The following is a 54788-nucleotide window of genomic DNA, read 5'->3' as shown; positions in this document are numbered from 1 at the left end:
CGATCACCGCCGCCTTCGAGGCCGAATAGGCGGAGGCGTTGGGGTTGCCCTCCTTGCCGGCGATCGAGGCGACAAGCACGAGCCGCCCGTAATTGCGCTTGATCATGCCGGGGATCACCGCCTGGCAGCAATGCAGGGTGCCGTCGACATTGAGGCGCATGATCTTGCCCCATTCGTCGAGCGGGTATTCCCAGGTCTTCAGGTTCGGCCCGGCGATGCCGGCGCTGGTGACGAGGATGTCGACGCTGCCATGGCGCTGCTCCAGCTCGGCGGCGGCAGCGTTCACGGCCTTGGCGTCGGTGACGTCGATCGAAAGTCCGCTCGCGGCCGGGCCGATCGCGGCCGCCGCCTCATTGGCGAGCCTGCCGTCGAGGTCCCAGATCGCGACCTTGGCGCCGCTGGCAGCGAGACGCTCGGCGACGGCCCGGCCGATCCCCTGGGCGCCGCCGGTGACGATCGCGACCCTGCCGTTCAAATCGATTTGATTCATTGAAAGACGCCCCTCCCTGAAGCTGGCCGGCGAACTCTAGCTGAAAGCCATCAACCGGAAAGGCGCGATAGCTTCAAGGGAGGGTTGCGTCAGGTTTCCGCTCAGCGGGCGTTCCTGAACGCCCGAGGGCTGAACGCGGTGCGCAGCAAGATGCCGATATCGAGCCAGAACGACCAGTTGTCGATATACCAGTGGTCATAGGCGATACGGCGGGCCATCTTGTCGTCGGTGTCGGTCTCGCCGCGCAGGCCATTGACCTGGGCCCAGCCGGTGATGCCGGGCTTGACGTTGTGGCGCCTGGCATAGAGCGCGATCTTGCGCTGGAACTCGCGGTCATGGGCGAGCGCATGCGGGCGGGGTCCGACCAGCGACATCTGCCCGGCGATGACGTTGAGCAGCTGCGGCAATTCGTCGAGATTATAGCGCCGCAGGAAGCTGCCGATCCTGGTGATGCGCGGATCGTTGCGCGTCGCCTGCTTGACCACCTCGCCATCGTCGGTCGTCGTCATGGTGCGGAACTTGAAGATGCGGAACGGCTCCTGGTTGAAGCCGTAGCGGCGCTGCAGGAACAGCACCGGCCCGTTAGAATCGAGCTTGATCGCGAGGGCGATCAGCAGGAGCACCGGCAGGCTGGCGATGAGGATCGCGCTGGCGGCGACGATGTCGAAGAGACGCTTGAACAGGATCTGGCCGAAGGACAGCGCGGGGCGCGTCAGCCTGAGCGAGGCGAGCGAACCGATCCGCACGATATGAGGGTTGTCGAAGCGGTCCATGATCCGCTCCGGCGTCAGATGGATCGCGACCGGCAGGTTCATGAAGGCGTCGATGCAGGCATCGATCGTCTCCTGGTCAGACCAGGGCAAAGCGATGAAGACGGCATCCGGCTTGAGATCGCGGGCGCGGGCCGAGGCGGTGGCGAGGTCCGCGGCGAGCGCGGCCTGCGGATCATTGATCCGGCGTGGGTCGTTGCTGCGCAGGAAGGCGACGTCGACGATCGAGAAGCCGATGTTCCAGGGCTGGTGGCGGGCGACGAAGGACATCACCTCGCTCTCGCGCCCGATCAGGAAGACCCGCTCGGAGGTGATCCGGCCGGTCTTCGAGGCCATTGAGATCGTCCGCACGATCGCCGAGCGGGCGAGCGCGATCAGCGGGGCGCCGGCGACATAGGTGGCGAGCACGACCGCGCGCGAATACTGGTCGTTGATCTTGACCATGAAGACGATGGCGACGAAGGCGATCATCGTCAGGTTCCAGACCGTGAAGGCCGAGGCGATCTGGCCCTTGGTCGAGAGATAATTCTCCAGCCGATAGCGGCCGCGCATCAGATTGGTAAAGACGAAGATCGCGGCGATCATCGAGGCGAGCTCGACAGTGATCTTGTCATTGCCGAGATGGCGATAGGCGACGAAGTGATAGGCGATCGAGGTGCCGGCGACCACGGTAGCGACGGTCACCGCATCGACCAGTGCGGTGATCAGTCCGATCCAGTGCCGCAGCGCATTGGCGCGCTGGTCGGCTGCCGTAACGACTTCATAGTTCAGGTCGTTGACGCTCATCATACCGCGCTCGCTTCCAAGACCGTCGGGGGCCGGTCACAGGCGGTTCGGATCGGCACAAGGAGATGCGCCGGCGGCCGCCTCGTCGGTCGAGGTGGCAAGGGCGGTGCCGTGATTGCGGACGGATAAATCTCAAGGAAATGCGCTGGAATCGGCATGATCCGGCAAGATCAGGGCCGAGCATGTCCGAGACATGTCCCATTCCGGAACACATCGCGAAACAAGACGCAGACTGCCGCGACCAGGCCAGCTATCGGATCAGGGAAAGGCGATGTTCATCCTATCAGGGGGTTCAGCTTGACCCTCGCGAGAAACCCAACGAAGACGATGATCTACGCCGTCAGCATGGCGATGCGTGCGCCAGCAGCGATCGAGATGAACGTCGTTCTCTTCAAACCCTCGCAGCGACCGGCGGCCCTGGCCGCCCCTCCCGAACCGCCGCGCCGCGACATCGCCGGCGTGCCGGTCGCGGCAGTGACGCGCGACGAGGCGCTCGCGCTGATCGACCATGCTTTCGACGGTGGCGGGCATCTGCATCTGGCCTATTGCAATGCCAACCTGGTCAACATCGCCGCTGGTGATGCCGGCCTGCGCGAGCGCCTCGCCGGGTTCCTGGTCCTGCCGGACGGAATCGGCGTCGACATCGGCTCGCGCCTGCTCTACGGCGCGCCCTTCCCGGCCAATCTCAACGGCACCGACCTCACGCCGGCCATGCTCGCCACCCGCAAGCGGCCGCTGCGCGTGATGCTGCTCGGCGGCCGGCCGGGCGTCGCCGAGCGCGCGGCGGCACGGCTGCGGGCCGACCATCCGCAGCATAGCTTCTCGGTGCTGAGCCACGGCTATTTCGGATCGCACGAGGAGGCGGCCCTGCTCGCCCGGCTTGCGCATGAGCGGCCCGACCTGCTGCTGGTCGCCTTCGGTAATCCGCGGCAGGAGCAGTGGATCGCCGATCATATCGACGCCCGCCATTGCGCGGTCGCGGCCGGCATCGGCGCACTGTTCGATTTCCTCGCCGGCGAGGTGGCGCGGGCGCCGGAAGCCTTCCGTAGCTTGCGTGTCGAATGGGTCTACCGCCTCTGGCTCGAGCCGCGCCGGCTTTGGCGGCGCTATGTCGTCGGCAACCCGGCCTTCCTCATGCGGGTGCTGCGTCAAAAGCTGGCCAGGCAGAGCGCCTGAGGGCGCTTACGGCTTCTTTCTGCCAACGAAGCCGAAGAGCGGGCCGGCGCCGATCATCACCAGGAAGACCCGGATGATGTGATGGGCCGCGACGAAGGCGACCTCGGTGTGCAGCGCCAGCGCAATCAGGCTCATCTCGGCGAGGCCGCCCGGCGAATAGGCCAGGATCAGCGGCACCGGCTTGTAGCTCGAGACATGCGCCACGGCGAAGGCGAAGACCAGCGTCAGCGCCACCAGGATCACGGTCGAGCCGACGGAGATCAGCAGGATGCGCAGGATCGCCTGCGGCGGCGTGCCGACGAAGCGGCAGCCGATGGTGACGCCGAGGATGAGCTGGGCGACGTTGACGATCTCGTAGGGCGGCACGGAATCGCTGAAGCCGACGAGGTGCACGATCGCCGAGACCAGCATCGGCCCGAGCAATTGCTTCGCCGGCATGCGCAGCGCATGGGCGAGCATCACGCCGGCGATCGCGCTGGCGACCAGCCAGAACCAACCCAAGGCCGGCGTCTGGAACATCGACGGGCCCGGATTGCGGTTGACGCCGAGCGAGACGCCTTCGAGCCATTGCACGATGAAGGGCAGCGTCATCACCACCAGCAGGATGCGAGCTGAGTGGATCAGCGCGATGGTGCGGGCATCGCCGCCCTTCTCCTCGCCGGTGATCACCATCTCGACGAGGCCGCCCGGCATCCCTGAAAAGAAGGCGGTGATACGGTCATAGCCGGCGACGCGGCGGAAATAGGTGACGCAGCACAGGCCGCAGGCGACCATGAACAGCACCAGCCCGCCGATCGTCGGCAGCCAGTTCGGCATCTGGGCGATGATCTCCGGTTTGAAGCCGGAGCCGAGCATCACGCCGATTACCGCCGACATGGGCGGGCGAATCACCGGCGGCGCCGCAACGGGGGAGCGGGCGATTGCGGCCACGGTGCAGAACACCATCGAGCCGAGCATCCAGGGCAATGGCAAGCGGTAATAGGCAAAGAGCCAGCCGCCTACGGTGCCGAGCGCGAGGGCGAACAGAAAACGGCGCCAGGGAAAGCGTCGCGGCGACAATTCGCTGATGCCGTCGATCGCATCCCTCAGCAGATCCCGCATTGCCCCGATCACCTCCCCCGGACGCATGCCTATGGCAGAGCCACGGCGCTGCTATACGCCATTCGCATGGCGATGACAGGGCTTTGTCGGCATGCCGCCCTTGCCATCGCGGCAGAGCGCAGAGACGTGGCGGCAACCGTGACGAGCAACCCTGCCATGTCCGTAAGCCGCTGACGAACGGAAGAAAAATCGGCGACAGTCCAATCCTGCAGGATATCTGATAGGCCGTCGGCATCGTCCGCCCGGCTCGGGGCAGCCATGAGCGAAGACCGCCTTTCGGAAGCGACTGGTCGCGGCAGCGAAAGCCTCGGCCTCGCTGAAGCGCTGCCTGCGCCCGCGAACGAAGACGGCAGTCCAGCAGACCCTCTCGAATCGCTCTCCCCGGAGCGACCGCTGCCGCCGGTCCTGTCCGCTCCGTCTCGGGAGGGTTGGCTCACCGCGCGCCGCAATCGCGCGCGCCTGTGGTGGCGCCGCGCGAGCCCGAATCTGCGCGGCACCGTCTACATGATCACGGCGCTGCTGGTTTATGCGGTGATGGTCGGCGCCTTCAAACATCTGGGCAAGGCGATCCCGTTGGTCGAGACGCTGATGATCCGCCAGATCATCATGAGCGCGGTGGTCTGCATAATCGCTGGCCGCAGCCTGCCATTGGCCTTCAAGACCGACCGGCCCGGCCTGCAGATCTTCCGCGGCCTGACCACGCTGGCCTCGATGCTCTGCGGCTTCAGCGCCCTGCTCTACATCCCGCTCGCCCAGGCGACGGCGATCAGCTTCAGCCAAGTGCTGTTCGTCACCGTCGCAGCGGTGCTGATCCTGAAGGAGCGCGTCGATGCGGCGCGCTGGATCGCGACGATCCTCGGCTTCGCCGGCGTGCTGATCATGCTCAACCCCTCGAGCGAGGGCTTGAACGTCTGGGCGCTGATGGCGGTCGGCGGGGCGCTGTTCGGCGCCGGCATCACCGTTAGCGTGCGTATCCTCGGCACCAGCGAGCGCACCGAGACGATCCTGATCTACCAGGGCCTCGTCCTGATGGTCGTGCTCGCCTGGCCGGCCTTTGCCTTCTGGGTCTGGCCTACGCCTGAGCAATGGTTCTGGCTGGTGCTGCTCAGCCTGTTCGGCACGGCCGGGCAATGGCTGATCACCAAGGCTTATCAGGTCGGCGAGGCCGCCGCCCTGGCGCCGCTCGATTTCAGCCGCCTGATCCTTGCGGCCTTCACCGGCTTCGTTTTCTTCTCGGAGGTGCCGACGCTGACGACGCTGGCCGGCGCCGCCATCGTCATCGGCGCGACGCTCTACACCATGCGCCGCAATGCCCGCGGCCACCCCGGCTCCGACCTCTCCTCTCCACCCTGACGACCAACGGACAGACCATGGCGCATCACCAGCTCGACGCTTCGCTCGCCACCTGCCACTGGGGCTATTTCGACGCCAGTCTGAAGCCGGTGCTGGAGATCGAGAGTGGCGACAGCGTCACCATCCGCACCGTCACCGGTGGCGCCACCCATCAGCCCGAGGGCAACGCGACGATCCCGCCGGAGATCCACGAGATCCATGACAAGGCCGAGCGCATGTTGCCCGGCCACATCCTCACTGGCCCGATCGCGGTGAGGGGGGCCAAACCCGGCCAGGTGCTCGAGGTGCAGATCAGGAGCGTCAGCCCGCGCACCGATTACGGCTACACCATGTTCCGCCCGCTCGGCGGCACGCTGCCGGACGAGTTCGACTATCACGCCTTCCGCTACATCCATCTCGACCGCGAGCGGAACATCGCCAAGCTGCCCTGGGGCATGGAATTGCCGCTCGCGCCGTTCTTCGGGGTAATGGGCACGGCGCCGCCGGCGCATTGGGGCCGGGTGACCTCGCTGATCCCGCGCGCCTTCGGCGGCAATCTCGACAACAAGGAACTCGGCGCCGGCGCGACGCTCTATCTGCCGGTCTTCGTCGAGGGCGCGCTGTTCTCCTGCGGCGACGGCCATGGCGCGCAGGGCGACGGCGAGGTCTGCATCACCGCGATCGAGACGGCATTGGAAGGCACGTTCGAGTTCCATCTGCGCGAGGATCTGTCCCATGCGATGCCGCGGGCGGAGACGAAAGGCCACCACATCACAATGGGCATCGATCCCGATCTCGACATCTGCGCGAAAGATGCGCTGCGGGAGATGATCGACCTGATCACCTCGCGGACGAAACTGACGCGCGACGAGGCCTATATGCTCTGCAGCGTAGCCGCCGATCTGCGCGTCACCCAGACCGTCAACGGCTCCAAGGGCATCCATTGCATGCTGCCGAAGAGCCTGGTGGCGTAGTCCTGGTCAGCCGTGATGCCTCAAGGCATCCGCGAGAAGCGGATGCAGCGGGTCGGCGAAGGGATTGGCGACCGTCACGCCGCGATGGACGAACCCGTCCTGCATGTCTTCGGACAGAAGCAGCGCGCAGCCGGCCTCCGCGGCCGTGACGAGGATGAGCGCATCCCAGAATTGTAGGTTATGGGTGGCCGAAAGGGACAGGGCTTCGGTGAAATCCCTCTCGGTCGCCGCCCGCACATGGGCGCTGAGGCGCAGCCATTCGCAGGCACGAGCCGCCTCCCGCCGGTCGATCCGGAACTTGCCGACAATCGCATGGTAGAATTCGCCGATAACTTGCGTGGGAATGACCGACTGCTCCGGCGGCAAAGCGTCGCGGATTGCATTCGCCTTGGCCGCCCGCTCCTCATCGTTGAAGCGGCCCGCATAGATCAGGACATTCGTGTCGAAGGCGACGAGCATCAGTCGTAGAAGTCGTCGCGCGTCAGCTTCGGAAAATTCTGGACCGGCCGGCTGTTCAGCCAGGTCGTCAGCCTGTCGAACGCCTCGCGCCGCCGCGCCTTTTCGGCGTCGGGCTCCTCAACGCGGGTGATCTGCACCTTCGGCTGGCCGCGCGAGGTCACGACGACGCGCTCGCCGCTCTCGGCGAGCTTCATCAGCTTGGAGAATTCGCGATTGGCCTGCGCAGCCGAAACCGTCTTCACCATGACGGCCCCCCGATGTAGTGATGTCACTACATTTATGGATAGCGCGCGGCGGGAATGCAAGCGCGATCGAGCTGAAGGACAGAGCCATGAGCGTCCGCGTCGTCCGTCTCGGCAGTGCGCGCGAAGCCGACGAGGGCACGCGCATCGGTACGGTCCGGCGCGTGCCACGCGGCGTGCCCAAGGAGCGCTATGCCAGCGAGAACTGGTTCGACGTCTGGTTTCCGGTGCTGTCGCCGACGCCCGAATTGATGGCGCAAGCCAAGGCCGCCGAAACGGAGAAGGACTGGGCCGGCTTCACCCGCGCCTTCAAGGCTGAGATGGCCGAGCCGGCGCCGCGCCATGCGCTCGACCTGCTCGCGACCCTCTCGCATGGCAGCGATTTCTCGGTCGGCTGCTATTGCGAGGACGAGGCGCGTTGCCATCGCTCGGTGTTGCGCGTGTTGCTGGCGGACCGCGGCGCCAGCTTCGCCTGATCCTGCGAGAACCGACGCCCTCTCGCCAGCCGGGCGCGGCCATGCTAACCGCTCCGGCATGACCGAGACTGGACAAGCCCGCATCGAAGCCCGCTTTGCCGCCTGTGCCGCCGCTGGCCGTGCCGCGCTGGTGACCTATGTCACCGCCGGCGATCCCGACTTCGACACCGGCAGCGCGATCCTGAACGCCTTGCCGGCGGCCGGGGCCGACATCATCGAGCTCGGCGTGCCCTTCACCGATCCGATGGCGGACGGCGTGCCGGTCCAGCTCGCCGGCCAGCGCGCGCTCAAGGCCGGGCAGACGCTCAAGAAGACGCTCGCGATGGTCGCCGCCTTCCGCAAGGCCGGCCACGACACGCCGATCGTGCTGATGGGCTATTACAACCCGATCTGGGCCTATGGCGTCGCCGCCTTCCTCAAGGACGCCCGCGCCGCCGGGATCGACGGGCTGATCGTCGTCGACCTGCCGCCGGAGGAGGACGAGGAGCTCTGCCTGCCGGCACTGGCCGCGGGCGTCAGCTTCATCCGCCTGGCGACGCCGACCACCGACGACAAGCGCCTGCCGCGCGTGCTGCAGAACACCTCCGGCTTCGTCTATTACGTCTCGATGACCGGCGTGACCGGCGGCGCGATCGCCGATTACGACACGGTCGGCGCGGCGGTCGCCCGGATCAAGCAGCATACGACGCTGCCCGTCGCGGTCGGCTTCGGCGTCAAGACGCCGGAGGATGCGATCGCGATCGCCAAGGGCGCCGACGGCGTCGTCGTCGGCTCGGCCCTGGTCGATCGCGTCCGGCTCTCGCTCGATGGCGAGGGCAAGGCCACGGAAAAGACGGTTTCGGCTGTCACCTCGCTGGTCGCAGAGCTCGCCGCCGGCGTCCACTCGGTCGCAAAAGCTACCGCCTGAGCCGGCTGCGCTAGCGTCATTCAAGGATGATCCGATGAACTGGATTTCCGAAGTCGTCCGTCCGCGCATCAAGACGCTGTTCAAGCGCGAGACCCCGGAGAATCTCTGGATCAAGTGCCCGGATTCCGGGCAGATGGTCTTCCACAAGGATGTCGAGGCCAATGGCTGGGTCATCCCCGGCTCGGACCACCATATGCGCGTCACCGCGCAGGACCGCCTGCGGCTGACCTTCGACGAGGGCAAGTGGATCGACGTCGCCCTGCCGGAGGCGGTGGCCGATCCGCTGAAGTTCCGCGACGAGAAGCGCTACACGGACCGGATCAAGGACGCCCGCACCAAGACCGGAGCAAGCGACGCCTTCAAGGTCGGCTTCGGCCGAGTCCAGGGCCTGCCGATGACGGTCGCGGTGCAGGACTTTCACTTCATGGGCGGCTCGCTCGGCATGGCCGCCGGCGAGGCCTTCATCAAGGCCGCCGAGACGGCGCTGGAGAAGAAGACCCCGCTGGTGGTGTTCGCCTGCGGCGGCGGGATGCGCATGCAAGAGGGTATGCTGTCGCTGATGCAGATGCCGCGCACGACCGTCGCGGTGCGGCGTTTGAAGGCGGCGAAACTGCCGTATCTGGTGGTGCTGACCGATCCGACGACCGGCGGCATCACGGCCTCCTATGCCATGCTGGGTGACGTCCACATCGCCGAACCCGGCGCCCTCATCGGCTTCGCCGGGCCGCGGGTTATCGAGCAGACGATCCGCGAAAAGCTGCCTGATGGCTTCCAGCGCGCCGAGTATCTTAAGGAGCACGGCATGGTCGACATGGTCGTGCATCGTCACCAAATCCCGGCGACTTTGGCACGACTCGGCCGGCTTTTGACCAAGCAGCCGCTCCCGGCTGTCAACGTCCCTGAACCCGAGCCGCAGCCGGCCGCCGCTTGATCGCTTCCACCCCGGCCGGGAGGCCGGTGTCCGCATGAGCACATCCGACCTCCTGCTGGCGCGCTTTCTCGCGCTGCATCCCAAGCTGATCGACCTCTCGCTCGGGCGCATCCTGCGTCTGCTGGAGCGGCTGGGCGACCCGCAGAAGACGCTGCCGCCGGTGATCCATGTCGCCGGCACCAACGGCAAGGGCTCGACCATCGCCTTCATGCGGGCGATCCTCGAAGCGGCCGGCCTTTCGGTCCATGTCTACACCTCGCCGCATCTGGTGCGTTTCCATGAGCGCATCCGGCTCGGCCGGCCGGGCGGCGGGCGCTTCGTCGACGAAGCGCTGCTGGTCGACGCGCTGGAGCGCTGCGAGAAGGCCAATGCCGGCGATCCCATCACCTTCTTCGAGATCACCAACGCTGCCGCCTTCCTGCTCTTCTCCGAGCACAAGGCCGATGTCGTGCTGCTCGAGGTCGGCCTCGGCGGGCGCTTCGATGCGACCAACGTCATCGACCACCCCGCCTGCACGGTGGTGACGCCGGTCTCGCTCGACCATTCCGAATATCTCGGCGACACCGTCACCAAGATCGCCGGCGAGAAGGCCGGCATCTTCAAGCGCGGCGCCCCGGCGGTGATCGCGCCGCAGGAGCCGGAGCCGACCGCCGTGCTGGAAGCTGCAGCCGAGCGGGTCGGCGCCGCGAAGATCCTGGTCGGGATGCAGGACTTCAGCGTCCATGAGAATGGCGGCCGACTGGTCTATGAAGACGCCGACGGCCTGCTCGACTTAGCCCTGCCGCGCCTCGCCGGGCGCCATCAGCACATCAATGCCGGCACCGCGATCGCGGCCCTGCGCGCCGCCGGCTATGGCGGCCTGCCGGCTTCGGCTTTCGAGCGCGGCATGACCGAGGCGGAGTGGCCGGCCCGCCTGCAGAGGCTGGCGCGCGGCAAGCTCGCCGAACTCGCTCCCGCCGGCGCCGAGCTCTGGCTCGACGGCGGCCACAATCCCGATGGCGGCCGCGTGCTCGCCCAGGCGATGGCCGATCTCGAGGAGAAGAATCCCGCCCCGCTGGTGATGATCGCCGGCCTGCTCGCGACCAAGGATGCGCGCGCCACGCTCGGTCATTTCAAGGGACTGGCGCAGGGCCTGTTCGCGGTCTCGATCCAGAACCAGCTCGCGGCGCGCACGGCCGAGGAGGTCGCGACGCTGGCGCGCGAAGCGGGTCTGAAGGCCGAAGTCGCCGGCTCCGTCGAGCAGGCGCTGATGGAGATCGCCCGGCGCGACTGGAAGGGCCCGCCTCGCATCCTGATCTGCGGCTCGCTCTACCTCGCCGGCGAGGTGTTGGCCGCCAACGGCACGCTGCCGGTGTGATCAATCAGGTTTGAGCCAAGGGTTGAGCGTGGGGACGCCGGATCGGACAAAATCGGCGACGTTTCGCGTCACAACCGTCAACGCATGAGCTTGGGCGGTAGCCGCAATCATCGCATCGCGTTCGGGGCGTGGATCGGGGATGTGCAATGCGGCGCAACGGAGAGCAGCCTCCGTATCGAAGGCCAAAATGCGCCCCTCGAACCGCGGCAGGATGCGCTTCCGCAGCCAGTCGCTGAAGAGGCGACCCTGCTGCGGATCGCGACGCTCGACAAGCAGAACTCCCTGCTCGATCTCAAGTACGCTCACAGCGGAGATGTAAAGCAGATCTGCGGGCGTGACCTGCGACCAGGCCCAAACGGTCGGATTCGCTCGGTGAACCTTCCGGATTTCAGATAAAACATTCGTATCAAGGAGATACATTACTCGAAATCGACCAGCTTGAAGCCCATCTTGTCGCCAAGCTTGGGCGGGTCGAAATCAAAATCAGCGCTCTCCGGGTCGCCGATCGCCTCAGCCAAGCTCACCCCCCTGCCGGTGAGCCGGCGGTATTCGGCAACGCTCAGCAGGACGTGTGAGGGCTGGCCCCGATCGGTGATGAAGACCGGGCCCTGTTGGGCCGCCTTCTTGGCGCGGCCAACATCCTGATTGAATTCGCGGCTGGACAAGGTTGTCGGCATCGGCACACTCCCGTCATCCACTGAATGTAGATATGTTGCTACATTACGCAAGAATCACAAGCCACCTGCCAGGAGCGCCATGCCAATCCCCGGACTGACGACGCTCGGCCTGATCCTGCTCTGCGGCGCGCTGGGCGGCTGTGTGACTTCTGGCGGCAGCGATACCGCCGCTGAAGGCATCGACCGCGCCATCGCCGGCGAGCCGACCTTCATGCAGCAGACCTACATGACCATGGACACGCGTTGCCGGCAGGTGAAGCGGCCGACCGCGGTGCTGACCCAGAAGCCGCAGCACGGCAGCGTCCGGATGCTGACGCGCAAGGCCAAGGCGGTCTACGGCCTCGGCCCCTATGAACATTGCGACGGCAAGGTCGGCAATGCGCTCGCCTTCGAATACACCTCGGATCCCGCCTATCGTGGCCGCGACAGCTTCAAGGTGCGGGTGCGCTATTCCGATGGCGAGATCCGCCATGGCCGCTACGAGGTCGAGGTCCGCTAGAGCTGGAGCAGAGCCGTGAACAGAGCTTTCGGCAAGGGCGGTCCGGCGGTCTCGCGGATCGGCCAGGGCACCTGGAACATCGAGCGCGTCCCGCGAAGCGAGGCGATCGCGGCGCTGCGGCGCGGGCTCGATCTCGGCCTCTCCCATATCGACACGGCCGAGATGTATGGCGACGGCCGCGCCGAGGAGATCACCGGCGAAGCGCTCGCCGGCCGGCGCGACGAGGTCTTCCTGGTCTCGAAGGTGCTGCCCCACAACGCCTCGAAGGCCGGCACGCGCAGGACCTGCGAGCAATCATTGCACCGGCTCGGGACCGACCGGCTCGACTGCTACCTGCTCCACTGGCGCGGCTCATATCCCTTGGCGGAGACTTTCGCGGCGTTCGAAGAGCTCAAGGCCGAGGGCAAGATCCTGTCCTGGGGCGTCAGCAATTTCGACGTCGCCGATCTCGACGAGGCACTGCGCGTCGCCGGCCCCGGCCGGATCGCCTGCAACCAGGTGCTCTATCACCTGCGTGAACGGGCGATCGAGCATGCCGTGGTCCCCTGGTGCGAGCGCCACGGCGTCGCGGTCACCGCCTATAGCCCATTCGGTCAGGATGATTTTCCGGCAGAGGGCTCGGCACAGGGCAAGGTCTTGGCCGAGATCGCCGCCGCCCATGGAGCGAGCCCGCGCCAGGTCGCGCTCGCCTTCCTGACGCGAAACCCCGCTGTCTTCGCGATCCCGAAGGCCGCGAAAGCAGGCCATGCCGAGGACAATGCCGGCGCACTGAAGCTTGAACTGGGCAATGCGGACATCGCCAAGCTCGACGCGGCCTTCCCGCGCGGTCCGAAACCGCGCGGGCTGCCGATGTTGTAGCTTACATCAGACTTACTTCTCGATCCGCCAGACCGTGCGCAGCGCGGCGCTGACGGTGACCTCGCCCGGCTCGACCTGGATCGGCGCGGCGCCTGCCGCCATGCGATAGGCCCTGACATCGCCCATCGGCCGTGCCGGCGGCTCGGCCTCCGCCTCGACAATCGAGACGAGCTCGCCGACCTTGACGCCGAGGCGTTTGGCATAGATTTCGGCCCGAGCACGCGCCGCTTCCGCCGCCTTGTCGCGGGCCTGGTCCTTGGCCTTGTCCTCGTCGGCGAGGCCGAAGCTGATGCCGGACATGTCATTGGCGCCGGCGGCGACCAGCGCGTCGATCAGCGGGCCGGCCTTGGCGAGATCGCGCACGATCACGGTGATGCCGGTGCGCGCCTCGTAGCCGTCGATCTTCGGCGCGCGCGCCTGCGGCGAGGAGGAGGCGGAGGGTTGCGTCATCCGCGGCGTCAGCGCGATCTGCGAGGTCGAAAGATCGCCCTGGGCCACGCCGGCGGCCTTGACCGCCTCGATCAGCTTGGCCAGCGCCGGGGTGTTCTTCGCCAGCGCTTCCGCCGCGGTCTTGCCCTCGCTGACCACGCCGGCATGGACGGTGGCGAGATCGGGCTTCACCCGGACTTCGCCGGTGGTCTGGATCACGATCCCTTCCGCCGGCGCCAGCGGCCCAGCGGTCTGGGCGTGCACGGGAGCGGAAAACGCCGCAAGCGCGGCGATGAGCAGGGCCTTCTTGGTCTTCGACATGATCGTCCTTCGCTGAGGAATAGTCCGCAGGAGCAAGCACCGCTTCTGCGGCGCGCACCATGCGCAACCTATTGGGGCAGCATCAGGACAACACGCTCACCGCCCCGCCAGAATCTCCGCGACCTGCGGGATATCCTTGTCGCCGCGGCCGGAGAGATTGACGACCATCAGATGGTCCTTCGGCTTCTTCGGGGCGAGCTCGGCAACGCGCGCCAGCGCATGCGCCGATTCCAGCGCCGGGATGATGCCTTCGAGCTTGGAGATCAGCTGGAAGGCTTCGAGCGCCTCCTCGTCCGTCGCCGAGAGATAGGTGGCGCGGCCGATATCGTGCAGCCAGGAATGCTCCGGGCCGATGCCAGGATAATCGAGCCCGGCCGAAATCGAATGGGCGTCGTTGATCTGCCCGTCCTCGTTCATCAGCAGATAGGTGCGGTTGCCGTGCAGCACGCCGGGGCGCCCGCCGGTCAGCGAGGCCGCATGCAGGCCGGACGGGATGCCGTGACCGGCGGCCTCGACGCCGTAGATCTCGACGCTCTTGTCGTCGAGGAAAGGATGGAACAGCCCCATCGCGTTCGAGCCGCCGCCGATGCAGGCGACGAGCGAATCCGGCAGCCGGCCTTCCATCTCCTGCATCTGCTCGCGCGTCTCCTTGCCGATGATCGACTGGAAATCGCGCACCATCGCCGGATAGGGGTGCGGGCCGGCGACCGTGCCGATGCAGTAGAAGGTCGTGCCGACATTGGTCACCCAGTCGCGCAGCGCCTCATTCATCGCGTCCTTCAGCGTCTTGGTGCCGGATTCGACCGGCACGACGGTCGCGCCCAGCATCTGCATGCGGAAGACGTTCGGTGCCTGCCGGGCGACGTCGACCGCGCCCATGTAGACGATGCATTCGAGGCCGTAGCGGGCGCAGAGCGTGGCGGTTGCGACGCCATGCTGGCCGGCGCCGGTCTCGGCGATGATCCTTTTCTTGCCCATGCGGCGGGCGAGCAGGATCTGGCCGAGCACATTGTTCACCTTGTGCGAGCCGGTGTGGTTCAGTTCCTCGCGCTTGAGGTAGACCTTGGCGCCGCCGAAATGCTCGGTCAGACGCTCGGCGAGATAGAGCGGCGAGGGCCGGCCGACATAGTGCTTCAGGCCCGATGTCATCTCGGCGTGATAGGCCGGATCGGCCTTGGCGGCGTTGTAGGCCTGTTCCAGCTCGAGGATCAGCGGCATCAGCGTCTCGGCGACGAAGCGGCCGCCGAACTGGCCGAAGCGGCCGTTCTCGTCCGGGCCGTTCCGGAAGCTGTTGCGTGCGTGCGGCGCGTTCATGCCTGGCCTGCCTTCTTCAACTGTGCCGCCGCCGAACGGGCGGCCCTGACGAATTCCGCGATCTTACCGGCATCCTTGACGCCGGGCGCGCTTTCGACCCCGGAAGAGACGTCGACGCCGTCCGGCCTCGCGATACGGATGGCCTCCGCGACATTCGCCGGATCGAGCCCGCCCGATAGCATGAAGCGGAAAGCCGGGTCGAGGCTGCTCAACAAGCTCCAGTCGAACGGCCTGCCGTGCCCGCCGGGATAGGCTGCGTCCTTGGGCGGCTTGGCGTCGAGCAGGATACGGTCGGCGATGCCGTGATAGAGCGCGACCTGATCGAGATCGGCGGCATTGGCGACACCGAGCGCCTTCATCACCGGCAGGCCGGTCGCGGCCCTGATCGCGGCGACCTGCTCCGGCGTCTCCTTGCCATGCAATTGCATCCAGTCGGGCTGCACGATCCGGGCAAGCTCGGCTGCCTGCTCCGGCGCATAGTCGACGACCAGTGCGACGATCCCGGTCCGGCCGCGCGCTTGCGCAGCCAGTTCTACAGCGCGCTGCGGCGTGACGTAGCGCGGACTCTTCGGATGGAAGTTGAGGCCGATCATACCGGCACCGGCGACGAGGGCCGCTTCCAGCGTCTCCAGAGTCGACAGGCCGCAGATCTTGATCGGGAAGGCGTCGCCATATGTCATGCCGTTCCTGTAGAGCAATGAGCCTTCTACGAAAACTCCCGGTCGTCCGGGACGCCCGGCGGAAGAATCGCGCGCTGTGTCCGAGCCCTTGGCGGATACGCTGCGGCACGGATCCCGGATCTGCGCTTTGCCTTGTCCGGCACATGCGCATGTCTCCATTCTGAGCCATTGGCATGACCAATAACCCTTCCCGCCGCACTTGTGACATGATGCGCAGGAAGAGGCTGACATAGCGGGGCAAAAGCGGGCGGGGCATGGGGCGGCGTTTCTTTGCAGGTCTGGCGGCGCTCCTGCTGATGGCCGGCCTCGTCGCGCTCGCCGTCTACATGTGGACCCAGCCCCGGACGCTGAAGCTTGCGGTCGGCCCGCTCGGCTCGGACGACGCCAGACTCGCCGCAGCCCTCGTCCAGGGGCTGAGCCGCGAGAAAAAGCCGGTGCGCCTGCGGCTCGTCCTGACCGAGGGCTCGGCCGAGAGCGCGAAGCGGATCGATGAGGGCAAGGTCGACCTCGCGATCGTCCGGCCCGACATCGCCCTGCCGGCCAAGGCCGACACGGCGCTGATCACCCGCCGTTCCTTCCCCTTCTTCATCGGCTCCAAGGATCTGGGCACCGACCGCATCTCCGGCCTGCGCGGCAAGCGCATCGGCGTGGTACGCGCGCCATCGGGCAATCTCGACCTGCTGAAGCTCGTGCTGTCGCAATACGACGTTTCGCCGGAGGCCGTGACGATCGTCCCGCTCGGTCCGGAGGATGTCGCAGCGGCGATCACGGATGGTCACATCGACGCGCTCTTTGCCGTCAATGTGCTGAACGCCCGCGTCGTCACCGAGACCAGCACACGCCTGCACCGGGCCTTCGGGGACGAGCCGACCATCATCCCGATTCGTGAAGCCGATGCGCTCGCCGCCAGAAATCGCGCCATCGAGAGCGGCGAGATCGTCCGCGGCGCGCTCGGCGGCGACCCGCCGCTGCCGGCCGAGAACCTGCCGAGCATCTCGATCACCTCACGCCTGATGGCGGCGCAATCGCTCGACGATGCCAGGGTCGGCGAGCTCGTCGGCGCGATCCTGTCCCTGCGCGTCACGCTCGCTACCGATCTGCCGGCGATCCAGGGGCTGGAGACGCCCGAGACCGACAAGGACGCCCCGCTTGCGGTGCATAGCGGCGCCGCGGCCTTCATCGACGGCGAGCAAGAAACCTTCTTCGAGCGCTATGGCGACTGGTTCTATCTCGGCGTGATGGCGCTTTCTCTGCTCGGCTCCGGCGCGGCCGGCCTGCTCGGCTATGACAGCTCGGCACGCCGCAAGCGGGCGATGGCGGACCTCAGCCGTCTCGTCGTCCTGCTCGGCGCGATGCGGACCGCGGCGGACGAGCCGGAGCTTTCGGCGATGGAGCGCGAAGCCGATGCCATCCTCGCGGGCGTGCTGGCGAGTTATGCGCGCGGCGACATCGATTCCGGCGGGATCGGCGCTTATCGCTTCGCCATGGACCAGCTCGGCCGCGCCGCAACCGAACGGCGCATCGCACTGCTGGAAGGCGCGGCCGAGTGATCAGCTTTATTCCCGCCGCAAAGCCGGGCCATCCGTGAGCGCGTTCTTTGTCCCGGTGACCTCCCGAATGGCTACGACCCCCGCAAGCACCGCCCTCATCCTCGGGGCGCTCGTCCTTCTTCCCGTCTCGCCGGCATCGGCCCAGACCGAGCCGGCGCCGCCCTCACAGATCACGGGAGCCTGGCCAGAGGTGAAATGCCAGCGCTGGCGCAGCGCCTATGATGAGGCGCTCAAGCGTTTCGGCCGGAAGGGGCTCGGGCAGGAGTTCATCACCGGCAACGAAGCCTTCATCGCCTCCGGCTGCCAGAGCCGGTCAGATGTCTGCCCGCGCAGCGCCGAGGAGCTCAACTTCGCCAATGTCATGGTGATGGCGGGCATGAATGCCGGGCTCGCCTCGACCTTCATGCCCTATGCCTGCCGGAAATCGTAAGCAGACGACAGATGCTGGCCGCCTGACACTGCGGTGTGTCCGGGCCCGATTCCACTGCGCGGCCTTGATTCGACGGCGATATCTGCTTACCCGCTGCTGCTGGATGAGCGTGGGCGGCACGTCACCGGGCTGCCTGAAGTGGATACTTGCTCGGGCGCAGCGACTGGAATTCGACCGGAGACCGGAATGGCCCGACATCACACCTTTCTCGATCGGCTCCTCGACCTCAAACCGCTGGCCTTCTCGCTCTGTGACGCGACGCTCGGCCGAAGCCGGTTCTCGCGGCTCGCGACCGGATTTTTCCCCGATTTCGAATGGCCGGGCGATGCAAGGGTCATCCACGATCTGCAATGGAAGCATCGGCTCTTCGAGCCGCGCCATGACGAAGCCCGGGCCATCGTGACGCAATTCAACGTCGACGTGCCGAACCCGATGGAGACGGCCGGCGCGCCCGACATGTCGCGCACCATGGTCGCCGAGATCGCCGACGTCGTGATTCCCGGCCACACGCTGACGCCGGCCAGCGCCTCCTCAGGCAAGCAGATCTCACTCGGCCAGCGCGGCAAGGCGCGCTGGGCCTTCGCCTATCCGGCTCCGGTGGCGCTCAAGCGCATCAGGATCAGCGAGCCCTGCCTCGCGATTCCGCCCCTGTGGCACTACACCCATCTCCTCACCGACGTGCTGATGCCGATCTGCGAAGCCGTCCGCGTCGGCGCGATCAACGAGCGCGAGGGCATCGTGATCGTCTCGCGCACGAACCCTCCGATGCTGGACGCCTTCATCGAGGGGATCAGGCTGCTGGGCATCCCCGTCAGGCATCTCAAGCTCGAGCCGACGCAGCATGTGCTGGCAGAGCGCTATCTCTACGCCCGCAGCCACTGCCCCAATATCGAGCGCATCTTCGGCGTGCCGGAGGCGCTGCCGACGGCGCATGCGATCTTCGGCGCCGCCTATCGCGACGTCCCGCCGCCCCCGCCGGCGGCGCGGCTCTATCTGCGCCGGCGCAACCACCGGCTGCGCGCCGTCGCCGGGGAAGAGGAGATGATCGGCCATCTCGAGAAGGCCGGCTTCCGCGTCATGGAGCCGAATTGGGGCAACCATGCCGAGCAGATCGCGGCCTGCGCCGGCGCCGACGTGATCGCGGCGATGCATGGCGCAGCGCTGGCGAACTCCCTATTCTGCAAGCCGGGCGCCACCGTCGTCGAGATCATGGCCGAAAACGCACGCAAGACCACAGTGCTGCACTGGGCCGGCGAGGCCGGCGCAAAGGTCGTCCCGCTCCTCGGCGGGCCGGAAGGCGCCAAGCAGAGCTTCGCGATCGAGCCGCGGCAGATGGCGGATTCGATCATCCGCGTCGCCGACGCCGCGGCCGTGTGACAGGCTGGACGCGCGATGACCTCCCTGCCGAAGCCGATCGAGAGCTGGCGTGGCCGGCGACTGCTCGAACCGGACATGCTGTGCATCGTCGGCTTCCATGCCTTCCTGCTCTCGGCCTATTTCATTCCCAAGAACCTCTCGGCGAAGCTGATGATCGCCTCGCTGGCGCTCATCGTGCTCTCGGACCGCAACCTGCTGCGTGCGCCGCTGCGGCGCCCGCTGGCCTGGGCGCTCGCCAGCATCGGAGGCTTCGCCGCATGGACGGCCGCGAGCCTCGTCGTCAACGGCGTCGCTGCGGGGCCGGCCGCCGAAAGCCTTTCGAGCTTCGTGCTCATCGGTCTGGTGCTGCTGGCAGGCAGGCGACTGATCGCCAGCTGCGACCTCGCCTTCATCTGCCGCAGCCTGCTCGTCGTGGCTTGCGTGAGCGCGACGGCATCGCTCGTCCTGCACACGGCCTCCGGCCTGCCCTGGAGCGAGCGGCTGGTGCCGCTCGGCCGGCCCGGCAACGCCATCCTCGGCGCCGGCGGCCTGTCCATCGCGCTGATCGCGGCAATGACCCTGTGGCGCAGCGGACGCCCCCTCGCCATGCTTGCCCTCGCGGCGGCACCGATCGCGCTAGCGCTCGTGCTGACCCAGAGCCGGGGGCCCCTGATCGCGCTCCTGATCGCGCTCGCGGCGGCGCAGACCCCGCTGCGGAGGCGGCCGGGGAGCCTGTTCGCCACGGCGCTCCTGGCCTGGGTGCTGACCACGAGCCTGATCCTCGTCGAGCCCTATCTGCGGGCGCAGTTCTGCGCCGACGGCCAGAGCTTCTGCCGCCCCTCCGCCCGGCTGGAGATCTGGTCCTGGGCCATCGCCAATCTCGCCGAGCACCCGCTCTTCGGCCTCGGCCCGACATTCCGCTTCGACAGCATCGTGCTGAACCACCCGCATAACAGCTTCCTCGGGATGGCGATGTTCTTCGGCCTGCCGGCGCTCGCGGCCTTCATCGCCCTCACCTATGCATATTGCGTGCGCCTGACGGAGGCGGGCGGCAAGCTCGGCTATTTCTGCTCGGCGGCGCTGGTCTTCAGCTTCGCCTATATGGGCACGGACCTGCCGAACATCTTCGCCTTCGCGAACATGCACTACCTGTTCCTGTGGCTGCCGGTCGCCTTCGGCCTCTCCTTCGAGGCCGAGGCGCCCGCGCCCGCAGCACGCGGCTGAGCAGCCAGGCAGACGGCCGCGCGACCATGTCCGGCGGCCCAAATGAACGCCGCGGTGTCCTCGACCTTCATGCCCTGTGCCTGCCGGGAGTCGTGAGCCGATCCTAGAGCATTTTTCGAGCGAAGCGGACACCGGTTCGCGTGAAGAAAATTCGATAAAACAAGGGCCTAGAGCAATTTCGCGATTCGAAGAATTGCGGAAATGCTCTAGAGCAGGGACATGTGCAGGCCGGTCCCGGCGACGACGCCGTCGGCGACGGCGAGCGCGACGCTGTGCCGGGCCGTCGCAGCATCGCCCGCCGCATAGACTCCGGAAACGCTGGTCTGCTTCATGCCGTCGACGCGCAGCAGCGGGCCGAAGGGTCCGTCGTCGAAGGCGCAGCCAAGCTCCTCCGCCAGCGGACTCGCCGGGCAGATGCCGGCGGCGACGAACAGCGCCTTGACCTGCGCCAGCCGGCCGTCAACGAGGCGCAGGCCCGTCATCGCCGTCCCTTGGCCCTCGGCTGCCACGATCGCGGTGCGCTCGACCGTGACGCCGCGCCGCTCCAGCAAGGCCGTCGCCTCGGCATCGGGCTCGGCCTCGCCATTCAGGAACAGCGTGACCGCTCCCCAATCGGCGACGAGCGCCGCCTTCAGCGCCGAGAAAGAACCGCTCGCCAGCACGCCGAGCTTGCCGCCGCCGAGCTCGTAGCCGTCGCAATAGGGGCAATGCAGCACGCTCTTGCCCCAACGCTCCTTCAGGCCGGGGATCGCGGGCAGCTCGTCGCGCACGCCGGTCGCCAGCAGCAGGCGTTTTGCCTGGTGTTCTTCGCCATTGGCATCGACGACGCTGAATCCATCCTCTTCGGCTCTCGCCTCGGCCGCCCTGGCATCGTGCCAGGCGACAGTCGGATAGGCGAGCAACTGCGCCTTCGCCTCGGCGACGATCGCCGCCGGCTCTCGCCCGTCCTGGCCGAGGAAGCCATGCGAATGGCTGGAGAAGCGGTTGCGCCTTTGGCCTTCGTCGATCACCAGGATGCTGCGGCGCGCCCGCGCCAGCTGCAATCCGGCCGAGAGCCCGGCGAAACTGCCGCCGACGATGATGGCGTCATAGGGCTTTGTCGTGCTTGGCATGGGCCTGTCTCCGATCGTCGAAGCGGCGGCTGAAATCCGCCGCGAGATCGGACAGCCGCACCCGGTCGAAATGTCCCGCGAGCAATGCCTCGGCCTCGGCGAACGCCTCGTCGAGGGCCGCATTCACCGCCTGCTCGACCAGGCATTGCGGGTTCTCGCTGCGATGGCCGAGTGCGATCAGCGCGGGCTCGCCGAGCGCGCGGTGGACGTCGCCGAGCGTGATCGCGTCGAGCGCGCGCGCCAGCGTCCAGCCGCCGCCATGGCCTTTCTCGGAGCGAACCAGCCCGGTTTCCCTGAGGCCCGCCATGGTGCGGCGGATCACGACCGGATTGGTGCCGAGGCAGGCGGCGAGCTCCTCCGAGGTCATCGGCGTGCCGCGATCAGCCATGTGCAGCAGCACGTGCAGGGTGGCTGAGAGGCGGCTGTCCTGTTTCATGTAACTTTTTATGTTACATGACAGAGAGCCTGTCAAGCGCTGCGCGAAGGACGGGCATCGCCCGGTTTCGGTTGCCCAAACGCCATCAAGCGTCTATGTGCAGCGCAACGAATTCCAGATTCACTCAAGGCACAGGCTGAGCCGGCCGGGGTTTCCCTGCCGGCTTCCGGTCATGACACAAGGCCCTTTCCGCATGTCCATGCGCAACATCGCCATCATCGCCCACGTCGACCACGGCAAGACCACGCTGGTCGACAAGCTGCTGCAGCAGTCCGGCGCCTTCCGCGAGAACCAGCGCGTCGCCGAGCGAGTGATGGATTCCAACGACCTCGAAAAGGAGCGCGGCATCACCATCCTGGCCAAGGCGACCTCGGTGGTCTGGAAGGATACGCGCATCAACATCGTCGACACCCCCGGCCACGCAGATTTCGGCGGCGAGGTCGAGCGCATCCTCAACATGGTCGACTCGGCGATCGTGCTGGTCGACGCTGCCGAGGGCCCGATGCCGCAGACCAAGTTCGTGGTCTCCAAGGCGCTCAAGCTCGGCCTTCGCCCGATCGTCGCGATCAACAAGGTCGACAAGCCCGACGCCCGCGTCACCGAGGTGATCAACGAGGTCTTCGACCTCTTCGCCGCGCTCGACGCCACCGATGAGCAGCTCGACTTCCCGATCCTCTACGGTTCGGGCAAGCAGGGCTGGATGGCCCCGTCGCCGGAAGGCCCGCAGGACCAGGGCCTGGCGCCGATGTACGACCTTATTCTGAAGCACGTGCCCGAGCCCAAGGTCGAGGACGGCCCGTTCCGCATGATCGGCACGCTGCTGGAAGCCAACCCCTATCTCGGCCGCATCATCACGGGCCGCGTCACCTCCGGCTCGGCCAAGCCGAACCAGACGATCAAGGTGCTGTCCGGCGACGGCTCCACCGTCGAGACCGGCCGCATCACCAAGATCCTCGCCTTCCGCGGCCTCGAGCGCCAGCCGATCGAGGAAGCGGTCGCCGGTGACATCGTCTCGATCGCGGGCCTGGTGAAGGGCACCGTCGCCGATACCTTTTGCGATCCGTCGGTCGAGACCCCGATCACGGCTCAGCCGATCGACCCGCCGACGGTGTCGATGACCTTCATGGTCAACGATTCCCCGCTCGCCGGCACCGAGGGCGACAAGGTGACCAGCCGCGTCATCCGCGACCGCCTGCTCAAGGAGGCCGAGGGCAATGTCGCCTTGAAGATCGAGGAATCCTCCGACAAGGACTCGTTCGTCGTCGCCGGCCGCGGCGAATTGCAGCTCGCGATCCTGATCGAGACGATGCGCCGCGAGGGCTTCGAGCTCGGTGTCTCGCGTCCGCGGGTCGTCTTCACCCGTGACGAGGCCGGCCAGCTGCTGGAGCCGGTCGAGGAGGTCGTCATCGACGTCGACGAGGAGCATTCCGGCGTCGTCGTGCAGAAGATGTCCGAGCGCAAGGCCGACATGCTGGAGATGCGCCCGTCGGGCGGCAATCGCCTGCGTCTCGTCTTCCACGCCCCGACCCGCGGCCTGATCGGCTATCAGGGCGAGCTGCTGACCGATACGCGCGGCACCGCGATCATGAACCGGCTGTTCCACGCCTATCTGCCCTATAAGGGCGAGATCGCCGGCCGCCGCAACGGCGTGCTGATCGCGATGGAGACCGGCGAGGCCGTGGCCTACGCGCTGTGGAACCTGGAAGATCGCGGACCGATGATGATCGAGCCGGGCTGGAAGGTCTATCAGGGCATGATCGTCGGCGAGCACACCCGCGAGAACGATCTCGAGGTGAACGTGCTCAAGGGCAAGAAGCTCACCAATATCCGCACGACCTCGAAGGACGAGGCGGTCCGCCTGACGCCGCCGATCCGGATGACGCTGGAGCGCTCGCTCGCCTGGATCGACGATGACGAGCTCGTCGAGGTCACGCCGAAGTCGATCCGCCTGCGCAAGGCGATCCTCGACCCGAACGACCGCAAGCGCTCCCAGAAGCAGAAGGCTGAAGTGGCCTGAGATTGGCCGCTGCCGGCACCCCGGTCGAGATCCTGCTGATCACCGGCCCCGCCGGGGTCGGCAAGTCGACCCTGTGCTGGGAAATGGGCGCGATGCTGGCCGAGGCCGGCATCGCCCATGTCGCGATCGAGAGCGACGAGCTCGACCGCGTCTTCCCCAAGCCCGGCGCAGAGGAATTGGCACCGCTTGCGCCCGGCGCCCGCGACGTCAGCCAGCTCAACCTCGCGGCGCTCTGGGGCACCTATCGCGCCCTTGGCCATAGCCGCCTGATCATGTCGGGCGTGATGCTGCATGTCGGTTTCGACAAGCAGTGGATTCTCGCCGCGATCCCGCAAGCCTGCATCACCGTGGTGCGCCTGCGCGCCGGCGAGGAGAGCTTGATTGAACGCCTCGACCGTCGTGAGACGGGAGCCGGCCGCGACGCCCAGATCGAGCGTTCCCTGCGTCAGGCGCGCCGGCTGGCGGGTGAGGCGGCGGGTGATTTCATCGTGGTCGAGACCGACGGTCGCTCCCCCGCTGAGCTGGCCGGCGAAGTGCTCGGCAAGGCGGGCTGGCTCCCGGTTTCCTGACCGGCGCGCTCAGGCCGTTCGATCATCGCGGACCCGCCCTGCAGCGAGCGCCATTGTCTCTCCCTCTCCGCTCTGCTCCCTTGCGCTCCGAATAAAGGGGAAGGATGTCATCATGCAGTTCCGCAATCTCGGCCGCTCCGGCCTGCGCGTTTCGCTCGTCGGCCTCGGCTGCAATAATTTCGGCGGCCGGATCGACCTCGAGGCGGCGCGCAAGGTCGTCGACGCCGCGATCGAGCACGGCATCACCCTGTTCGACACCGCCGACATCTACGGCAATCGCGGCGGCTCGGAGCTGGCGCTCGGCGAACTGCTCGGCGCCCGCCGCAAGGACATCGTCCTCGCAAGCAAGTTCGGCATGAACATGGACGATGCCGGCGTGAAGAAGGGCGGCTCGCGGCGCTACATCATCGAGGCGGTCGAGGCCTCGCTGAAGCGGATGAAGACCGACTGGATCGACCTCTACCAGCTGCACCGGCCCGATCCGCTGACCCCGATCGAGGAGACGCTGCGCGCGCTCGAAGACCTGATCCGCCAGGGCAAGATTCGCTATCTCGGCTGCTCGAACCTGCCGTCCTGGCAGGTCGCCGATGCGCATTGGACGGCCAGGACGCTCGGCATCGAGGGCTTCGCCTCGGCGCAGGACGAGTACAGCCTGCTGGTGCGTGGCGCCGAGAAGGAGCTGATCCCGGCCATCAGCCATTTCGGCATGGGGCTCCTGCCCTATTTCCCGCTCGCCAACGGCCTGCTCACCGGCAAGTACCAGCGCGGCGCCCCGATGCCGGAGGGCGCGCGCATGACCCGCGAGGCCCAGCGCGCCGGCGAAGTGCTGACCGAGGCGAATTGGGAAAGGACCGAGAAGCTCGCCGCCTTCTGCGCGGCGCGCGGCAAGACGCTGCTGGAGCTCGCCTTCTCCTGGCTTGCCGCCCAGCCGGTCGTCTCAAGCGTCATCGCCGGAGCGACGAAGCCGGAACAGGTCGCCGCCAACGTCAAGGCGGCGGACTGGACGCTGACGCCGGAGGAGCTCGCCGAGATCGACGCGATCACGCGCTGAAATCGGCCGCGAGAGCGCCTCAAAGACGCCCAACGGCACAGCGAAAGCATTAACCTTGCCTCCCTGCCCTTGCGACGGGCCGAGGAGTCTGTTGTCAAATCCCTGCGCCTGGGGTTCCCTTGCGCAACCGCAGCGGAGCTCGCTGATTTGGTGATGCATATCGTTCCTCTCCTGGCCTTGGCTTTTTCGCTCTTTGTCTTGCCCGCGATGGCGCAGGACAAGCCGGCGGCCGCGCCACAGCCGGAGCCGATGCGCATCGTGCTGACGCGCAGCGCCGAGCCCTGCGAGCCCGATTGCCGCGAATGGCTCGCCGCCCAGGGCGCCATCACCAAGGACACGCCGGCCGAATTGCGTCGCGCGCTCGCCGAATTGAACGGGCGCAAGCTACCGCTGCTGGTCTATTCGACCGGCGGCACAGTGGAGGCCGCGATCGCCATGGGCGAGCTCGCCCGCAGGAGCGGCCTCGACATCGCCGTCGCCCGCACCGTCTTCAGCCAGCGCGAGCCGGCGCTCGGCACCATCGACGAGCGCAGCCCGCTCTGCGCCTCGGCCTGCACGCTCTTCCTCGCCGGGGGGCAACGCCGGATCATCCCGCCGCAATCGCGCATCGGCGTGCACCAGCAGACCATCGTCGAGACCGAGACGACGACGGTGCGCGACTACAAGATCGTGCGCGGGCGCAAGGAGCTGGTCGACGAGAGAACCGAGACGCGAACGGTCAAGCAGGAGCAGGCGACCGGCGAGATCGACGCCAAGATGCGGCGCTATCTCGATGCCATGGGGCTCGACCGCTCCTTCATCGAGGTGACGGTGTCGACACCAGCCGACACGATGCGCTACCTCAAGCCCGACGAGATGCTGGCGACGACGATCGCGACGGAGATCGGCTCGGCGACGCTCGCCTTCTCGGGGCTGCGGTCCTCCCAGGGGCCGGGGCGGCCGGCGAACCTCAACGCAGCCCCGGTGCTTCCTGCGACGCTGGTCGCGCCGGCGACGCCGATCGGCTCGGTCGAGCTCGGCCCGCATCGCGGCAGCACCTTGCGGCTGGCGCTGTCCGTCGGAGAAGGCCGCTACCAGCAGACCGCGGCGCTGCAGTTCCAGCTCTTTATCGGCCAGGCGCCGCTTCCGACGCGGTTGCGCACCGTCACGATCACTCTGCCCGGAAGCCCGCTGATCGTCGCCTCGAACGAGGACGGCTCCGCGCCGGATGGTCCGATGACCGTCGAGATCCAGCGTGAATTCTTGTGCCGGCTGACGGATCGCAGCTCGATCTTCCTGCGCGTCGACCCACCGGCCGAGGACAGCAGCCCCGCCAGCTGGCAGCGCACCGGGACGGCAGCCGAAGTGCTGCGTCTCCCAGCCCTGCGTGCCGCGCTCTGCCGCTAGCTGCCGTTCAGCGGCCTTGGCGCCCGATTGTGACAGCCGCCGCAAAATTCCATCCGGAACCAATCGCTTCCCGGCAGGCGCAATCGATTACATGCACGTAGCGCGTGCAATCGGCGCTGCCTTCAATGTGAGCTTGACGGGCCGGAGCCGATACGCTCACCTTCCCTCCAATCCGACGCGCCGCACGAAAGTGCGCGGCCGCAGATGAGGGAGAAACGCCGTGTTGAGACGCCATATTCTCGTCGCGGGCCTCGCGCTCGCGGCCTTTGGCAGCGCATTCCCCGCTTTCGCCCAGAGCAAGGGCCCGGTGATCGGGGTCAGCTGGTCGAACTTCCAGGAGGAACGCTGGAAGACCGACGAGGCAGCGATCAAGGCCGCGATCGAGAAGGTTGGCGGCACCTATCTCTCTGCCGATGCGCAATCCTCGCCGGCCAAGCAGCTCACCGATGTCGAGAGCCTGATCGCGCGCGGCGCCAAGGCGATCATCGTGCTGGCTCAGGACGCGCAGGCGATCCGCCCGGCCGTGCAGAAGGCGGTCGACGAGGGTATCGCCATCGTCGGCTATGACCGGCTGATCGAGATCCCGCAGGCCTTCTACCTGACATTCGACAATGTCGAGGTCGGCCGGATGATGGCGCGCGAGATCCAAAAGGCGAAGCCCGAGGGCAACTACGTCTTCATCAAGGGCTCGAGCTCGGACCCGAACGCCAACTTCCTGTTTCAGGGCTCGATCGAGGTGCTGAAACCGGCGATCGACGCCGGCAAGATCAAGAATGTCGGCGAGGCCTATACCGATGGCTGGCTGCCGGCCAACGCCCAGCGCAATATGGAGCAGTTCCTGACGCGCAACGCCAACAAGGTCGATGCCGTGATCGCTGCCAATGACGGCACCGGCGGCGGCGCCATCGCCGCGCTCGCCGCGCAGGGCCTCGCCGGCTCGGTGCCGGTCTCCGGCCAGGACGCCGACCGCGCCGCGCTCAACCGTATCGCCCTCGGCACCCAGACGGTGACGATCTGGAAGGATGCGCGTGAGCTCGGGCGCAATGCCGCCGAGATCGCGATCAAGCTCGCCGGCGGCGCCAAGCTGACCGAGGTCGCAGGCGCCACCGCCTGGGACCAGGGCCCGAGCAAAGCCAAGATGACCGCCCTCTTCCTGAAGCCGGTGCCGGTGACCAAGGACAATCTCGGCGTGGTGATCGAGGCCGGCTGGGCGCCGAAGGCCGCCGTCTGCCAGGGCGTCGCCGCCGGCAAGGTAAAGGCCTGTGACTGAAAGTGTACCAGCACCGGCAACGCCGTCGCAGGATGCGAAGAGCTTCGCCGATCATCTGCGCGCCATCGAGTTCGATGCGCGGATGATCGGCATGATCGCCGCCCTGGCGGCGATCTGGCTCGGCTTCAACTGGCTCTCGGGCGGCGCCTTCCTGACGCCGCGCAATCTCTGGAACCTCTCGGTCCAGACCGCCTCGATCGCGGTGATGGCCTGCGGCATGGTGCTGGTCATCGTCACCCGCAACATCGACCTCTCGGTCGGCTCCATGCTCGGCTTCGTCGGCATGGTCACCGGCCTCGTCCAGGCGCGGCTGCTGCCGGAGCTGCTCGGCTTCGAGCATCCGGCGACCTGGCTGCTCTCGATCCTCGCAGCGATCGCGCTCGGTGGGCTGATCGGGCTGTTCCAGGGCGCGCTGATCGCCTATCTCGCCATCCCCTCCTTCATCGTTACGCTCGGCGGCCTGCTGGTCTGGCGCGGCGCAGCGTGGTGGGTGACGCAAGGCCAGACAATCGCGCCGATGGATTCGCGTTTCCGCCCGCTCGGCGGCGGCATCGAGGGCGCGATCGGCACCACCGCCTCCTGGGCGATCGGCCTCGTCATCTGCGCCCTGATCCTCGCGGGAATCGCCTTCGCGCGACGCCGGCGCAAGCGCTACGGTTTCGCCCTGCGCCCGCTCTGGGCCGAGATCGTGCTCGCCGCGCTCGCCTGCGGCACCGTGCTCGGCGCGGTGATGATCGCCAACGCCTATGCCTTGCCGGCCGGGGTCGCACGCCGCCTGACCGAGGCGAGAGGCGGCACCTGGCCCGAGGGCGGGCTCGTCATCGGCCATGGCCTCGCCGTGCCGGTGCTGCTTGCGCTCGCGGTCGGCGTCGCCATGAGCTTCCTGGCGCGGCGCCTGCGCTTCGGGCGCTATGTCTTCTCGATCGGCGGCAATCCCGAGGCGGCCCAGCTCTCCGGCGTCAATACCCGCAAAGTGCTGATGCTGGTCTACGGGCTGATGGGCATGCTGGTCGGCATCGCCGCCTGCATCTCGACGGCCCGGCTCAATGCCGCGACCAATTCGGCCGGTCAGCTCGACGAGCTCTATGTCATCGCCGCGGCGGTGATCGGCGGCACCTCGCTCGCCGGTGGCGTCGGCACCATCGCCGGCGCGATGCTGGGCGCGCTGGTGATGCAGTCGCTGCAGTCGGGCATGGTGCTGATCGGCGTCGACACGCCCTTGCAGAACATCGTCGTCGGCCTCGTGCTCGTCCTCGCCGTCTGGCTCGACGGGCTCTATCGCAAGCGGCTGGGGTAGCGGGATGAGCGCGGTAAGCTCCCTTGTCATTCCGGGGCGCCGCGCAGCGGTGAACCCGGAACCCACGACCGGGCGAGCGCGATCGACGGGGTCGTATTTGAGAGTTCACCCAGTCGTAGGTTCCGGGCTCTCGCTTCGCGAGCCCCGGAATGACGGGGGAGGAGGCTAGCCATGGACATGACCACGCCCCTCGTCGAGATGCGCGAGATTTCGATCGCCTTCGGCGGCATCAAGGCCGTCGACCGCGCGAGCGTCGATCTCCATGCCGGCGAGGTCGTCGGCCTGCTCGGCCATAACGGCGCCGGCAAGTCGACGCTGATCAAGATCCTGTCGGGGGCCTATCGCGCCGATGCCGGCGAGATCAGGATCGCCGGCGAGCCGGTGTCGATCTCCTCGCCGCGCGACGCCAAGCGCCACGGCATCGAGACGATCTACCAGACGCTGGCACTGGCCGACAATGTCGACGCCGCCGCCAACATCTTCCTCGGCCGCGAGCTTTTGACCAACTGGGGCACGCTCGACGACAGCGCGATGGAAGCCGAGACCCGCCAGGTGATGGGCCGGCTCAACCCGCATTTCCGCCGCTTCAAGGAGCCGGTGAAGGCGCTTTCCGGCGGCCAGCGCCAGTCGGTCGCGATCGCCCGCGCGATCTATTTCAATGCCCGGGTGCTGATCATGGACGAGCCGACGGCGGCGCTCGGCCCGGCCGAGACCAAGCAGGTCGCCGACCTTATCCTGGAGCTGAAGAAGCAGGGCATCGGCATCTTCCTCATCAGCCATGACCTGCACGATGTCTTCGACCTCGCCGACCGCGTCAGCGTGATGAAGAACGGCAAGGTGGTCGGCAGTGCTCATGTCCGCGATGTCACGCAGGACGAGGTGCTGGGTATGATCATCTCCGGCAAATGCCCGCCCGGCGCGGTAGCCGGGCCGGGCGCTCTGCGGAGCTAGCAGCGCTGGCGAACCGACGGGACGCGCCTCAGCGCAAGCCGTCCTCGCCCTTCGCCTCGGCATGGGTGAGCCCGCCGACGCGCGGCAAGGGCCGGCCGCCGCTGGTCAGGGCGACCGCGACGACGATCTCGCCGGCGCGAGGGGCGTCGGGGATGCGGACCTCCATGCCGTCGAAATGGCTGCGGACATAGGCCGCCGCCTTGTGGCCGAGCGGCACGTCGAGGACGACGCCGAGCGAGCCGCGCTTCTTCGAGGACGGGATCAGCGCCGGCGCCTTGCCGAGCAGCTTGCGCAAGGGCGCCCCTAACTTGGGATGCAGAAGCGCGGCGGCGTGCTCCAGCTCGCCATCCTCGCCGACGGCAGCGGCCTTGCCATAGCCTTGGACCGCCTCGCCCGCGATGCCGAGCGCGGCGAGCGCATGGCGTCCGAGCAGGTCGCCGAGCTCCTCGCCGATGTCGATCAGTTCGGAGAGGTCGTCCTGATATTTGCCGGCGAAAGGATTGGCGATCACGGCAACGGCGGCGGCGCGCTTGACCGGCGGCGAGACGAGCCGGCCGAGCTCGCTATGGGTCTCGTCGAGGACGGTGACGATCTTGCGGATGCTGGCTTTCATCTCAGACCGTCCTCGCCCTTGATCTCGCTCGCCTTGAGGCCGCCGACGCGGGCATGGATGCGCGAGCCGGTGGTCATCACCAGCGCGAACAGCAATTCATCGGCCTTGGGAGCGTCGGTGATGCCGATCTCGAAGGCGTCGAAATGGCTGCGGACATAGGAGGCATTGATGTGGGTGACGGGAATGTCGAGGCGCGTGCCGGGGCCGCCGACCTTCTTGGTCGAGGGCACGATCGCCTTGGCATCGCCGAGCAGTTCGCGCATGGCGTAGCCGCCCGGCACATGCCAGAGCGCGCCATGCTCCAGTTCGCCGGCGGCGCCGACGATGGCGCCCTTGCCATAGCCCTGGATCGTCTTGGCATCGCCGCCCATCGCCGCGAGCAGGCGCTGCGCCATGGCGAGGCCGAAGGGCTTCAGATCATCCATGAAGCCCTGGATGTCCTCGACATAGCGGCCGGCATAGGGGTTGGCGATCACCGCCAGCGCCGCGCCGCGCTTCAGCGGCACCGCGGCGGCCGGACCGCCCTCGTGAAAAATCTCCTCGACGATCACAGCGTATTTGCGGACGGCGATCTCAGGCACGGGCCAGTCTCCTCTCAGGCTTTTCTTGAACGATCATAGGCGTGGCGAGCATGCGGCTCACGCCCTGAAGACGCATGGCGGCCGAGACGATCAAGCCTGCCGAACGCAGGCGCTCCCCCTCGGCGAGGCCGGCGGCGAGCGCGGTTTCGATCTCGTCCGTGGCCAGCTGGCCGACGTCACGGGTCACCAGCCGCTCGCCGAGATCGCTGTCGCTCTGGATGGCGTTGGCCGGCAGGCGCTCGATCGCGGGATGGCCGGGCAGGTCGATCGCATTGGCGATCACGGTCGCGGCGGCGTCGGCCATGGCGGCGGTCGGGGCCAGCACCGTCACTGCCTCGGCGATCCCCAGCGAGAAGCTGCGGCCGGGATAGCCTGATGTCGCGACGCCGGCAACGCCGTCCTCAGGCCGAATCGTCGCGGTCGCGAAGAACTCCGGCCGGTCGGGGCGCTTCACCAGGCCGATGCGGAACTGCTCACCGGGAGCGAGATGCAGGGCGATGTCGCCGCCATTGTTGACATAGGCGCGGGTGAGCGGCGCGGCCTGGCAGATCACGCCGAGGATTTCCTGAGCGACCGAGCCGGCAACGGCCGCCATCGGCGTGATGAAGCTCCGCTCAGCGAAGGGGCTGACGGCCGCATGCATGCGCCGCGCGACCGGCCCGAGCGGCAGCGGACTCGTCCGGCTCACGGCCGTGCGCAGCAGCTGCAGCTCGTCACAGAGTTCGGCAAGCAGACCGTCGAAGCGGAGAATCGCCGCCTCGTGCGCGGCCCTAACCGCGGCTTGCTCGCCGACGGCCTCGATGACGAGATCGATCGGGCCCTGCTGCAGCAGCAGGCGCCGGCCATCCGGGAGAGTGCGCGCGGAAGGCTTCTCCCACATCGCCCTAGCCGAGCGAGCGGCGCGGCTGCTCCGGCGCCAGCGGCCAGGGGTTGTCCGGGCGCTGCGGCAGGCGCAGGCGGCTGCCGCCCTTCAGCGAAGCCAGCGGCTGGATCGCGTCCATATGGCCGCCGAGCGCCTCGTAGTCGGTCAGGCTCATGGTGAACTCCAGCGGCGCGACCAAGGCCGGGGTGGGCACATAGCCGAAGGCGTTCTCGGGCAGGCGGGTGACGTCGACCATGAAGGTGATGCCGCCGCCCGGCCAGATATAGACCGGAGCGCCACCGCAAGTGACATAGGTCAGCGCATCCTTGACCGAGCGCGTCAGGCGCACCGGGTTCTCGGTGACGCCGGCGCGCAGCGAGCCGCCGGCGCCGCCGATGAACAGCACGGTGGAGAGCGCCGGTTCGCAATTCTCGGCGATGCGCTCGACCGGCTCGACCAGCGGCTGCGGCATCTGCATCTCGACCGGCACGAGGTTCTCGTCGAGCTCGTAATAGGCGGCGTGCTCGCCGGTGGTCGAGACCATCAAAAGGCGCAGGCCGGGATAGGCGACCTTGGGATCGAACGGCCCGAGAATGGTCAGAGGGTCGCTGATATTGGTGCCGCCCCAGCCGGTGCCGGGCTGCGCCACCTGGAAATAGCGGCCGGGCGTCGAGCGCCGGCCCTTCAGCTTGATGCCGGTGCCGGCCATGCCGAGCAATTTGCCAGCCTGGTGCTCGGAGAGCACGCCGGTGATGTGATCGTCGACGACGACGACCTCGTCGACCTTGCCATGCCATTGCTTAGCGAAGATGCCGATCGTCGCCGAGCCGCAGCCGACGCGCATCCGGCTTTCCTGGATGCCGTTGACGATCGGCGGCTTGCCGGCCTGGACGATCACCGTCTCGCCCTCATCGATGGTCAGCTCGACCGCCTTGCCGTTGCTGAGCTGGAGCAGGGCGTCGCAGGTGACGCGGCCCTCCTTCTTCGAGCCGCCGGTAAGGTGGTGGACGCCGCCGAGCGAGAGCATCTGCGAGCCGTACTCGCCGGTGGTGACGTGGCCGATCGCCTCGCCCTCAACCCGCACCGTCGCCTGCTCCGGCCCGAGGAAGCGGTCGGTGTCGATCTTCACCTTGACGCCGCAATAGCTGAAAATGCCCTCGGTCACGACGGTGACCATGTCGACGCCGTCGACCTCGGAGGAGACGATGAACGGGGCGGGCTTGTAGTCGGGATAGGTAGTGCCGGCGCCGATCGCGGTGATGAAGGTGCCCTGCTGGTGGACGATCTCGCCGTCCCATTCGCGCGATCCGGCGAAGGGAACGACCTCGCCGCCATGCTCCAGCGTGCGCTCGAGCACGATATGCGGCTCCATCCGCACCAGCTCACCGTCGACATTGCCATAACGGTCGCAGGCGCCGACGGCGCCCGGCTTGATGAAGCACATCACCGGGCAGGCATCGCAGCGGATCTTGTCGTCCGCGACCGGGCTCGCTTCGTCCAGCGCCATGCTTGATCCTCCCGCAGAGCGGGCTTTGAGGATTTTGTTTGTGTACAAACGATACTGGCGCGCCTCTTGAGCCAAGTCAAGACAGCGGCCAGGTGCGGGACCGCCCCCACTCTACGCCTGTTCCCAGGGCTGGCCCACAGCTTCGGCCGCGACGGCCGAGCGCGTGCCGATTCGTCGATGAGAGGACAGTGCGCCCACGCAATCTTGCATACAAGATCATTCGAAGCGCTTCTGTGCGGCGCTCCTACCCGGCCGAGGTGACTTCCATATGACGCGTTTGACGGTTGCAAGCACGGCTTCAATGGCGCATTGACAGCCAAATTTTCCCGCTGCTATTGTTTGCATACAAACATGTTTGGAGCGGCATCGCCGCGGGAGAGAGGGCCCTTCCATGTATGACGTCTTCGCCACGGACCGCCTGATCGACCACTGGCTCGTCGAGGATATCGGCGCCTGCGACCTCACCGTCCAGGTGATGATCGAGCCGGGCGAGACCGGCAAGTTCCACATGAACGCCCGCGAGCCGATGATCGTCGCCGGCGTCGAGGTCGCCGCCCGCGTGTTCAAGCGCTACGACCCCGAACTCAAGGTGACCCTGCGCGTCAAGGACGGCGACAAGGTCGAGAAGGGTGCGATCTTGGTCGAGATCGAGGGCTCGGCCCGCAGCGTGCTCACCGCCGAGCGCACCGCGCTCAACATCGCCCAGCGCCTCTCCGGCATCGCCAACGAGACCGCCCGCTACGCCGCCGCCATGGCCGGCAGCAAGGCGCGCCTGATCGACACCCGCAAGACCACACCCGGCCTGCGCATGATGGAGAAGCACGCCGTGACCTGCGGCGGCGGCCTCAACCACCGCCTCGGCCTCGATAACGGCGTGATGATCAAGGACAACCACATCGCCGTCTGCGGCAGCATTACCGCCGCCGTCGAGCGCGCCCGCAAGAAGCTGCCGGTGCTGACCAAGCTCGAGGTCGAATGCGACCGGCTCGAGCAGGTCGAGGAAGCCGCCAAGTGCGGCGCCGACGTGATCATGCTCGACAACATGTCGGTCGCCGACATGACCAAGGCGGTCGCGCTGATCGCCGGCCGCGCCAAGGTCGAGGCCTCGGGCGGTATCAACATCGACACGATCGGACCGATCTCCCGGACAGGCGTCGACTATATCTCGACCAGCAAGATCACCCAGTCGGCGCCGGCGGTGGATATCGGCCTCGACGAAGCCTGAGCAGGGACTGCGGCCAGGGAATGCGGCAAGGCACCTTCTTCCTCGTCGTCGGCCCGAGCGGGGCCGGCAAGGACTCGCTGATCGACGGCGCCCGCGCCCTGTTGGAGCCGACGGGCCGCTATGTCTTCGCGCGGCGCGTCGTCACCCGTCCGGCGGGATCGCCGGGCGAGGACCATGAGGCGGCGACGGACGAGGCCTTCGACGCACGCGAGGCGAAGGGCGACTTCCTGATCACCTGGGGCGCCCATGGCCTGCGCTACGGCCTGCCGGCCGAGTTGAAGCGCCTGGTCGAGGCAGGCCGCAACGTCATCGCCAATGGCTCGCGCGCCACGATCGCGGCGCTCGCCGCTCGCCTGCCGCGCTTCGTCGTGGTCGAGGTCACGGCGCCGCCCGAAGTGCTCGCCGCCCGCATCGCCGGGCGTGGGCGCGAGAGCGGCGAAGCGATCGAGAAGCGCCTGTCGCGCACGGTCGAGCCGCGCCCGGCGGGGATTCGGGCGACAACGATCTGCAACGATCAGAGCGTCGAGATCGGCGTCGAGCGCTTCGTCGCCGCGGTCGAGGCCGCCGCCAATACGATGCGCCTGCGCCGCCTGCCGCTCTTCGCGGGACGGGCGCATTGCGCCTATCTCCCGGCCAGGGGCGAAATCGTCAACGGCTTCGACTATCTCGGGCCGGGAAGGGTCGAGATTTCCGGTGTCGGCGCGAGCATCCGCTCGAACGTACAGGTGGTCGACTCGCCCGCGCTGCTCGCCGGCGACGAGATCGGTCTCTCGGCCGAGGCCTTCGACGAGCTTGGCCTGCCCGAGGGCAGCGAGGTCACGATCCGCCGCACGCCCTCGCCCGAGAGCCGGGCCGCGCTGACCCGCAAGATCCAGGGCGGCGAGCTCACGGAAGAGCAGTACCACACGCTGATCCGCGACATCGTCGAAGCCCGCTATCCCGATGGCGAGGTCGCGGCCTTCCTGGTCGCGGCGACGCAGAAGCTCTCGGATGACGAGGTCGTCGCGCTGGCGCGGGTGCGTACCCGCTTCGCGCAAAAGATCACCTGGCCGGACACAATCGTCGTCGACAAGCACTCGATGGGCGGCATCCCCGGCAGCCGCATCACGCTGATCGTCGTGCCGATCGTCGCCGCGCATGGCGCCTTCCTCATGCCGAAGACCTCGTCGCGTGCCATCACCTCGGCGGCAGGCACGGCCGATGCGATGGAGGCCCTCGCCCGCGTCGAACTGAACCCCGCCGAACTGCGCGCCTGCGTGGAAAAGGCGCGCGGCTCGATCGCCTGGAACGGGCGGCTCAACCATTCCGTCGTCGATGACGTGATGAACGCGATCACCCGGCCACTCGGCATCGATTCCAATCGCTGGTCGGTCGCCTCGATCCTGTCGAAGAAGCTCACGGCGGGTTCGACCCATGTCATCGTCGACCTGCCCTATGGCCCGCGCGCCAAGCTGAAGAGCGAGGCGGAAGCCGCCGAGCTGGCTGATTTGTTCGAGACGGTCGGAGCCAGGCTCGGCCTCGTCGTCAAGGCCTTCCCGACCGATGGCAGCCGCCCGATCGGGCGCGGCATCGGCCCGGCGCTGGAATGCCGCGATGTCGGCTGGGTGCTGGGCAACGATCCGCGGGCGCCGGCCGACCTGGTCGAGAAGGCGCTGTTCTTCGCCAGCCGCATCCTGGCCTGGGACCCGGCGCTCGGCTCGGTCGCGGCCGGGCGAGAGCGGGCGGAAGGATTGCTGCGCTCCGGCGCGGCGCGGGCCGCCTTCGAGCGGATCATCGATGCGCAGGGGCGGCGCGAGCCGCCGGTGGCGCCGGGGTTGCTGGTCCATACGGTCCGCTCGCCGAAGGCTGGGGTCATCACCGAGATCGACGGCTGGGCGGTCGCGGGAATCGCAAGGCGCGCCGGCGCACCCTTCGACAAGGCGGCGGGCATCGACCTGCGTCGCCATGTCGGCGACAGCGTCGCCGTGGGCGATCCGCTCTTCGCCATCCACGCCAGCGCCTCGAGCGATCTCGACGAGGCCAAGGCGATGGCGGAGAGCTGCGACTGCTACGTGATCAGCTAGCGTCTGCGCCTCAGCGCAGCTGCTTCAGCAGCGCGATCAGCGTCGCCCGCTGGTTAGTCGCGAGCGGGGCCAGCGTCACCTTGGTCACCGTCTCCGCCTTGGGCAGCAGCTCGCGGGTGTAGTCGACGCCGGCCGGGCTGAGCTCGACGATGAGCCGGCGGCCATCCTCCGGATCGGGCTTGGTCTGGACCAGCTTGCGCTTGAGCAGGCGATCGACCACGCCCTTGATCGTGGCGGCGTCCATGGCGGTCTGGCGGCCCAGCAGGTTCTGCGAGGAGCCCCCGTCCTGGTAGAGCCGCGCCAGCACCGCCCATTGCGTCGGGGTCAGGTCGCTGCCCATGATCTCGTTGAAGATCGAGACATGGCGCTGCGCCGCCTGGCGCATGATGAAGCCGACCTGCTCGGCGAGATCGTAGTTCTCGTCGGCAAGCTCGGGCGTCTCGGCCGCAGTGCTCGGTCGCGCCATCGCTGGTCCTCGTTCGTATACGAACGATATCCCTAGCGCGATTTCCTGGCGACCGGAACCGGCTGGATCGCCGAGAATCACGCTTCGTCCACGACATCAGCGAAGCAGGTCCTCAGATCGTCGTCCAGCACCCCTCGCGGAAACTGCGGGCGGCGGCCTCGACCGTGCGCTCGATGCGCATGCCGGCTTCGAAATCAAGGAGATGCGCCGGCTCGCCGGCAATCGCGCGGAGCAGCTCGCGACACTCGATGATCTTGAGCTCGTTGAAGCCGAGGCCGTGGCCGGGCGCCGGGATGAATCGGCCATAGGGCTCGTGCGCAGGGGCGGTCAGGATGCGGCGGAAGCCCTGGACGTCGCTGGCGCCCTCGGCGGTGTAGAGCTCGATCTCGTTCATCCGCTCCTGATCATAGGCGATCGTGCCCCTGGCGCCGAAGACCTGCAGCGCGATCCGGCCTTTGCGGCCCCAGGCCGAGCGGTTGAGGGCGACGAGCCCGGAGGCGCCGGACGACAGGCGCAGCAGCAGCGTGGCGATGTCGTGCGTCTCGACCGCGCGGGTGCCACCGGCCGCGAGCGGGCGTTCGGCATAGGGCCTGGCTATATCCGCCATAACGGCTTCGACCTCACCGATCAGCGCCTTGATCAGCGAGAAGGCATGCACGCCGAAATCGTCGAGCGCGCCATGGCCTGAGGCGGCCTCGCTCTTCCAGGAGAACAGCGCGCCGGCATCGGCCATGAAGTCCTCGTCCATCTCGACGCGGACATGGTTGACCGGCCCGATCGTGCCATCGGCGATGAGCCGCTGTGCCAGCCGGATCGCCGGGTTCTGGATGTAGTTGTAGCCGAGCGCAGCGACCGTCCCGGCCACCTTGGCCGCCGCCAGCATCGCTTGCGCATCGCCAAGGCTGGTCGCCATCGGCTTCTCGCACCAGACATGCTTGCCGGCCTTCAGCGCCGCGATCGCCATCTCGGCATGGAAGGCGTTCGGCGTGGTGATCGAGACGACGTCGACATCGGGATGGGCAATGAGCGCCTGCCAGTCGGCGGTCGACTCGGCGAAACCGAATTCGCCGGCCCGTTTTGCCGCCAAAGCTTCATCGACCTCACAGAGCACGGCGAGCTTCGGCCGCGGCACGTCGCCGAATACAGGAGCGACGGCGTTCCAGGCCAGGGCATGGCACTTGCCCATATAGCCGGTGCCGATCAGGCCGACGCCGAGCGCGCGCATGAGCAATCTCCGTAGCGACGAGGAAGGAAGGACCGGATGTTCGCCAGGCGTCAGACCGTGCCGCCGAGCTCCTCGGAGACCGCCTGCAACTCCTTGCCGCCGGCCATCAGGTTCTGCAACTCGTCCATGGCGATCCCGGACTTGGCGTAGGTGCCGAGCGTCTTGCCGCGGTTGAGCACGGTGAAGCGGTCGCCGACGGCATAGGCGTGGCGGACATTATGGGTGATGAAGATCACGCCCAGCCCCTTGGCGCGGACGAGGTTGATGTATTTCAGGACCATCGAGGTCTGGGCGACGCCGAGTGCGGAAGTGGGCTCGTCCAGGATCAGCACCTTGGCGCCGAAATAGACGGCGCGGGCGATGGCGACGCATTGGCGCTCGCCGCCCGAGAGCGTGCCGACCGCCTGGTGCGGGTCGCGGATGTCGATGCCGATCCTGTGCATCTCGTCGCGCGTCACCGCATGGGCGAGGTCGAAATCGATCCATTTCAGCGGGCCGAAGCCGCGAATCGGCTCGCGGCCCATGAAGAAGTTCCGCGTGATCGACATCAGCGGGATCATCGCCAGGTCCTGGTAGACGGTGGCGATGCCGGCATCGAGCGCGTCACGCGGGCTGGAGAAGGCGACCGGCCTGCCCTCGACCAAGAATTCGCCCGAGCTCGGCTTGTGGCAGCCCGAGAGCGTTTTGATCAGCGTCGACTTGCCGGCGCCGTTGTCGCCGAGCAGGCAGAGCACCTCGCCGGCGGAGACCTTGAGCGAGACGCCTGAGAGCGCGATCACCGAGCCGAAATGCTTGACGATGTCGCGGACCTCGATGAGCGGGGCCTGTTCCGGAGCTGCGGTCGTCATCTCAGCGCTCCCCTGTCGCCTTGCGGCGGATGAAATTGTTGAAGAGAACGGCGAGCAGCAGCATGCCGCCGAGGAAAACCTGGAACCAGTCGCTGTCGAAGCTGGTGTAGGTCAGGCCGATCGAGACCATGCCGAAGATGATCGCGCCGAAGAAGGCGCCGATCGCCGAGCCATAGCCGCCGGTGAGGAGGCAGCCGCCGATCACCGCCGCGATGATCGCCTCGAACTCCTTCTGGAAGCCGCGGCGGGCATCGGTCGAGCCGGCGTCGAGCACGGTCAGGATGGCGACGAGGGTGGCGGCGCAGGCGGTCAGCACGAACAGGGTCGTCTTGACCATATTGACCGGCACGCCGGAATTGCGGGCCGCATTGGGGTCGCCGCCGGCGGCGAAGATCCAGTTGCCGAAGCGGGTGCGCAAGAGGACATAGGTCCCGAGCGCAGCGATGGCGAGGAACCAGAGCACCCCGACAGGCACGCCGGTCACGGTCGGCGTGCCGTTCGGGAATTTGGCGATCAGGTTGGCCTGGGCCAGCCAGGCGAACAGCCCCTCCAGCGCCTGGCCGGAGAAGAGCTCGCGCACCACGCCCTGCCCCGCATTCTCGCCGATGCCGCGCAACTGCGTCGAGCCGCCGGTCGCCCATTTCAGCCCGACCAGCGAGAGCCCGCGGAGGATGAAGAGGAAGGCGAGGGTGACGATGAAGGAGGGCAGGCGCGTCCTGATGACGATCTGGCCGTTCACCGCGCCCATCAAGCCGGCGAAGACGAAGGTCGCGACGATCGCCGCCAGCAGCGGCAGGTCGCCGACCACGATCAGCGCACCGAAGACGAGGCCGGAAAAGGCGATCATCGAGCCGATCGAGAGGTCGAACTCGCCGCCGATCATCAGCAGCGCCGCCGCGATGGCGAGGATGCCGAGCTGCGCCGCCGGCGAGAGCACGGTCATCAGGCCGGCGAGGGTGAACATCGCCGGATTGGCGGTGAGCCCGAAGAAGACGGTGACCAGGACGAGTCCGGCGACCGCGCCAAGCTCGGGCCGGCGCATCAGCCGGGCGATCAGCGAGACGCGGCGCAAGCGCTCGTCGCGGGCCTCTGCGACCGGGTCGGTGGGACGGGACGCACCCGCGGCGAGATCGGCGGTCGACGTCGTCATGGCGCGCCTCCTGAGCTTGTGAACGTCCGCAGAGGGGGCGGCGGTGCTGGGCGCACCGCCGCCGATCGCTCAGCGGATGCCCTTGGCCGAGAGGTCGACGACCTGGGCCGCCTTCTCCTTGGTGACGAGGTTCGGGCCGGACGGGACATTGCCGCCGGGCACGAGCCCGTATTCGGCGTTGAGCGCCAGGAAAGCGACCGGCAGATAGCCCTGCAGGAACTGCTGCTGGTCGATGCCGAAGGCCGCTTCGCCCGCGACGATCGCCTTGAGGAAATTGGCAGAGAGATCGAAGGTGGCGACGCGGACGCTGGCGATCTTGCCAGCCTCCTTGACGCCCGCCAGGGTCGGCTCGCCGCCGAGCGAGGCGCTCAGCGCCATCACCGTATCGACGCTGGCATCGGAGAGCGCCGCCTTGACCTTGGAGCGGATCTCGGATGGATCGTTCGAGACCGGCAGGGTCGTGACCTTGCCCTTGAAGCCCTCGGCAAAACCCTTGCAGCGCAAATCGAGCGCGACATTGCCGACCTCGTGGTTGACGCAGACGCCGACCTTGCCGCCCATGCTGGCGAGCTTCTCGCCGGCAGCCTTGCCGGCATCGAACTCGTCCTGGCCGACATGAAGAAGGGCGCCGAGTTTCTTCGAGACGTCGGAGCCGGAGTTCATCGAGATCACCGGGATGCCGGCGGCGACCGCCTTCTGGATCGAGGGGCCGAGCGCCGAGGCGTCGGGAATCGAGACGACGAGGCCGGCCGGCTTCTGGTTCACCGCGGCATCGATCAATTGGCTCATCGCGACCATGTCGAAGGTCTCGGGCGCGCGATAATCGACGGCGACCTTGAGATCGGCCGCCGCCTTGGCGACGCCGTTCTTGACCACCGACCAGAACGGGTCGGCGGCCTGGCCATGGCTGACCACGATGATCCTGGTCTGCTGCGCGACGCTCGGCGTCGCTCCTGCGACCGCGATGGCGGCGGCAGCAATCATCCCTGCGAGAAAACGCTTCATCTCATCCTCCCTTGCGGGGATGTCCCCCGCTGTTGTTATCGGTCCGATCGGGCACGATCGGCCGGCTTTCGGGCGATTTGGCGGGCCGCGAAGCGTCGCGGACTGCCTGGGATGGCGAAGGAGGGAGGACGCGCCAGGCGCGGCCGCCAACTCTGCGCTTCAGTCAAAACGAAACAAAAAAACCGTTTTCAATACTCAATGGAACAATCATTCCATCGCGCATGCGCAGCTGTCAAGCGCCTTCTGCGCGGCTGACATACCTGGGCGTGTGGCGACCCGTGCCACGAAGACCGACGAAACCCATCACCAATATCGATTTGCCAGCAGCGGGCCGAGGCCTCGATTGTCGTTGCTCGAGGCGGCGCGCTCAGCGTCCGGAAACAGGGGGAATCCATGGGCCTGCCAGCGACCGCGCGCATCGATATCGGGCGCTTCTGGACGACGATCGAGCGTTCCGGCGAGATCGGGGTCGGCCGGCCGGGCGGGCTGTCACGGCTGGCGCTCGGTGATGCCGACCGGGAGGTCCGCGACGTCTTCATCGCCTGGTGCCGGGAGGCGGGGTTGAGCGTCCGGATCGACGGCATCGGCAACATCTTCGCGCGCCGGGCCGGGCAGGACGACAGCCTGCCGCCAGTGGTGATGGGCAGCCATCTCGACACGCAGGTGAATGGCGGGCGCTTCGACGGCATCGCCGGCGTGCTCGGCGGGCTCGAGGTCTGCCGCACGCTCGACCAGCTCGGCCACCGGACGAAACGGCCGATCGAGGTGGTCAACTGGACCAATGAGGAGGGCGGGCGCTTCTCGCCGCCAATGGTCGGCTCGGGCTGCTTCACCGGCGCCTATACGCTTGACTGGGCGCTCGGCCGGCGCGACGACGACGGCAGGACGATCGGCGAGGAGCTCGACCGCATCGGCTATCGCGGTGAGATGGAGGCGACGCCCCACCCCTTCGACGCCTATGTCGAGTTCCATATCGAGCAGGGCCCGATCCTCGACCGCGAGGGCATGCAGGTCGGCGTCGTCACCGGCGGCTATGCCAGCACCGGCATGCTGGTCGAATTCCGCGGCGAGACCGCCCATACCGGCCCTTGGCCGATGGAACGGCGCAGGAACGCGCTGATCGCCGGGGCGCGCCTGCTGGTCGCGGTCGACGACCTCGGCTGGGAGCATGCCGGCAGCGGCGGCAAGGCGACGGCCTCACGGCTGGTCGCTTGGCCGAACAAGCCCGGCATCCTCTCCGACTGGGCGCAGGCGACCTGCGATGTCCGCCATGCCGACCCTGAGACAGCAAAGGTGATGGCCGAGCGCGTGCGCCGCGCCGTGCATGAAGCGGCGGCGCGGGCCGATTGCACGGCCGAGATCCTCGATGTCTGGAACTGGGGCGGCAAGGTCTTCGCCGACGAGTTGATCGAGGAGGTCCGGGCCACCTCGCTCGGCCTCGGCTACCGCACCCGCAACATCCTGAGCCAGGCCGGGCACGACGCCTATTTCGTCGCCCGTCACGGGCCCACGACGATGATCTTTTCGCCGTGCAAGGGCGGCATCACCCATAACAATCAGGAACTCTGCACGCCGGACGATCTCGAGCCCGGCCTCAACGTGCTGCTGCACACGGTGGTGGCGCGGGCGGATCGCTAACAGTCACTCGATCGCGGCGACGCATTCGATCTCGATGTCGAAGGGCAAGGGCCAGGGTCGGATCGCGGCGCTGGTCCGGGCCGGGAAACCGTCGCTGAAGAAGGTGCGGTAGACCGCGTTGACCCCGGCCATCAGCGCTGGATCGGTGACGAAAATCGTCGCCTTGACGACCGCGTCGAGCGACGCGCCGCCATGGCGCAGAGTCACGGCGAGCGCCTCCATCGCTGCGCGGGTCTGCGTCTCGATATCGCCACTGACGATCTCGCCGGTGGTAACATCGATCGGCGGCATGCCGCAGGTGAAGAGCAGGTCGCCGACGCGCGCCAGCGCCGAAGTCGGCGCACCGAGCCGGCGGATCGCCTCGGAGATGACGGGGACTTCGATGATTTCACGGCGCATGGTGTGATCCACTTTCCCTTGTCCGACTGAATAGGCCGGCTCAGCGGCTCCGCAGCAGGCCGTCGATGCCGGCGGCGCAGAAGCTGGTCAGGCGCTGCAGGAGCTGCTCGGCGTTCTCGACCACCGGTACCGCCCCGCGCTCCTGGTCGAGCCGCATGGCGCGGTCGCCGGCGGCCATGGTCGTGACGAGAGCCCCGACCATGAAGAGATAGGCGTCGACGAGTGCTCCCTCGGGCGCCTGCGGGTAGAGCTTGCCCAGTGCCGCGACGAACTGCCTTGCGGTCGGATCGAAATGCTCGGCGACGACGCCGCGCGCCGCCTCGCGCGGGTCGACTGCCTCGCGGGCGGTCATCATGGCGAAGGCCGCGCCCTGCACGCCTTCGCTGAAACGCTGGCGCACGGATGGGCCGATCAGGGCGGCGACGATCTCGCCGACGTCGAGCACCGGCCGGGCCATAGCCTCGCCGAGCGCCTGGGCGCGAGCCAACGCCAGGGCATGGGCGCGGCGGGCGAAGACGGCGCGGTAGAGCGCCTCCTTCGAGCCGAAATGATAGCTGAGCTGCGAGAGTCGCACGCCGGCCGCGGCCGCAAGGTCGCGCATCGAGGCTCCGTCGGCGCCGCCGCGCTCGGCAAAGAGCCGCTCGGCGGCGTCGAGAATGCGGTCGCGCGTCGGCATCGCGGACATCGTGCCCCTCCAGAATCCAGCGATTCCGCTCTTACCAGAAACATGGCGCCCTGCTATAGGTCGGACGTTCGTCCAAATTCGAACCACAGAGAACACATCCTCAAGGGAGGACATACCGGCATGCTGCCAGGCCGCCTCGTCGATCTGTCGATTCCGCTCGAGAACGACGTTCCTGCCGACCCGCCCTTCCAGAAGGTCAGAATCGACTATCGCACGCATGAGGCGACGGCGAAGGACATCGCGGCGGCCTTTCCGGGCCTCAAGCCCGAGCAGCTCCCGGACGGCATGGGCTGGGCGGTCGAGCTCGCGACGATCTCGACCCATAACGGCACCCATGTCGATGCGCCCTGGCACTACCATCCGACGCAGGATGGCGGCGCGCCGGCGCTCAGGATCGACGAATGCCCGCTCGACTGGTTCCTGCAACCCGGCGTGAAGCTCGACTTCCGCCATCTGCCCGATGGCCACGTCGTCACCCCCGCCGAGATCGACGCCGAGCTCAAGCGGATCGGCCATACGCTAAGCCCGCTGGAGATCGTCGTCGCCAACACAAGGGCGGGCGCACGTTACGGGCAGGCCGACTATATCGATTCCGGCTGTGGCTTCGGCCGCGAGGCGACGCTGCATCTGGTGCGGCAGGGCATCAAGGTGGTCGGCACCGATGGCTGGAGCTGGGATGCGCCGTTCAGCCACACAGCCCGCCGCTTCGCCGAAACCGGAGACGCCTCGCTGATCTGGGAGGGGCACAAGGCCGGGCGCGAGGCCGGCTACTGCCAGATCGAGAAGCTGCACAACCTCGAAGCGCTGCCGGCGAGCGGCTTCACGCTCAGCTGCCTGCCGGTGAAGGTCCGCAACGGCTCGGCCGGCTGGACGCGGGCAGTCGCCATTCTACCGGTCTGAACGCAGGGACGAAGGAAAGCCTCATGAGCAAGGTCATCATCACCTGCGCCGTCACCGGCGGCATCCATACGCCGACCATGTCGGACCATCTCCCGATCACGCCGGACGAGATCGCCAGCCAAGCGATCGCGGCGGCGGAGGCGGGCGCGGCGATCCTGCATCTGCACGCTCGCGACCCCCGGGACGGCCGCCCGACGCCGGACCCGGCCGTGTTCATGGAGTTCCTGCCGCGGATCAAGCAGGCGACCGATGCCGTCGTGAACATTACCACTGGTGGTGGCCTGACCATGACCGTCGAGGAGCGCCTCGCCGCACCGCTGAAGGCCGCGCCGGAGATGTGCTCGCTCAACATGGGCTCGATGAATTTTGCGCTGCATCCGCTGGCGGAGAAGTACAGCGACTGGAAGCATCCCTGGGAACAGCCTTACCTCGCCAACACCAAGGACTTCATCTTCCGCAACACCTTCGGCGATATCGAGCGCATCTACAAGCTGCTCGGCGAGGGGCACGGCACCAAGTTCGAGCACGAGTGCTACGATGTCGGCCACCTCTACAATCTCGCCCATTGCCTGGATCGCGGCTGGTTCCGCCCGCCGGTCTTCCTGCAGCTGATCTTCGGGATTTTGGGCGGCATCGGCGCCGATCTCGACAATCTGATGTTCATGAAGCGCACCGCCGACAAGCTCTTCGGCAAGGACTACCACTGGTCGGTCCTCGCCGCCGGGCGTCATCAGATGGCCTTCTGCACGCAAGCCGCGATGCTGGGCGGCAATGTCCGCGTCGGTCTCGAGGACAGCCTGTTCATCGGTAGGGGCAAGCTCGCCACCTCCAATGCCGAACAGGTCGCCAAGATCCGCCGCATCGTCGAGGAGCTCGGCTATGAGATCGCGACGCCCGATGAGGCCCGCGCCACGCTCGGCCTCAAGGGCGGCGACCGCGTGAATTTCTGATGTCGCCTCGCCCCAACCCGCTCGACGGCTTCGTCATCGATCCCGCCGCCATCACCTATGTCGGCGAGGGCCTGCAGCGGCCGGAATGTATCCTGGCCGAGCGTGACGGTTCGCTCTGGAGCGCCGATGCGCGCGGCGGCGTCGTCCATATCCGGCCGGACGGTTCGCAGCAGCTGATCACGCAGACGGCGAGCCGCGGCTTCGCCGAGGCGGCGGACGAGGAGGCGCGCTTCGTCTCCGGCACCTTGCCGAACGGCCTCGCCTTCGCCCGCAATGGCGACGTGCTGATCTCGAATTTCGGCACCGACCGGCTGGAGGTGATGACGCGCTCGGGCGAGACACGCGTGCTGGTCGATCGCGTCGACGGGCAGGCGATCGGCAAGGTCAATTTCGTGCTGCGCGACAGCAAGGACCGGATCTGGCTGACGATCTCGACCCGGACCAGGAACTGGATGCGGGCGATGAGCCCCAATGTCCGCGACGGCTATGTCGCGCTCTATGATGGCGGACGCCTGCGCATCGTCGCCGATGGCTTCGCCTTCACCAACGAGATCCGTCTCGATGCCAACGAGGAATGGCTCTACGTCGCCGAGACCTGCGCCTGCCGGGTGACGCGATTGCTGGTTGGGGCCGATGGCAGCCTGACCGATCGCGAGATCTTCGGCCCGAGCGACCATGGCGCCTTCATCGACGGCATCGCCTTCGACGCCCATGGCAATCTCTGGGGTACGCATGTGATGCTCGACCGGGTCTTCGCGATCACGCCGGAGGGCGAATTGCGCATCCTGCTCGACGACGATCGTGGCAGCTCGACCGGCAAGGCGCTGATGGCGGCCTTCGCCCGCGACGAGGCGACACCAGAGCTGATGCTCGCCTGCGGCGGCACGATCGCGCCCTGGTTCGCCAGCATCACCTTCGGCGGGCCCGATCTCGGTACCGTCCATATCGGCAGCCTGCGCGGCAGCCGCATCCCCTCATTCAGATCACCGGTCGCCGGCCTGCCGATGGCGCACTGGCACGACCGCTAGCAACGACAAACGACAATCACGGGAGGAATTCACATGAAGGGTCTGGCCTCGGCGCTCGCCATCATCACCGCATTGCTCGGCGCCTTGCCCGCCGCAGCCGAAATCTCGGACGGCGCGGTCAAGATCGGCGTGCTGACGGATATGTCCGGCGTCTATTCCGACATCACCGGCAAGGGCTCGATCACCGCTGCCCGCATGGCGGTCGAGGACTGCCTGAAGGCCGAATGCCAGGGCATGAAGATCGAGATCGTGTCGGCCGATCACCAGAACAAGGCCGATGTCGGCTCGGCGATCGCGCGCGAATGGATCGACAGGCAGGGCGTCGATGCCCTCGCCGACATGTCGAACGCCTCGCTACAGCTCGCCATTCCGCCGCTGCTGAAGGACAAGAATCGCGTCGGACTGTTCCCCGGTGGTACGGCGCGCCTGACCGGCGATGCCTGCCAGCCCGACCATGTCGTCCAGTGGATGTGGGACACCTATGTCCAGGTCGCCGGGATCGCCAACCACCTGACCAAGCCCGGCACCAAATGGTATCTGGTCACGGCCGATTATGCGCTCGGCCACCAGCTTGAGGCCGATGCCAAGACGCTGGTCACCGCCAAGGGCGGCACTTATGTCGGCTCGGTCCGGCACGCCTTCCCGGCGGTCGACCTGTCCTCGCAGCTCCTGACTGCGCAGGGCTCGGGCGCCGATCTGATCGCGCTCGCCAATGCCGGCGGCGACACCGTCGCCGGGATCAAGACGGCCCGCGATTTCGGCATCGGCCAGGGCAAGCAGAAGCTGGTCGCCTTCTTCCTGACCGCGATGGACGTGAAGAGCGTCGGCCTCGCCTCGGCCCAGGGCACGATCCTGACCGAGGGCTTCTACTGGAACATCGATGAGCGCACCCGCGCCTTCTCGGAGCGCTTCAAGGCGGCGCATGGCGCGGTGCCCTCGGCGATCCAGGCCGGCGTCTATTCCTCGGTCCGGCACTATCTCAAGGCGGTCGTCGCGGCGAAGTCGGACGAGGCCAAGACCGTGATCGCCAAGATGCGGGAGGTCCCGATCGAGGACGAGGTCGTGCGCAACGCCAGGCTGCGCGAAGACGGGCGCATGGTGCACGACTTCTACGTCTTCCAGGTCAAGAAGCCGGCGGAATCGAAGGGCGAATGGGACCTCTACGACCTCGTCGCCACCATCCCCGGCGACCAGGCCTTCCGCCCGCTCGCCCAGAGCGCCTGCCCGGCGATCAAGCGCTAGAGCATTTCCCCGTGCCGTTTATATGCGCTTGGCTTGGCGGCAAAACCAACACAACTATACCAAGTTCGTCACCACCCAGAATGTGTCTAGTGTGGGTTGGCTAGGTGTGAGCTGATGCAGCGCCTACCGTTCGACCGGAGGGAGCGGCGGGGGTACTGGATGTGGTGGCTGGGCTGATTGCACGGGTACTGGGGGCGGAGGCGGCGGGGGTACTGGATGTGGCGGCTGGGCTGATTGCACCAGTACTGGCGGCGGTGGGGGCGGAGGCGGTGCGTCGTAGTTGCGTGCCTCTAGTTCCCGTTCATTGGTCGAGCCGTGCGGCATGCTGGGCCTACTGTGATGATCAATCCATGCCGCAGCAGTTAGAGTCCAGCCTGTGCGGCCGTGCGACTGAAATATCGGCGAGTTCGAGAGCATGGCGCTCAGGTTGTTACGTGCGTCACTGCCGCCAATCTCAATTCCCAAGCTGACTATGTGGTCATAAATCGCCGCGGTCGGCGTCGGTTCGGCTATCCGATTCGCCAAAAACAGCCGCGCTGCGTCCAGCGCTCTAGCACGCTCAGGGTTTCCACGCCGCGGTGGCGGATCAGCCAATCTGGGGGGAGCGGTGAGTGGCGTGAGTGAAGCAGGCGGTACAAGCGGTGGCCGGAGCGCAGTTGCCTGCGGTTCGTAGAGCGCCACCATTTGCTTGGCCACAAGCAGGCGCTGGTAGGTTACGTTCTCTAAAAGTTCCCTTTCTAAGGCGGCGATCTCAGCCTTGAGCGCTGCGACAATCGTCATGGCGGACTCCTTCCTTGGAGCCAACATACGCCATCCCCCCATCGAACAAAAGAGCATTCCGTGGGAAATCCCCACTTCCTCCCACAAAATCCGCTTGGCGGCTTGGGAGGCATATCGTATGAACTATGGCAGTGGGCCGGCCCGTGAAACGAGTCCGACCCGGAACATGGTGTTACAGCACCATGCCGGGTCGGGTTTCGCGGGTTCCGCTTCGAGCAACAGGAAAGGAGCCTAGCGGAGGGCGGGGTCCGCCCAAAGTCGCGTTTTCTGTATATAGGACCCTGAGTCCCGGTTCAAGGCTCCGCTAAGGAGCCAGCAATGATCTACGTTACCAACTACACGCGCGTTCGTTTCGGCAAGCTGGAATACGTTCGCGCTCACTATCGGTCTTACCCCCGCTGATTCGGGGCTTCTTTAGCCGCTGGGGACTCGTCTCCAGCGGTTTTTTGTTTTGACCGTTCAACTCAAGCTTCCCGCGCCCTGCGCGCGCCGGAGCGCTCAGGCGACGCGGCGCAGTTCCTCCGGGGTCACGCCGAGGCTGCTCAGCAACTCGCTGCGCACCTCGGCGAAGCGTCGCTGCCGCGGCCCGGCCTCGGACGGCAGGTCGACCTTGAGGTCGACCACGAAGCGGCCCTGATCGAGCACCAGCACGCGCTGGGCGAGATGGATCGCTTCGTCGACGTCATGGGTGACGAGCAGCACCGCCGGGCGATGGCGGGCACAGAGATCGAGCAAGAGCGCCTGCATGCGCAGCCGGGTCAGCGCATCGAGCGCGCCGAAGGGCTCGTCGAGCAAGAGCAACTCCGGCTCGCGCACCAGCGAGCGGGCCAGCGCGGCGCGCTGCTGCTCGCCGCCGGAGAGCTGCATCGGCCAGGCCTTTGCCCGAGCCGTGAGCTCGACCTCGGCGAGGGCGTGCAGAGCGCGCTCGCGCGGCGTTTGCCCCTTCAGCCCGAGCGAGACATTGTCGACGACGGTCTTCCACGGCAGCAGCCGCGCATCCTGGAAGACGACGGAGACCGCGTCGGGCATGCCGAGCCGGCCGGAGCCGGGCACGCCATGGTCGAGCCCGGCCAGCGCCCGCAGGAAGGTGCTCTTGCCGGAGCCGGAGCGGCCGAGCAAGGCGACGAACTCGCCGCGGCCGATGTCGAGATCGACATTGTCGATGATGGTGCGCTCGCCATAGCGGCGGGTCAGGCCGCGGACGGCGACGACGGGCGGCTGGGTCAGTCGGCCAGAATCTTGCGCCATGGCAGAGCCTTTCGCGTGATGAAGCGGACGAGCCAGTCCGAGCTCAGGCCGAGCGCGGCATAGACGGCAAGGCAAAGGATGATCACCTCGGTCTGGCCATAGGTGCGGGCGAGGTTGATCATGTAGCCGAGGCCGGAGGTGGCGTTGACCTGCTCGACCACGACCAGCGCCAGCCAGGAATAGGTGACGCCGAAGCGCAGGCCGAGCAGGAAGCCGGGCAGCGCCGCCGGCAGCACGACATGGCGCAGGAACTGGCCGTTGGAGAGGTCGAGTGTCTCTGCCAGCTCGATGAAGCGGGCATCGGTCGAGCGCAGGCCGTCATGGGTCTGGATATAGATCGGCGCGAAGGTGATCAGCGCGATCGTCAGGACCTTCATGCCCTCGCCGATGCCGAACCAGAGCATCAGCAGCGGGATCAAAGCGAGCGCGGGAATCGCCCGCTTGATCTGGATCGGGCCGTCGACGAGATACTCGCCGATGCGGCTGAGGCCGGCGATGACGCCGAGCGAGGCGCCGGCGACGATGCCCCAGAACAGTCCCCAGAATGAGCGCTGGAACGAGGTCCAGAGGTTCTCCTGCAGGCGCCCGTCCTGGATCAGCTCCCAGCCGGTGGTCGCCACCGTCCAGGGCGCCGAGAGGATGCGGTCGTCGATGAAACCGGTCGCGGAGCCGATGCTCCAGAGGATCAGCAGCAGGGCCGGGCCGAGCGCGGCACCATAGGGGATCGGCCGGCCGGGACCGAGCTTGCGCCGGCGGCGCGGCGTCTCGGCGGTGGCAGCAGGCTGGCTGCGGGCGAGCTTGAGCCAGGCGGGATCGAGAGCGCCCTGCCCGCCGGTGAGCGAGAGATCAGCCATGCTCATTCTCCCTGATAGGCCGCGCCGGCGACCTGCTCGAAGCGCCGGTCGAACAGCGTCGCCGCCTTGAGCACCGGCTTCTTCAGCTCGGCGGCGAGGAGATCGATCGTCTCCTGCTGGCGCTCGATCGCTCCGTTCCAGTCGAGCGGCACATCCGGGTCGCCGTTCGATTCGACCAGGAAGCGGCCGGAATCGGCTTTCAGCCCCTGGTCCTTGACGTAGTAGCCCTTGATCCACTCCTCGGGATGGGTCTCGACCCATTTCGTGGCGCGGCCCCAGGCCTGGACATAGGCGCGGATCGCCGCCGCCTTGCCGGGGTCCTCCAGCGAGGTCTTGACCACATAGAGATAAGCCGGATCGTCGCGCAGCCCGTGCGGCAAGGCCCTGGCGCCGTCGCGCTCGTAGTTCTGGACGAAGCGCTGCTTGTTCGCCTCCGCGATCGGCGCGGCGTCGACCAGCTTGCTGGCCAGCGCGTTGACATAGGCGTCGCCGACGCTCGGCAGTTCGACGAGCTGGACTTCGTCATGCCGGAGGTTCAGCTTCTTCAGCACGCGCAGCACCAGCGCGCCCTGGGCCTGGCCGGGACTGAAGGCGATCTTGCGGCCCTTGATGTCCTCGAGCTTCGCAATGCCGGAGCCGGGCGCCGTCGCAATCACATAGATCGGATGGCCGATGGGATCGCGCCGGAACTTGGCGGCGACGATCCGGACGTCGAGGCCGGTCCATTGCGCGTGGACCGGCGGGATGTCGGCGACCGCGCCGATGTCGAGCGCCTTGGCCCGAAACGCCTCGATCGTCTGCGGACCGCCGGAAATATTGGCCCATTCGACCTTGAAGGGCAGCTTGGCGAGCTCGCCCGACAAGGTGAGCGCCACCCGTGTCTGCGGATCGCCGATCACCAGGGTCGTGCCCGGCGGAACGCGCTCGGGAAGCGGCGCGCTCTCCGGCAGGGGCTGGGCGGCGGCGGGTCCGGCCAGCAATGCAGCGGCGAGTGGCAGAAGATAGGTCAGCTTCATCTGGTGTCCTCGATGGGCATGCGTCCTCGTCCACGGGCTAAGCCCGCGTCGCATCACGCATGGGGAAGGTCGGTGCGAAGCCCGGCGCTTCAGGCGCTCCTGCGCTGCTCCGCGGCGAAGAGGCTGTCCGGGCGCGGCAGGCCGTAATGGTCGCGCAGCGTCGTGCCGGAATAATCCTGCCTGAACAGGCCGCGCTTGCGCAGGATCGGCACGACTTCGGCGACGAAGCTGTCGAAGCCGCCGGTCAGCCAGGGCGGCATGACGTTGAAGCCGTCGGCCGCGCCCTGCTCGAACCAGCTCTGGATCTCGTTCGCGACATGCTCGGGCGTGCCGACGACGACGCGATGGCCGCGCGCTCCGGCGAGGCGCCGGATCAGCTGGCGGATCGTCGGGTTCTCGCGGTCGACGATGTCGACGACGAGCTGGAAGCGGCTCGCCAATCCCTTGGGCCCGTTGATGTCGATGATCTGGCGCGGCACGGGCCCGTCGAGATCATAGCCGCCGAGATCGACGCCGATCATGCGCTTGAGCTGGTCGAGCGATGCTGCCGGCTGGATCAGCTCGTCGATCTCCTCTTCCAACCGTTTCGCCTCGGCCTGCGTCGAGCCGAGGAAGGGGCTGATCCCCGGGAGGATGCGCAGGTGGTCCGGCCGGCGGCCGAGGGCGACCGCACGGGTCTTGATGTCGGCATAGAACTCCTGCGCGCTTCCAAGCGTCTGGTGCGCGGTGAAGATCGCCTCGGCGAACTGCGCCGCGAAGGAGCGGCCATCCTCGGAGGAGCCGGCCTGGACATAGACTGGCCTCCCCTGCGGCGAGCGCGAGACGTTGAGGGGTCCGCGCACCCGGTAGTGCTTGCCGACATGGTCGATGCGATGGACTTTGCCGGCATCGGCGAAGACGCCGCTCCGGGGGTCGGCGACGAGCGCGTCGTCCTCCCAGCTGTCCCAGAGCCTGGTGACGACATCGAGGAATTCGCGGGCCTTCTCATAGCGTTCGCCATGCGGCGGATGCTCGGGCAGGCCGAAATTATGGGCGGCCCCGGCATCGCCTGTGGTGACGATGTTCCAGCCGGCGCGGCCGCCGCTGATATGATCGAGCGAGGCGAAGAGCCGGGCCAGGTTGTAGGGCTCGTTATAGGTGGTCGAGGCCGTGCCGATCAGGCCGATGGTCTCGGTGGCCGCCGCGATGGCGGTCAGCCAGGTCACCGGCTCCAGGCGAACCCGGGAGGAATACCGGACATTCTCCGCCAAAGACGGCCCGTCGGCGAGGAAGACCGCATCGAACTTCGCGGCCTCCGCCTTCCGCGCCAGCTCCTGATAATAGCGGATGTCGAGTACCCGCTCCGGTTCCGACTCCCTATAGCGCCAGGCGGCCTCGTGATGGCCGCCGGGATAGATGAACAGGTTGAGCGTGAGCTGGCGGCCGGCATTGGACATCGCGCACCTCGCATGAAGCGAATGAATGATCTGAGGGCGTACGCAAGTAGCGTCCCCGTTCATTTACGATGGCGTTGGGTGACACATATGGTCAAGAGAAGTGTTTTTTAAAAAGAACGGTTTGCTCGGGAGATTATTATTCAGCCGTTATCCCACTATCTGGGCGGAGCACCTGGGCCCGGATTGAAACAAACAGATTGAGTGCCATTGCTTTTATGGGATTATCATCCCTCATTGTGTCGGAAATTCAAAAGGACCTTCCCATTGTGGACGCGTACGCGCCAGAGAGGGCAGGGTGCACGCGGCAAGGCATCGACCAAAGACTGCGCCTTGGGAATGGGGCAGATCAAAATCTCCGGATGGGACGGGCTGCAGGTGACTTCGCTCAGGCATCCCGGCAGGATCACGCCGGTTGGGAGTTCTTTATGACAAAATTCTTCGTGGCTGTGTGCTGCATGTTGTTGGCCGGTTGTGCCGCCACCGGCATGTCGGCGGGCGTCGATCCAATGCAAAGCGATGGATCGACCTATGTGCCGTCGAATGGCGCGGCGACCTACGCACCGTCAGCCGATGAGCGCCTTACCTCGACCTGCACCATGCGCGGACAGAGCGCCGTATGTCGTTGAGCGCTCGGTCGCG

At 67.2% G+C, this 54788-nt stretch carries 55 protein-coding genes (1 of these 55 running past the window's edge); 28 read left to right on the top strand and 27 right to left on the bottom strand.

The genetic code is table 11. From position 1 onward, the window contains the following. Together BMZ69_RS15520 and BMZ69_RS15515 are read right to left on the bottom strand one after the other, a co-directional pair. Window positions 1–490, bottom strand: the 5' portion of a protein-coding gene (locus tag BMZ69_RS15520; RefSeq protein ID WP_092158110.1) for an SDR family NAD(P)-dependent oxidoreductase. It extends 257 nt beyond the left edge of the window; only the first 490 of its 747 coding nucleotides appear in the window; its start codon is at window positions 488–490; its stop codon lies off the left edge, out of view. A 101-nt stretch (window positions 491–591) separates the two neighbouring features. Continuing rightward, window positions 592–2046 carry an undecaprenyl-phosphate glucose phosphotransferase gene (locus BMZ69_RS15515; RefSeq protein WP_175506820.1) on the bottom strand — a complete coding sequence of 485 codons (1455 nt, stop codon included), beginning with the start codon at window positions 2044–2046 and terminating at the stop codon, window positions 592–594. Window positions 2047–2343: 297 nt separating this feature from the next. Between BMZ69_RS15515 and BMZ69_RS15510 the strand changes: the two genes are divergently transcribed. Then, a complete protein-coding gene (locus BMZ69_RS15510) occupies window positions 2344–3222 on the top strand; it encodes a WecB/TagA/CpsF family glycosyltransferase (protein WP_244543383.1) in 879 nt (292 codons plus the stop codon). Window positions 3223–3228: 6 nt separating this feature from the next. Here the strand turns inward: BMZ69_RS15510 and BMZ69_RS15505 are convergent, their stop codons facing one another. Next, the gene (locus BMZ69_RS15505; RefSeq protein ID WP_092158106.1) at window positions 3229–4323 is read right to left on the bottom strand and encodes an AbrB family transcriptional regulator; all 1095 of its coding nucleotides are present in this window, start codon (window positions 4321–4323) and stop codon (window positions 3229–3231) included. A gap of 258 nt (window positions 4324–4581) precedes the next feature. Here BMZ69_RS15505 and BMZ69_RS15500 point away from each other — a divergent pair, with 258 nt between their 5' ends. Beyond that, entirely contained in the window at window positions 4582–5676 is a 1095-nt protein-coding gene (locus tag BMZ69_RS15500) for a DMT family transporter (RefSeq protein ID WP_092158104.1), read from the top strand. Window positions 5677–5693: 17 nt separating this feature from the next. Continuing rightward, on the top strand, window positions 5694–6629 hold the full coding sequence (locus BMZ69_RS15495) for an acetamidase/formamidase family protein (protein WP_092158102.1): 936 nt from the start codon (window positions 5694–5696) through the stop codon (window positions 6627–6629). Window positions 6630–6635: 6 nt separating this feature from the next. On the opposite strand, the gene BMZ69_RS15490 is transcribed toward BMZ69_RS15495, so the two are convergent. Continuing rightward, complete coding sequence (locus tag BMZ69_RS15490; RefSeq protein WP_092158100.1) at window positions 6636–7088, bottom strand: PIN domain-containing protein; 453 nt, start codon at window positions 7086–7088, stop codon at window positions 6636–6638. Next, entirely contained in the window at window positions 7088–7333 is a 246-nt protein-coding gene (locus BMZ69_RS15485; protein WP_091835302.1) for a type II toxin-antitoxin system Phd/YefM family antitoxin, read from the bottom strand. The genes BMZ69_RS15490 and BMZ69_RS15485 overlap by 1 nt, the downstream gene beginning before the upstream one ends. A gap of 86 nt (window positions 7334–7419) precedes the next feature. Between BMZ69_RS15485 and BMZ69_RS15480 the strand changes: the two genes are divergently transcribed. The 4 genes from BMZ69_RS15480 to BMZ69_RS15465 are packed head-to-tail and all read left to right on the top strand — an operon-like array spanning window position 7420 to window position 11001. Then, window positions 7420–7806 (top strand): DUF488 domain-containing protein, encoded by a 387-nt coding sequence (locus BMZ69_RS15480; RefSeq protein ID WP_092158098.1) that lies wholly within the window; start codon window positions 7420–7422, stop codon window positions 7804–7806. 58 nt (window positions 7807–7864) lie between these two features. Next, entirely contained in the window at window positions 7865–8713 is an 849-nt protein-coding gene (gene trpA, locus BMZ69_RS15475) for a tryptophan synthase subunit alpha (RefSeq protein WP_092158096.1), read from the top strand. Window positions 8714–8747: 34 nt separating this feature from the next. Next, window positions 8748–9644, top strand: a complete 897-nt coding sequence (accD, locus tag BMZ69_RS15470) for an acetyl-CoA carboxylase, carboxyltransferase subunit beta (protein WP_092158084.1) — start codon at window positions 8748–8750, stop codon at window positions 9642–9644. A 34-nt stretch (window positions 9645–9678) separates the two neighbouring features. Continuing rightward, the gene (locus BMZ69_RS15465; RefSeq protein WP_092158078.1) at window positions 9679–11001 is read left to right on the top strand and encodes a bifunctional folylpolyglutamate synthase/dihydrofolate synthase; all 1323 of its coding nucleotides are present in this window, start codon (window positions 9679–9681) and stop codon (window positions 10999–11001) included. On the opposite strand, the gene BMZ69_RS15460 is transcribed toward BMZ69_RS15465, so the two are convergent. Beyond that, window positions 11002–11421 (bottom strand): type II toxin-antitoxin system VapC family toxin, encoded by a 420-nt coding sequence (locus tag BMZ69_RS15460; RefSeq protein WP_092158075.1) that lies wholly within the window; start codon window positions 11419–11421, stop codon window positions 11002–11004. After that, window positions 11421–11678, bottom strand: coding sequence for a type II toxin-antitoxin system Phd/YefM family antitoxin (locus BMZ69_RS15455; protein WP_092158073.1), 258 nt, complete (start codon window positions 11676–11678; stop codon window positions 11421–11423). The genes BMZ69_RS15460 and BMZ69_RS15455 overlap by 1 nt, the downstream gene beginning before the upstream one ends. Window positions 11679–11757: 79 nt before the next feature. Between BMZ69_RS15455 and BMZ69_RS15450 the strand changes: the two genes are divergently transcribed. Together BMZ69_RS15450 and BMZ69_RS15445 are read left to right on the top strand one after the other, a co-directional pair. Continuing rightward, window positions 11758–12177 (top strand): hypothetical protein, encoded by a 420-nt coding sequence (locus BMZ69_RS15450; RefSeq protein ID WP_092158071.1) that lies wholly within the window; start codon window positions 11758–11760, stop codon window positions 12175–12177. 15 nt (window positions 12178–12192) lie between these two features. After that, window positions 12193–13035, top strand: a complete 843-nt coding sequence (locus BMZ69_RS15445) for an aldo/keto reductase (RefSeq protein WP_092158069.1) — start codon at window positions 12193–12195, stop codon at window positions 13033–13035. A 12-nt stretch (window positions 13036–13047) separates the two neighbouring features. Here BMZ69_RS15445 and BMZ69_RS15440 read toward each other — a convergent pair whose 3' ends face one another. The 3 genes from BMZ69_RS15440 to BMZ69_RS15430 all read right to left on the bottom strand — a co-directional run bounded on the left by BMZ69_RS15440 (window position 13048) and on the right by BMZ69_RS15430 (window position 15779). Next, window positions 13048–13785 (bottom strand): SIMPL domain-containing protein, encoded by a 738-nt coding sequence (locus BMZ69_RS15440; RefSeq protein ID WP_092158067.1) that lies wholly within the window; start codon window positions 13783–13785, stop codon window positions 13048–13050. A gap of 96 nt (window positions 13786–13881) precedes the next feature. After that, the gene (trpB, locus tag BMZ69_RS15435) at window positions 13882–15099 is read right to left on the bottom strand and encodes a tryptophan synthase subunit beta (RefSeq protein WP_092158058.1); all 1218 of its coding nucleotides are present in this window, start codon (window positions 15097–15099) and stop codon (window positions 13882–13884) included. Then, window positions 15096–15779 carry a phosphoribosylanthranilate isomerase gene (locus BMZ69_RS15430; protein WP_092158056.1) on the bottom strand — a complete coding sequence of 228 codons (684 nt, stop codon included), beginning with the start codon at window positions 15777–15779 and terminating at the stop codon, window positions 15096–15098. The genes trpB and BMZ69_RS15430 overlap by 4 nt, the downstream gene beginning before the upstream one ends. 254 nt (window positions 15780–16033) lie before the next feature. Between BMZ69_RS15430 and BMZ69_RS15425 the strand changes: the two genes are divergently transcribed. The 4 genes from BMZ69_RS15425 to BMZ69_RS15410 all read left to right on the top strand — a co-directional run bounded on the left by BMZ69_RS15425 (window position 16034) and on the right by BMZ69_RS15410 (window position 20339). After that, window positions 16034–17329, top strand: coding sequence for a TAXI family TRAP transporter solute-binding subunit (locus BMZ69_RS15425; protein ID WP_092158054.1), 1296 nt, complete (start codon window positions 16034–16036; stop codon window positions 17327–17329). Window positions 17330–17396: 67 nt separating this feature from the next. Then, on the top strand, window positions 17397–17759 hold the full coding sequence (locus tag BMZ69_RS15420) for a hypothetical protein (protein ID WP_092158053.1): 363 nt from the start codon (window positions 17397–17399) through the stop codon (window positions 17757–17759). A 186-nt stretch (window positions 17760–17945) separates the two neighbouring features. After that, window positions 17946–19136 carry a glycosyltransferase family 61 protein gene (locus tag BMZ69_RS15415; protein ID WP_092158051.1) on the top strand — a complete coding sequence of 397 codons (1191 nt, stop codon included), beginning with the start codon at window positions 17946–17948 and terminating at the stop codon, window positions 19134–19136. 15 nt (window positions 19137–19151) lie between these two features. Further along, complete coding sequence (locus BMZ69_RS15410) at window positions 19152–20339, top strand: O-antigen ligase family protein (protein ID WP_092158049.1); 1188 nt, start codon at window positions 19152–19154, stop codon at window positions 20337–20339. Between the two features lie 206 nt (window positions 20340–20545). On the opposite strand, the gene BMZ69_RS15405 is transcribed toward BMZ69_RS15410, so the two are convergent. Next, complete coding sequence (locus tag BMZ69_RS15405) at window positions 20546–21451, bottom strand: NAD(P)/FAD-dependent oxidoreductase (RefSeq protein WP_092158047.1); 906 nt, start codon at window positions 21449–21451, stop codon at window positions 20546–20548. Further along, window positions 21426–21887 carry an Rrf2 family transcriptional regulator gene (locus BMZ69_RS15400; RefSeq protein WP_092158045.1) on the bottom strand — a complete coding sequence of 154 codons (462 nt, stop codon included), beginning with the start codon at window positions 21885–21887 and terminating at the stop codon, window positions 21426–21428. Before BMZ69_RS15400 ends, BMZ69_RS15405 begins: the two co-directional genes overlap by 26 nt. 193 nt (window positions 21888–22080) lie before the next feature. Here BMZ69_RS15400 and typA point away from each other — a divergent pair, with 193 nt between their 5' ends. From typA to BMZ69_RS15365, 7 genes are all read left to right on the top strand, one after another. Then, window positions 22081–23904 (top strand): translational GTPase TypA, encoded by a 1824-nt coding sequence (gene typA / locus BMZ69_RS15395; protein WP_092158043.1) that lies wholly within the window; start codon window positions 22081–22083, stop codon window positions 23902–23904. Window positions 23905–23906: 2 nt separating this feature from the next. Then, window positions 23907–24473 carry an AAA family ATPase gene (locus tag BMZ69_RS15390; protein WP_175506819.1) on the top strand — a complete coding sequence of 189 codons (567 nt, stop codon included), beginning with the start codon at window positions 23907–23909 and terminating at the stop codon, window positions 24471–24473. A gap of 112 nt (window positions 24474–24585) precedes the next feature. Then, on the top strand, window positions 24586–25524 hold the full coding sequence (locus BMZ69_RS15385) for an aldo/keto reductase (RefSeq protein WP_092158039.1): 939 nt from the start codon (window positions 24586–24588) through the stop codon (window positions 25522–25524). A 153-nt stretch (window positions 25525–25677) separates the two neighbouring features. Further along, window positions 25678–26910, top strand: coding sequence for a COG3904 family protein (locus tag BMZ69_RS15380; protein WP_092158037.1), 1233 nt, complete (start codon window positions 25678–25680; stop codon window positions 26908–26910). A 223-nt stretch (window positions 26911–27133) separates the two neighbouring features. Further along, entirely contained in the window at window positions 27134–28180 is a 1047-nt protein-coding gene (gene xylF / locus BMZ69_RS15375; RefSeq protein WP_244543388.1) for a D-xylose ABC transporter substrate-binding protein, read from the top strand. A 55-nt stretch (window positions 28181–28235) separates the two neighbouring features. After that, window positions 28236–29477 (top strand): sugar ABC transporter permease, encoded by a 1242-nt coding sequence (locus BMZ69_RS15370; protein ID WP_244543387.1) that lies wholly within the window; start codon window positions 28236–28238, stop codon window positions 29475–29477. Between the two features lie 171 nt (window positions 29478–29648). Next, window positions 29649–30428, top strand: a complete 780-nt coding sequence (locus BMZ69_RS15365; RefSeq protein WP_092158035.1) for an ATP-binding cassette domain-containing protein — start codon at window positions 29649–29651, stop codon at window positions 30426–30428. A gap of 28 nt (window positions 30429–30456) precedes the next feature. Here BMZ69_RS15365 and BMZ69_RS15360 read toward each other — a convergent pair whose 3' ends face one another. From BMZ69_RS15360 to BMZ69_RS15345, 4 genes are read right to left on the bottom strand one after another with little or no spacing between them, the layout of a single operon-like run. After that, a complete protein-coding gene (locus tag BMZ69_RS15360; protein ID WP_092158033.1) occupies window positions 30457–31041 on the bottom strand; it encodes an amino acid synthesis family protein in 585 nt (194 codons plus the stop codon). Then, window positions 31038–31622, bottom strand: coding sequence for an amino acid synthesis family protein (locus BMZ69_RS15355; RefSeq protein ID WP_092158031.1), 585 nt, complete (start codon window positions 31620–31622; stop codon window positions 31038–31040). Before BMZ69_RS15355 ends, BMZ69_RS15360 begins: the two co-directional genes overlap by 4 nt. Beyond that, on the bottom strand, window positions 31615–32502 hold the full coding sequence (locus BMZ69_RS15350) for a UPF0280 family protein (RefSeq protein WP_092158029.1): 888 nt from the start codon (window positions 32500–32502) through the stop codon (window positions 31615–31617). Before BMZ69_RS15350 ends, BMZ69_RS15355 begins: the two co-directional genes overlap by 8 nt. A gap of 4 nt (window positions 32503–32506) precedes the next feature. Beyond that, a complete protein-coding gene (locus BMZ69_RS15345) occupies window positions 32507–33991 on the bottom strand; it encodes a 6-hydroxynicotinate reductase (RefSeq protein ID WP_092158027.1) in 1485 nt (494 codons plus the stop codon). A 391-nt stretch (window positions 33992–34382) separates the two neighbouring features. Here BMZ69_RS15345 and nadC point away from each other — a divergent pair, with 391 nt between their 5' ends. Both nadC and phnN read left to right on the top strand, forming a co-directional pair. Further along, on the top strand, window positions 34383–35216 hold the full coding sequence (gene nadC / locus BMZ69_RS15340) for a carboxylating nicotinate-nucleotide diphosphorylase (RefSeq protein ID WP_092158025.1): 834 nt from the start codon (window positions 34383–34385) through the stop codon (window positions 35214–35216). A 20-nt stretch (window positions 35217–35236) separates the two neighbouring features. After that, complete coding sequence (phnN, locus tag BMZ69_RS15335; protein ID WP_092158023.1) at window positions 35237–37279, top strand: phosphonate metabolism protein/1,5-bisphosphokinase (PRPP-forming) PhnN; 2043 nt, start codon at window positions 35237–35239, stop codon at window positions 37277–37279. Between the two features lie 10 nt (window positions 37280–37289). On the opposite strand, the gene BMZ69_RS15330 is transcribed toward phnN, so the two are convergent. The 5 genes from BMZ69_RS15330 to BMZ69_RS15310 form a co-directional block, all read right to left on the bottom strand. Continuing rightward, entirely contained in the window at window positions 37290–37745 is a 456-nt protein-coding gene (locus tag BMZ69_RS15330) for a MarR family winged helix-turn-helix transcriptional regulator (protein ID WP_092158021.1), read from the bottom strand. Between the two features lie 112 nt (window positions 37746–37857). Then, complete coding sequence (locus BMZ69_RS15325; RefSeq protein ID WP_092158019.1) at window positions 37858–38970, bottom strand: Gfo/Idh/MocA family protein; 1113 nt, start codon at window positions 38968–38970, stop codon at window positions 37858–37860. A 50-nt stretch (window positions 38971–39020) separates the two neighbouring features. Then, a complete protein-coding gene (locus BMZ69_RS15320) occupies window positions 39021–39818 on the bottom strand; it encodes an ATP-binding cassette domain-containing protein (RefSeq protein WP_092158017.1) in 798 nt (265 codons plus the stop codon). A gap of 1 nt (window position 39819) precedes the next feature. Further along, on the bottom strand, window positions 39820–40968 hold the full coding sequence (locus BMZ69_RS15315; protein WP_092158015.1) for an ABC transporter permease: 1149 nt from the start codon (window positions 40966–40968) through the stop codon (window positions 39820–39822). A gap of 69 nt (window positions 40969–41037) precedes the next feature. Continuing rightward, on the bottom strand, window positions 41038–41952 hold the full coding sequence (locus BMZ69_RS15310; RefSeq protein WP_244543386.1) for a sugar ABC transporter substrate-binding protein: 915 nt from the start codon (window positions 41950–41952) through the stop codon (window positions 41038–41040). A 414-nt stretch (window positions 41953–42366) separates the two neighbouring features. On the opposite strand from BMZ69_RS15310, the gene BMZ69_RS15305 reads away from it, so the two are divergent. Next, window positions 42367–43611, top strand: coding sequence for a Zn-dependent hydrolase (locus BMZ69_RS15305; protein ID WP_092158011.1), 1245 nt, complete (start codon window positions 42367–42369; stop codon window positions 43609–43611). A 3-nt stretch (window positions 43612–43614) separates the two neighbouring features. Here BMZ69_RS15305 and BMZ69_RS15300 read toward each other — a convergent pair whose 3' ends face one another. After that, window positions 43615–44010 (bottom strand): RidA family protein, encoded by a 396-nt coding sequence (locus BMZ69_RS15300; protein WP_092158009.1) that lies wholly within the window; start codon window positions 44008–44010, stop codon window positions 43615–43617. Window positions 44011–44050: 40 nt separating this feature from the next. Beyond that, window positions 44051–44695, bottom strand: a complete 645-nt coding sequence (locus BMZ69_RS15295) for a TetR/AcrR family transcriptional regulator (protein ID WP_092158007.1) — start codon at window positions 44693–44695, stop codon at window positions 44051–44053. A 123-nt stretch (window positions 44696–44818) separates the two neighbouring features. On the opposite strand from BMZ69_RS15295, the gene BMZ69_RS15290 reads away from it, so the two are divergent. Genes BMZ69_RS15290 through BMZ69_RS15275 form a run of 4 tightly spaced genes read left to right on the top strand, consistent with a single transcriptional unit; the run spans window position 44819 to window position 48815 of the window. After that, entirely contained in the window at window positions 44819–45595 is a 777-nt protein-coding gene (locus tag BMZ69_RS15290) for a cyclase family protein (RefSeq protein WP_092158224.1), read from the top strand. Between the two features lie 23 nt (window positions 45596–45618). Continuing rightward, window positions 45619–46545, top strand: a complete 927-nt coding sequence (locus tag BMZ69_RS15285; RefSeq protein ID WP_092158005.1) for a 3,5-dioxohexanoate:acetyl-CoA acetone transferase — start codon at window positions 45619–45621, stop codon at window positions 46543–46545. Further along, window positions 46545–47573: an SMP-30/gluconolactonase/LRE family protein gene (locus BMZ69_RS15280; protein ID WP_092158003.1), complete on the top strand. Its 1029-nt coding sequence runs from the start codon at window positions 46545–46547 to the stop codon at window positions 47571–47573. The genes BMZ69_RS15285 and BMZ69_RS15280 overlap by 1 nt, the downstream gene beginning before the upstream one ends. A 33-nt stretch (window positions 47574–47606) precedes the next feature. Continuing rightward, window positions 47607–48815, top strand: coding sequence for an ABC transporter substrate-binding protein (locus tag BMZ69_RS15275; RefSeq protein WP_092158001.1), 1209 nt, complete (start codon window positions 47607–47609; stop codon window positions 48813–48815). Window positions 48816–50093: 1278 nt separating this feature from the next. Here BMZ69_RS15275 and BMZ69_RS15270 read toward each other — a convergent pair. From BMZ69_RS15270 to BMZ69_RS15255, 4 genes are all read right to left on the bottom strand, one after another. After that, window positions 50094–50843, bottom strand: coding sequence for an ABC transporter ATP-binding protein (locus tag BMZ69_RS15270; RefSeq protein WP_092157999.1), 750 nt, complete (start codon window positions 50841–50843; stop codon window positions 50094–50096). Then, entirely contained in the window at window positions 50819–51697 is an 879-nt protein-coding gene (locus BMZ69_RS15265) for an ABC transporter permease (RefSeq protein ID WP_210188031.1), read from the bottom strand. Before BMZ69_RS15265 ends, BMZ69_RS15270 begins: the two co-directional genes overlap by 25 nt. Window positions 51698–51699: 2 nt before the next feature. Further along, on the bottom strand, window positions 51700–52713 hold the full coding sequence (locus BMZ69_RS15260) for an ABC transporter substrate-binding protein (protein WP_092157995.1): 1014 nt from the start codon (window positions 52711–52713) through the stop codon (window positions 51700–51702). Window positions 52714–52802: 89 nt separating this feature from the next. Further along, window positions 52803–54149 carry an LLM class flavin-dependent oxidoreductase gene (locus BMZ69_RS15255; RefSeq protein WP_092157993.1) on the bottom strand — a complete coding sequence of 449 codons (1347 nt, stop codon included), beginning with the start codon at window positions 54147–54149 and terminating at the stop codon, window positions 52803–52805. Between the two features lie 425 nt (window positions 54150–54574). Between BMZ69_RS15255 and BMZ69_RS31155 the strand changes: the two genes are divergently transcribed. Continuing rightward, window positions 54575–54775, top strand: coding sequence for a hypothetical protein (locus tag BMZ69_RS31155; protein WP_139219060.1), 201 nt, complete (start codon window positions 54575–54577; stop codon window positions 54773–54775). Window positions 54776–54788: the final 13 nt, after the last annotated feature.

The organism is Allobosea sp. CRIB-10 (assembly GCF_900112185.1).
Classification (GTDB): Bacteria; Pseudomonadota; Alphaproteobacteria; order Rhizobiales; family Beijerinckiaceae; genus Allobosea.
This window is presented reverse-complemented; position numbering and strand designations above follow the sequence as displayed.

Bases quoted from the DNA above. Each gene is read 5' to 3' on its own strand.
- BMZ69_RS15515 (WP_175506820.1), bottom strand. From the start codon at position 2,046: ATGAGCGTCAACGACCTGAACTATGAAGTCGTTACGGCAGCCGACCAG.
- BMZ69_RS15505 (WP_092158106.1), bottom strand. From the start codon at position 4,323: ATGCGGGATCTGCTGAGGGATGCGATCGACGGCATCAGCGAATTGTCG.
- BMZ69_RS15500 (WP_092158104.1), top strand. From the start codon at position 4,582: ATGAGCGAAGACCGCCTTTCGGAAGCGACTGGTCGCGGCAGCGAAAGC.
- BMZ69_RS15495 (WP_092158102.1), top strand. From the start codon at position 5,694: ATGGCGCATCACCAGCTCGACGCTTCGCTCGCCACCTGCCACTGGGGC.
- BMZ69_RS15490 (WP_092158100.1), bottom strand. From the start codon at position 7,088: ATGCTCGTCGCCTTCGACACGAATGTCCTGATCTATGCGGGCCGCTTC.
- BMZ69_RS15485 (WP_091835302.1), bottom strand. From the start codon at position 7,333: ATGGTGAAGACGGTTTCGGCTGCGCAGGCCAATCGCGAATTCTCCAAG.
- BMZ69_RS15480 (WP_092158098.1), top strand. From the start codon at position 7,420: ATGAGCGTCCGCGTCGTCCGTCTCGGCAGTGCGCGCGAAGCCGACGAG.
- trpA (WP_092158096.1), top strand. From the start codon at position 7,865: ATGACCGAGACTGGACAAGCCCGCATCGAAGCCCGCTTTGCCGCCTGT.
- accD (WP_092158084.1), top strand. From the start codon at position 8,748: ATGAACTGGATTTCCGAAGTCGTCCGTCCGCGCATCAAGACGCTGTTC.
- BMZ69_RS15465 (WP_092158078.1), top strand. From the start codon at position 9,679: ATGAGCACATCCGACCTCCTGCTGGCGCGCTTTCTCGCGCTGCATCCC.
- BMZ69_RS15460 (WP_092158075.1), bottom strand. From the start codon at position 11,421: ATGTATCTCCTTGATACGAATGTTTTATCTGAAATCCGGAAGGTTCAC.
- BMZ69_RS15455 (WP_092158073.1), bottom strand. From the start codon at position 11,678: ATGCCGACAACCTTGTCCAGCCGCGAATTCAATCAGGATGTTGGCCGC.
- BMZ69_RS15450 (WP_092158071.1), top strand. From the start codon at position 11,758: ATGCCAATCCCCGGACTGACGACGCTCGGCCTGATCCTGCTCTGCGGC.
- BMZ69_RS15440 (WP_092158067.1), bottom strand. From the start codon at position 13,785: ATGTCGAAGACCAAGAAGGCCCTGCTCATCGCCGCGCTTGCGGCGTTT.
- trpB (WP_092158058.1), bottom strand. From the start codon at position 15,099: ATGAACGCGCCGCACGCACGCAACAGCTTCCGGAACGGCCCGGACGAG.
- BMZ69_RS15430 (WP_092158056.1), bottom strand. From the start codon at position 15,779: ATGACATATGGCGACGCCTTCCCGATCAAGATCTGCGGCCTGTCGACT.
- BMZ69_RS15425 (WP_092158054.1), top strand. From the start codon at position 16,034: ATGGGGCGGCGTTTCTTTGCAGGTCTGGCGGCGCTCCTGCTGATGGCC.
- BMZ69_RS15420 (WP_092158053.1), top strand. From the start codon at position 17,397: ATGGCTACGACCCCCGCAAGCACCGCCCTCATCCTCGGGGCGCTCGTC.
- BMZ69_RS15415 (WP_092158051.1), top strand. From the start codon at position 17,946: ATGGCCCGACATCACACCTTTCTCGATCGGCTCCTCGACCTCAAACCG.
- BMZ69_RS15410 (WP_092158049.1), top strand. From the start codon at position 19,152: ATGACCTCCCTGCCGAAGCCGATCGAGAGCTGGCGTGGCCGGCGACTG.
- BMZ69_RS15405 (WP_092158047.1), bottom strand. From the start codon at position 21,451: ATGCCAAGCACGACAAAGCCCTATGACGCCATCATCGTCGGCGGCAGT.
- BMZ69_RS15400 (WP_092158045.1), bottom strand. From the start codon at position 21,887: ATGAAACAGGACAGCCGCCTCTCAGCCACCCTGCACGTGCTGCTGCAC.
- typA (WP_092158043.1), top strand. From the start codon at position 22,081: ATGTCCATGCGCAACATCGCCATCATCGCCCACGTCGACCACGGCAAG.
- BMZ69_RS15385 (WP_092158039.1), top strand. From the start codon at position 24,586: ATGCAGTTCCGCAATCTCGGCCGCTCCGGCCTGCGCGTTTCGCTCGTC.
- BMZ69_RS15380 (WP_092158037.1), top strand. From the start codon at position 25,678: ATGCATATCGTTCCTCTCCTGGCCTTGGCTTTTTCGCTCTTTGTCTTG.
- BMZ69_RS15365 (WP_092158035.1), top strand. From the start codon at position 29,649: ATGGACATGACCACGCCCCTCGTCGAGATGCGCGAGATTTCGATCGCC.
- BMZ69_RS15360 (WP_092158033.1), bottom strand. From the start codon at position 31,041: ATGAAAGCCAGCATCCGCAAGATCGTCACCGTCCTCGACGAGACCCAT.
- BMZ69_RS15350 (WP_092158029.1), bottom strand. From the start codon at position 32,502: ATGTGGGAGAAGCCTTCCGCGCGCACTCTCCCGGATGGCCGGCGCCTG.
- BMZ69_RS15345 (WP_092158027.1), bottom strand. From the start codon at position 33,991: ATGGCGCTGGACGAAGCGAGCCCGGTCGCGGACGACAAGATCCGCTGC.
- nadC (WP_092158025.1), top strand. From the start codon at position 34,383: ATGTATGACGTCTTCGCCACGGACCGCCTGATCGACCACTGGCTCGTC.
- phnN (WP_092158023.1), top strand. From the start codon at position 35,237: ATGCGGCAAGGCACCTTCTTCCTCGTCGTCGGCCCGAGCGGGGCCGGC.
- BMZ69_RS15330 (WP_092158021.1), bottom strand. From the start codon at position 37,745: ATGGCGCGACCGAGCACTGCGGCCGAGACGCCCGAGCTTGCCGACGAG.
- BMZ69_RS15325 (WP_092158019.1), bottom strand. From the start codon at position 38,970: ATGCGCGCGCTCGGCGTCGGCCTGATCGGCACCGGCTATATGGGCAAG.
- BMZ69_RS15320 (WP_092158017.1), bottom strand. From the start codon at position 39,818: ATGACGACCGCAGCTCCGGAACAGGCCCCGCTCATCGAGGTCCGCGAC.
- BMZ69_RS15315 (WP_092158015.1), bottom strand. From the start codon at position 40,968: ATGACGACGTCGACCGCCGATCTCGCCGCGGGTGCGTCCCGTCCCACC.
- BMZ69_RS15310 (WP_244543386.1), bottom strand. From the start codon at position 41,952: ATGATTGCTGCCGCCGCCATCGCGGTCGCAGGAGCGACGCCGAGCGTC.
- BMZ69_RS15305 (WP_092158011.1), top strand. From the start codon at position 42,367: ATGGGCCTGCCAGCGACCGCGCGCATCGATATCGGGCGCTTCTGGACG.
- BMZ69_RS15300 (WP_092158009.1), bottom strand. From the start codon at position 44,010: ATGCGCCGTGAAATCATCGAAGTCCCCGTCATCTCCGAGGCGATCCGC.
- BMZ69_RS15295 (WP_092158007.1), bottom strand. From the start codon at position 44,695: ATGTCCGCGATGCCGACGCGCGACCGCATTCTCGACGCCGCCGAGCGG.
- BMZ69_RS15285 (WP_092158005.1), top strand. From the start codon at position 45,619: ATGAGCAAGGTCATCATCACCTGCGCCGTCACCGGCGGCATCCATACG.
- BMZ69_RS15280 (WP_092158003.1), top strand. From the start codon at position 46,545: ATGTCGCCTCGCCCCAACCCGCTCGACGGCTTCGTCATCGATCCCGCC.
- BMZ69_RS15275 (WP_092158001.1), top strand. From the start codon at position 47,607: ATGAAGGGTCTGGCCTCGGCGCTCGCCATCATCACCGCATTGCTCGGC.
- BMZ69_RS15270 (WP_092157999.1), bottom strand. From the start codon at position 50,843: ATGGCGCAAGATTCTGGCCGACTGACCCAGCCGCCCGTCGTCGCCGTC.
- BMZ69_RS15265 (WP_210188031.1), bottom strand. From the start codon at position 51,697: ATGGCTGATCTCTCGCTCACCGGCGGGCAGGGCGCTCTCGATCCCGCC.
- BMZ69_RS15260 (WP_092157995.1), bottom strand. From the start codon at position 52,713: ATGAAGCTGACCTATCTTCTGCCACTCGCCGCTGCATTGCTGGCCGGA.
- BMZ69_RS15255 (WP_092157993.1), bottom strand. From the start codon at position 54,149: ATGTCCAATGCCGGCCGCCAGCTCACGCTCAACCTGTTCATCTATCCC.
- BMZ69_RS31155 (WP_139219060.1), top strand. From the start codon at position 54,575: ATGACAAAATTCTTCGTGGCTGTGTGCTGCATGTTGTTGGCCGGTTGT.